Origin of the sequence: Arthrobacter cupressi (assembly GCF_900099975.1) — a bacterium.
Taxonomy (GTDB): domain Bacteria; phylum Actinomycetota; class Actinomycetes; order Actinomycetales; family Micrococcaceae; genus Arthrobacter; species Arthrobacter cupressi.
Window position 1 is genome coordinate 1 of the sequence record NZ_FNEI01000014.1, and the last position, 56039, is coordinate 56039.

The following is a 56039-nucleotide window of genomic DNA, read 5'->3' on the forward strand; positions in this document are numbered from 1 at the left end:
TGGTACTGCACCCGGGAGGGTGTGGGAGAGTAGGACACCGCCGGACAACCATTCACAGGTCGAGGCCCCCGAACACACGTCCGGGGGCCTCCCTCTTTAACACACATGTGCGAAAACCACCGTGCCCCCGTCCATTTGGACCGGGGGCACAGCCGTTTAACGGCGGTCAGCGGAACGCCGGAATGCCCGTGATGTGGCTGCCGAGGATCAGTGTGTGGACTTCGTCGGTGCCTTCATAGGTGCGTACTGACTCCAGGTTGTTCGCGTGCCGCATCGGCGGATAATCCAGGGTGATGCCGTTGCCACCGAGGATGGCCCGGGCTTCCCGGCAGATCCGGATGGCTTCGCGGCAGTTGTTGAGTTTGCCTGCCGAAATCTGGTGGGGCTGCAGGCGTCCGGCATCCTTGAGCCGACCGATCTGCAGGGCCAGGAGCATGCCTTTGTTGATCTCGAGGGCCATATTGACCAGCTTCTCTTGGGTGAGCTGATAGCCGGCCAGGGGTTTGTCGAACTGCAGGCGGCGGCGCGAATACTCGAGCGCGGTGAGGTAACTGTCCCGCGCGGCGCCCATGGCACCCCAGATGATGCCGTAGCGGGCTTCATTGAGGCATTCGAACGGGCCGCGCAAACCCCTGGCTCCGGGGAGGAGGGCCGAACCGGGAAGGCGGACCTCCCGGAGCTCGACGTCGCACTGGACCGAGGCACGCATGGACAGCTTGGGCTCGATCGGCGTCGCTTGGAAGCCAGGGGTATCAGCGGGCATGATGAATCCGCGCACGCCGTCGTCGGTCATGGCCCAGATGACCGCTACTTGGGCGATCGAGGCGAGCCCGATCCACCGTTTGGATCCGTTGAGGATCCAGTCCCCGCCCTCGCGCCGTGCGAACGTCTTCATGCTGCCGGGATCCGATCCCGCGTCCGGTTCGGTGAGGCCGAAACACCCCACCACGGCACCGGCGGCCATACGCGGCAGCCATTCGTGCTTCTGTTCCTCGCTGCCGTGCTTGTGGATCGCCCCCATCGCCAGGGACCCCTGCACGCTGACGAACGTCCGCAGTCCGGAATCACCGGCCTCGAGCTCCAGTGCCGCAAGCCCGTATTCGACCGCACTTCGTCCCGGGCAGCCGTAGCCTTCCAGGTGCATTCCCAGCAGGCCCAGTGATCCCAGCTCCGGGATGACTTCCAGCGGGAAGACCGCGTCCTCGTACCAGCCGGCGATATTCGGCCGGATGCCGGCATCAACAAAGGTGCGGACTGTGTCCCGCATGGCGAGCTCGTCCGCGGTGAAGAGTGAGTCGATATCCAGCAGGTCGGCGTTGTCAGGCACAGGTGCTCCATTGCTTTCGGGTGTCATGGCTCCACGCTACGGCTATGGAGGGCCGCCCCCGGGAAGTTCCCCGGCGGCGTGGCATGGAAGCCCGGCGGCGGGTAGCACCGGGAGTCCCCGCCGCCGTCGTCCGGCCCTGCTGTGATGCTTCCCACGGGAAGGTGCCAAAGTGCCCCGGAAATACGGGAGGCGGGGCGCTGTCGCCTAGAATTGCAGGAGACAAACGGGCCGGATCCCGGCGGCGTGAGAACAAAATACGGATACGAGCGGCTGCGCATGCGCCAGTGGTCGGCTCACAACAGGAGGAATCCATCATGGCTGAGCACAACGGCGGAAACCGCGGCAACTACGGCGGCGGCCGGGGAGACCGCGGTTCCTTCCGCGCGAACAACAACTCCGGAGGCGATCCCCGCGGATTCCGTTCCCGCGACAACCGGGAAAACCGCGACGGCGGCGCCGGCGGACAGCGCGACGGAAGGCCCTTCGGTGACCGTGACCGTAAGCCCTTCGGTGAGCGGGACGGCAAAAAGTTTGGTGACCGCGACCGCAAGCCTTTCGGTGACCGTCCGCGCCGCGAGGGTGAGGAGCGCCGTAGCTTCGGCGATCGTCCGGCCCGTGACGGTGAGCGCCGCGGCTTTGGTGACCGTGACCGTGGTGAGCGCAAGTTTGGTGAGCGGAAGCCGTTTGACCGTGACCGTAAGCCGTTTGGTGACCGTCCGCGCCGTGACGGTGAGGAGCGCCGTAGCTTTGGTGACCGGGGCCCGCGGAACTTCGACGGCCCGCGCCGCGAGGGTGAGGAGCGCCGTAGCTTCGGTGACCGTCCGGCCCGTGACGGTGAGCGCCGCGGCTTTGGTGACCGTGACCGTGGTGAGCGCAAGTTTGGTGAGCGGAAGCCGTTTGACCGTGACCGTAAGCCGTTTGGTGACCGTCCGCGCCGTGACGGCGAGGAGCGCCGCAGCTTCGGTGACCGTGACCGCGGAGACCGCAAGTTCGGCGACCGCCCGGGACGCGGCCCCCGCAATTTCGATGGCCCCCGTGACGGCCGCGGAACCGGCCCCCGCGAAGACCGCCCGGCCCGCGTTCCCAACGCCGCTGACCTGCGCAGCGCCAACCGTCCCGAGCGTGACCGTTCCCCGGAAATCGACGACGACGTCACGGGCCAGGAACTGGACCGCGCCACCAAGAACCAGATCAAGACCCTCGAAAGCACCAACGCGAACTGGGTCGCCAAGCACCTGGTGATGGCAGGCCGCCTGATGGACATCGATCCCGAACTGTCGTTCCAGCACGCCCTGGCCGCGAGCCGCCGCGGCGGCCGCCTCGCCGTCGTCCGCGAAGCCGTCGGCCTCACCGCCTACGCCGCCGGACACTACGGCGAAGCGCTGCGCGAATTCCGCACCTACCGCCGGATCAGCGGCTCCAACGTGCACCTGCCCGTCATGGCGGACTGCGAGCGTGGCCTCGGCCGCCCGGACCGTGCGCTCGACGTCGTCCGCTCCCCGGAAGCCCAGGACCTCGACGCTCCGGGCAAGGTGGAACTGGCCATCGTTGCCTCCGGCGCCCGCGCGGACCTCGGCCAGGTGGATGCCGCCGTCGCAGAACTCGAGATTCCGCAGCTGGACATCAACCGCGCTTTCTCCTACAGCCCGCGCCTGTTCCGCGCCTACGCCGATGCGCTGACCGCTGCCGGCCGCGGCCCGGAGGCCGAGCGCTGGCTGCGCCAGGCCGTCGTGGCCGAGGACGCCCTGGGTGTCGGACAGTTCGAAGAGCCGGACATCATCGACCTCGGCGAGGACGATGAGGACACAGTCAAGCCGCGCTTCCGCCGCGATGAGGCCGCCGCGGCCGCGGCCGGAGACGACGCCGCCGCGGGTGACACCGGGGAAACCGCGCAGCAGCAGTTCCGCGGGGAAGAGGCCCCGGAAGTCGGCGACGTGGAACTCGACGACGCCGAATCCAGCTACTTCGAATCCGACGACGCAGAATCGGACGCCGACTCGGTGGAAGAGGACGTCCTGGACGAATCCGGGGACGAGTCCGCTGAAGGCAAGCAGAATGACTGACGCCCCCTTGCTGGCCGGCTTCGACTCCGTCCTCTCGGACCTGGACGGCGTGGTGTACGCCGGGCCGCACGCCATCCCCGGCGCCGTGGAGTCCTTGTCCAGGCTCGGGGACGCCGGAGTCGGCCTCGGGTACGTCACCAACAACGCCTCGCGCACCCCGGCCCAGGTGGCCGCGCACCTGCGCGAACTCGGCGCCCCGGCCGAAGACCACCAGGTGGTGAGCTCCTCGCAGGCCGCGGCCGTCCTCCTTGCCGAGCTGCTGGCCCCGGGCTCGCACGTGCTGGTCACCGGCAGCGCCGCGCTTGCGCACGAAATCGAGCTGGTCGGCCTGGTCCCGGTCCACGACGCCGCCGGGAAACCGGTGGCCGTCGTCCAGGGCTTCAACCCGGAAATCGGCTGGAAGCACCTTGCCGAAGCCTCCTACGTGGTGGCAGGCGGGGCACTGTGGGTGGCCACGAACACGGACATGTCCATCCCGCAGGCCCGCGGCATCGCCCCGGGCAACGGCACCCTCGTGGCGGCCGTCGCCGCAGCCACCGGCAAGACGCCGCGCGTCGCCGGCAAGCCCGAGGCACCGCTCTTCCACGCCGCGGCCAAGCGGCTGGGCTCCGAGCGTCCCCTCGTTGTCGGCGACCGTCTCGACACGGACATCCTCGGCGGCAACCGCGCGGGATTCGCGACGGCGGCGGTGCTCACCGGCGTCGACTCCCGTGAGTCGATCCTCGCCGCCCGTGCCCTGGAACGGCCGAGCTACCTGATCCCGGACCTGACGGCACTCTACGAGCCCTACCCTGCGATCAGCGAGGACGGCGGGATCTTCCGCTGCGGCGGGACCAGCGCGTCCGTGCAGGACAGCACAGTCACCGTCAGCGGTTCCCCGGACGAACTAAACTCCTGGCGCGCGGCCTGCGCGGCCTGGTGGTCGGCCACTCCCGACGCCGCCGAAGCCACGGCTCCCCGCGTGGAGTGGATCGAAAACTAGACTGCTGGCATGACTGAGATCAACGGACCCCGGGGCGACGTGCGCTGGCCGGACCCGCCGGACGCCACCGGTGATCCGCTGGTGGACACGGTCGCAGCCGGTCTGGCGGACCTTCCCGCGGCGCCTGTGGAGGAACACTTGTCCCGGTACACGGACATCCACGATGCGCTGCTGTCCGCCCTGGACACTGAAGAACACGCCGGCCCCGAAGAAAGCTGAGAATGGCACGTCTTGACCAGGAACTCGTCAGCCGCGGGCTGGCGAGATCCCGCACCCACGCGGCCAAGCTCATCGCGGACGGCAAGGTCAGCTCCGGCGGCACGGTGCTCCTCAAGGCCTCCCTCCAGTGCGGGGAGGACACCGCCCTCGAAGTCCAGGCGCACGCGGAGGACGCCTACGTCAGCCGGGCCGGCCACAAGCTCGCCGGCGCCCTTGAGGCGTTCCCCGAGGTGTCGGCCGGCGGCAAGCGCTGCCTGGACGCCGGCGCGTCCACCGGCGGCTTCACGGATGTCCTGCTCAAGCGCGGGGCCGCGCAGGTGGTGGCGGTCGACGTCGGGCATGGCCAATTGGTGCCGGAGCTGCGGGAGGATCCGCGCGTCGTCGTGCACGAGGGCCTCAACGTCCGGTACATGGATCCGGCGCAGATCGGCGGCGAAGCCGCACTGACGGTCGCTGACCTGTCCTTCATCTCCCTGACCCTGGTGCTGGAACCCCTCGCAGCCTGCACGGTTCCCGGGGGAGACCTGCTCCTCATGGTCAAGCCGCAGTTCGAAGTCGGCCGCGAGCGGCTGTCCCGCACCGGGGTGGTCTCCTCCCCGGAGGAACGACGCCGGGCCGTGGCCGGAGTGGCACGTGCGGCCCTGGATGCCGGGCTGGATTTGTGCGGGCTGGCGGAGAGCCCGCTGCCCGGCCAGGACGGAAATGTGGAGTACTTCCTGTGGATGAAGCGCAGGATGTCGCCGCTCCTGCCTAAGATCGAAGAGCGCGACGGGCACGTCGACGCATTGTTGGCGAAGATCTGGACCTGAGAACAGGCCACGAGCGGAACGGAAACCCATGAGCAGGCGCGTACTGGTCCTTGCCCACACCGGGCGGGAAGAATCCCTCCGCGCAGCGTGGGATGCCTGCGACGCCCTGCATTCCTCCGGCCTGGTGCCCGTGATGCAGAAATCCGAACTGGCGGACGTGGAGCGCTTCTTCGGGCACGTGGATAAGCCGATCGAGATCCTCCACGAGGACGTTCGGCTTGAGGACGTCGAACTCGTCATGGTCCTGGGCGGCGACGGCACCATCCTGCGCGCCGCGGAACTGGTCCGCGAGGTGGACCTGCCCATGCTCGGGGTAAACCTGGGGCACGTCGGCTTCCTCGCCGAAAGCGAAAGGGCAGACCTCACCCAGACCGTGGAATGGATCGCCAGCCGCGAATACACCGTCGAGGAACGCATGACCATCGACGTCCAGGTGTGGGTGCGCGGCCAGAAGATCTGGCACACCTGGGCCTTGAACGAGGCCGCCATCGAAAAGGCCGACCGGGAACGCATGGTGGAAGTCGTCACCGAAGTCGATGAACGGCCCCTGACGTCCTTCGGCTGCGACGGGGTGGTGCTCGCCACCCCCACCGGCTCCACGGCCTACGCCTTCTCCTCGGGCGGCCCCGTGGTGTGGCCCGAGGTCGAAGCCCTGGTGATCGTTCCGATCAGCGCCCACGCGCTCTTCACCAAGCCCCTGGTAGTGTCCCCGCGCTCCAAGCTGGCCGTGGAGATCCTCAACCGCACCGACGCCAAGGGCGTGCTGTGGTGCGACGGCCGGCGTTCCGTGGACCTGCCGCCCGGCGCCCGCGTGGAGGTCACCCGCTCCACCCGGCCCGTGCGCCTTGCCCGCACCCACCAGACCCCCTTCTCGGCCCGCCTGGTCCGCAAGTTCGAACTTCCCATCCACGGCTGGCGCGGCCCGGTGCCGCGTTCGTCCGAGATCCACACCGGTCCCGTGCCGGTGGTCCGCACGCCCACGCCCACGCCCTTGCCGGGCCCGTTTGACCCGCCGGGGCCCAGCGTTCCCGGCCATGAGAACTCCGAAGAAGCCACAAAGGAGAGCTGATCCATGATCGAGGAACTGCGCATCCGCGACCTCGGCGTCATCACCGACGCCACCCTTCCGCTCGGCCCGGGGCTGAGCGTGGTCACCGGCGAAACCGGAGCCGGCAAGACCATGGTGGTCACCGCCGTCGGGCTGCTGCTGGGCTCACGGTCCGACGCCGGCGCGGTCCGCACGGGCGCGAAGTCCGCCTCCGCGGAAGCCCTGTTGACCCTGGACCCCGGGCACACCGCCGTCGAACGGGCCCTGGAGGCCGGCGGCGAGGCGGAGGAGTACGACGGCGGCGCGCAGCTCCTGCTCGCCCGCTCCGTCGGTGCCGACGGCCGCAGCCGGGCGTTCGTGGGCGGCCGTTCCGCCCCCGTGGGGGTCCTCGCCGAACTCGGCGAGAGCCTGGTGGTGGTGCACGGCCAGTCCGACCAGATCCGGCTCAAAAGCGTCACGGCGCAGCGGAACGCCCTGGACCGCTTCGCCGGCGCGGAACTCGCCGGGATCCTGGGCGGGTACCAGGAACTGTACGGCCGCTGGAAGGCGGACCAGGCCGAATTGGACACCCTCCGCAGCGAGGCCCGGGAACGCCTGCGCGAGGCCGAATCCCTGCAGGCGGCGCTCGAGGAAATCGACGGCGTCGATCCCCAGCCCGGCGAAGACGAATCCCTCAAGGGCGAAGCCGTGAAGCTGGCCAACGTTGAGGAACTCCGCATCGCCGCGGCCGCCGCCCACGAAGCCCTGATCGCCGAGGATTTCGGCGACAGCGGGGACGCCACCACCCTGGTCGATGCCGCCAAGCGCCAGCTGGAACAGGTGGCCGAACACGACGAAGCCCTCGGGGCGGCCGCGTCCCGGCTCGCCGAGGTCGGCTTCCTGCTCAACGACATCGCCGCGGAGCTCTCCAGCTACCAGGCATCCCTCGATTCCGAAGGCCCGGAACGGCTGGCCGAAATCGAGGAACGCCGGGCCGCGCTGGCCAAGCTCATCCGCAAGTACGCCCCCAGCATTGACGAGGTCCTGGAATGGGCCGCCACGGCACGAGTCCGGCTTGACGAGCTGCAGGATGACTCCACCCGCATCGAAGCCCTGGAAGCAGCGGTCACCTCAGCCGAGGCGGAACTGCGCAAGCAGGCAGCCCGGATCAGCAAGGCGCGCAGCAAAGCGGCCAAAGGCCTCTCCTCGCGCGTCAGCGCCGAACTGACCGCGCTCGCCATGGCCGACGCCACCCTCGTGATCGACGTCCAGGACAGCGGGGAGCTCGCCCTGCACGGCCAGGACGACGTCGCGTTCCTGCTGCAGCCGCACTCCGGCGCGCCCGCCCGTGCGCTCGGCAAGGGTGCCTCGGGCGGTGAACTTTCCCGCGTGATGCTGGCCATCGAAGTCGTCCTCGCCGCCGTGGACCCGGTCCCCACGTTCGTCTTCGACGAGGTCGACGCCGGTGTGGGCGGCAAGGCCGCCGTCGAAATCGGCCGCCGCCTGGCGATGCTGGCCCGGCACGTGCAGGTCCTGGTGGTCACGCACCTGCCGCAAGTGGCCGCCTTCGCCAACCAGCACATCCGTGTGACCAAAACCTCGGTGCGGGGCGCGGACGGGAAAACTTCCACCGGATTCACCTCCAGCGACGTGCAGCTGCTGGACGAGGACGAGCGCGTACGGGAACTGGCGAGGATGCTTGCCGGGCAGGAGGATTCCGAATCCGCCCGTGCCCACGCCCAGGAACTGCTCGACGACGCCAAGCTCCTGCCGCAGCCGGCCTAATTCCGGGCCAGGACCCTGGCCGCGCGAAGCATCATCGCCCGGAGCACCAGCGGGTGCAGGACCCGGACCGGTACGAAGTAGAGGCGTCCCCTCCACCCCTTGAGCCGCACGGCGGTGGTGACCCGCAAAAGGTGCGAAGCGGCGTCGAACGCCACCCCGCAGCTAAAGTCCAGGTGCCGGTCCTCCGCGGTGATCAGTGCCTCTTCACCCGCCACCCTGGAAACGGCGAACACATCCGCGGGCGCCTTGGGTATGCCCGCCAGGCCCACGAGCTGTTGCCGCAGCGCCATGAGTGCCAGGACCCAGCGGGGCATGGCGGATCGTGAGAAGACCGTATCCGCCCAGGCTCGCGGATCCGAGGTTGCCGATTGCCGGCATGGGACGACTATCACATCGGCGTAGTCGGGTTCCGGAATGGCTTCGAGGGCCAGGGAACGGAACACCGGTTCCCCGGCGCGAGAGGACGATCCAACGGGATTTTCCATGCCCATGCCTTGATCGTAGCGGGGCCCGCGGGAGAGCATGGATCATTTGGGGAAACAAGCGGCGGAACCCTTGGAGGCGCAATTGATGATAAGCTCGAATTCCGTGGTGCAGCGATCTAATTCCCGTGTAAATTCCCGGTTCCCGGGCTCGTCCAAGACGACCAAACACATCTTCGTCACCGGCGGTGTGGCGTCCTCGCTCGGAAAGGGGCTGACGGCGTCCAGCCTCGGCCACCTGCTGCGGGCACGCGGTCTGTCTGTAACTATGCAGAAGCTCGATCCCTACCTGAACGTGGATCCGGGCACGATGAACCCCTTCCAGCACGGCGAAGTCTTCGTCACCGACGACGGCGCCGAGACCGACCTCGACATCGGACACTACGAGCGCTTCCTCGACGAAAACCTCGAGGGCTCGGCCAACGTCACAACAGGCCAGATTTACTCGACCGTCATCGCCAAGGAACGCCGCGGCGAATACCTCGGCGACACCGTGCAGGTCATCCCGCACATCACCGATGAAATCAAGCGCCGCATGCGCCTGCCCGCCGAAGGCAAGAACGCCCCGGACGTCATCATCACCGAAATCGGCGGCACCGTCGGCGACATCGAATCCCAGCCCTTCCTGGAATCGGCCCGCCAGGTCCGCCAGGACATCGGCCGCAACAACGCCTTCTTCCTGCACGTTTCCCTGGTGCCGTACATCGGCCCGTCCCAGGAACTGAAGACCAAGCCCACCCAGCACTCCGTGGCAGCCCTGCGCTCCATCGGCATCCAGCCCGAGGCGATCGTGATCCGTTCGGACCGCGAAGTCCCGGACGCGATGCGCGAGAAGATCGGCCGCATGTGCGACGTGGACGTGGACGCCGTGATCAACGCGGCCGACGCTCCGAGCATCTACGACATCCCCAAGACCCTGCACGCCCAGGGCCTGGACTCCTACATCGTGCGCGCCCTGGACCTGCCGTTCAAGGACGTGGACTGGAGCAAGTGGGACAAGCTGCTCGAAGCGGTCCACAACCCCAAGCACGAGGTCGAGGTGGCCCTGGTGGGCAAGTACATCGACCTGCCCGACGCCTACCTCTCCGTGACCGAGGCCCTGCGCGCCGGCGGTTTCGCGAATGAAGCCAAGGTCAAGATCCGCTGGGTCCCCTCGGACGAATGCGAAACCCTCGAAGGCGCCCAGAAGTCCCTGGCCGGCGTGGACGCCATCTGCGTTCCCGGCGGCTTTGGCATCCGCGGCCTCGAAGGCAAGCTCGGCGCCCTCAAGTTCGCCCGCGAAACCCAGCTCCCGGTCCTGGGCCTGTGCCTGGGCCTGCAGTGCATGGTCATCGAGTACGCCCGCAACGTTGTTGGCCTGGAAGGTGCTTCCTCGTCCGAGTTCGAACCGGATTCGAAGTACCCGGTCATCGCCACCATGGAAGAGCAGCTGGACATCGTGGAAGGCAAGGGCGACCTTGGCGGCACCATGCGCCTGGGCCTGTACGAAGCCAAGCTGGACGAAGGCTCCGTTGTTGCCGAGACCTACGGCGCCACGGCGGTCAGCGAACGCCACCGCCACCGTTACGAGGTGAACAACAAGTACCGGGACCAGATCGCGGCCGAAGGCCTCGTGTTCTCGGGCACCTCCCCGGACGGCAAGCTGGTCGAGTTCGTCGAACTGCCCCGCGAAGTGCACCCGTACTACGTGGCCACGCAGGCGCACCCCGAGCTCAGCTCCCGCCCCACCCGCCCGCACCCGCTGTTCGCAGGCCTCGTGAAGGCCGCCCTGGAACGCCGCACCGTTCCGGCCGCGAAGGCGGCAAGCAAGGCAACAGCAGCAAAGTAGTTCACAGCACCCGCAAAGGACGGCGCGATGCCCGGTAGTTCCGAATCTTCCAGCAGTTCCCGGCAGCTTTCGGACACACCGAGCCCGCGCCGTCTTTTGTCGTCCAGCAAGGTCTACGAGGGCCGGATCTGGGACGTTGTCAGCGACGCCTTCGAGCTCGCCGAGGACAGCGGCACCCTGGTCCGCGACTACATCGACCACCCGGGCGCCGTCGCCGTCCTTCCCATGAACGGCGACGGCGACATCCTGCTGCTCAAGCAGTACCGGCACCCGGTGGGCATGGACCTTTGGGAGATTCCCGCGGGCCTGCTGGACATCGAGGGGGAGGACTTCGTCGTCGGAGCCGCGCGGGAACTCGCGGAGGAAGCCGACCTGCAGGCCGCGCAGTGGAACGTCCTGGCGGACTTCTTCAACTCGCCCGGCTCCTCCAGCGAGGCGATCCGGATCTACCTGGCCCGCGGCCTGTCCGACGTCCCTGAAGCCGAACGCCACGTCCGGACGGACGAGGAAGCCGAAATTGAGCTGCGCTGGGTGTCCCTGGACGAGGCCGTCGCCGCCGTCCTGGAGGGCCGCCTGCACAACCCCTCGGCCGTCGTCGGTATCCTCGCGGCCGCCGCCGCACGCGCCGGCGGCTTCAGCGGACTGCGGCCCGGCAACACCCCCTGGCCGGCCCACCCCAGCCAGCGCTGACCATGCCGCCTGGGGAGAACACACGCACGGCCACCGCCGTCGACCGCGCCGTCAGCGATTACCTGCAGCACCTGGGGGTGGAGCGCGGCCTGGCCAGCAACACGCTCTCCGCCTACCGCCGCGACCTCACCCGCTACGCCAACTTCCTCGCCACCGCCGGCATCGACAAGCCCGGCCAGGTTACCCGGCACGACGTCACCGGCTTCGTGCAGGCCCTCTCCGACGGGTCAGACGGCGCCGCCGCCCTGGGCGTGCGGTCCGCCGCCCGCACCGTGGTTGCCGTCCGCGGCCTCCACAAGTTCTGGGCCCTGGAAGGAACCACGACGGCGGACCCCGCCAGCGATGTCCACCCGCCAATGCCCGGCAAACGGCTGCCCAAGGCGATCACCGTGGACGAGGTCACGCGGATCCTCGAAGCCGCCGGAACCGACACCGCCACGGGCCTGCGCGACCGCGCGCTGCTCGAATTCCTGTACTCCACCGGCGCCCGCATCAGCGAAGCGGTGGGCCTCGACGTCGACGACGTCTCCCTCGAGAACGACTCCGACGGTCCCGCGATCGTTCGGCTGTTCGGCAAAGGCTCCAAGGAACGCCTGGTGCCGCTGGGCTCCTACGGGGCACGCGCCGTCGGTTCCTATCTGGTGCGCGGCCGTCCGGCCCTGGCCGCCAAGGGCAAGGGCACTCCGGCCTTGTTCCTCAACGCGCGCGGCGGGCGGATCAGCCGGCAAAGCGCGTGGACCATCCTGAAGACCGCGGCAGACAAGGCGAACATCACCAAGGACGTCTCCCCGCACACCCTGCGCCATTCCTTCGCCACCCACCTGCTGGAAGGGGGAGCGGACGTCCGCGTGGTCCAGGAACTCCTCGGCCACGCTTCGGTGACCACCACCCAGGTGTACACCCTGGTCACGGCGGACACGCTCCGCGAAGTGTACGCTGCAGCCCACCCCCGCGCGCTGGGTTGATAGGAAACTGGGCTGACGATTTCTTCCAGGCGATGTAAGAAACCGATGCTCCCGGGACACTAAGTCTTTAAAATCGAAGCCATCGAGTCCGGGGGGATCAAGATGCTGGCTGCCAGGGAGCACGAGTTCATAGCTCTGCACGCTGAGCACTTCACTCGCGTTTACCACTACATCGCCTACCGCATCAACGACCAGGCCCGTGCGGAAGAGCTCGCCGCGGATGTCTTCCGCATCGTCTGGGAAAAGCGCCTCGACGAGCCGCCGGGCATCGGCTGGCTGATCGCGACCGCACGGAACGTGCTCGGCAACGAATACAAGGGCCGGCGCCGCCGCGAACAACTCATCGAACGGCTGACGGAGGAAGTCCGCACCCGGGATGCGGGCGCCGACGACGGCCAGCGCGCCGCCGTCGCCGATGTCCTGACCCGGCTGAACGACCGCGACCGGGAGGTCCTAATGCTCAGCTATTGGGACGGGCTGAGCACCGCTGAATTGGCCCAAAGCCTCGAGTGTTCGCCGTCCGCGGCCGCGGTCCGGCTGCACCGGGCACGGAAGGCCTTCGCAAAAGCCGCCCCCTCACACCTCATGACAGAACGGAAGGGCTAGCCATGGACCGCATCGAGCAGCTCATGAAGGACGCGAAGCCGCGCGTCGGCGAGCCGGGCATCACGCCAGGCGCCGTAGAGGCCCGTTCCATTGTTTTCTCCACCGACCCCGAGGTGGTGTCCCTGGCCGGGCGGACGCCGCGGCGGCGCGCCGCCATGCGCACGGCGGTGGCCGGCCTGGCCGCCGCGGCGGCGGTCGCGGCAGCCGTGGTGGTTGGTGGCACGCTGATGCCACAGCCGGCACCTGACCCGGCCAACACCGGCACCCCGTCGATTTCAGCCAGCCCGACTCCGAGCCATTCACCCAGTCCGACGGCAACAACCCAGCCGGCCGGCCTGAGCACCAACGGCGTGGCCTGCACGCCTGCGAACATCGACCTGCGCCGCAGTACCCAGAACCCCGCGACCGAAGCGATCCCCGCCGCGGAACAGAAGTACTACAAGGTGCTGGGATGCGCGGACGGCTGGCTCGCCTACGAGCTCTCCGCGGAAGGTGCCCGGGTCATCGGGGGCGACGGCGGCGATGCCTGGTACAACATCGCCAGGCTGCAGGACAACAAGCGCTTCCTCACGGACTTCCAGCAGCCATGGTCCAGCGTCTACAGCTGGAAGTTCCAGGCCCTGAACAACGACGTCTCGCAGAACGGCCAGCACCTCACGCCGCAGCAGGCCATGGACAAGGAATTCGCCGACAAGGGCATCCCGGTGGACATCCGGCCGCAACTGGTGGGTGACGGTCCGCCAACAACCACCGGAGCAACTCCGGGCTTGAGCGCCTACACCAGTCCGGACGGCAGGGTGACCTTTGACTATCCGCAGCAGTGGACCGTGCGGGCGAAGGAGAGCAGCGCGCCCGGCGAGATCAGGTTGACGGTGCACGATGCCGAAGGCAAGAAGCTCGCCGAGCTGGTGTACGGCAGCCAGGGCGGCGGGCTCGGCGGCGGCTGCGCCACACCGGTTCCCTACACGGTGCTGGACTACGCCGAAGTCTCCCTGCCGTATAACAAGGCGTTCGAGGGCGTCATCACGCCCCGTTTCGCCTACCGGGCGATGGAAACCAACGGACGGGTCCTGGCCTCCTACGGCCTGACCAGCACCGTGGGCGGCGCCGACGGGAAGGCCTGCTCCATCTACAACGTGGTCAACGGTCCGGCCGAATCTCCGAGCTACATGTTCGCCAGCGGGGCGCAGATGCGCGCCGACTTCAGCGACGCCGAAGCACAGGCGCAGGGCGTCATGACCTTCGCGACCATGGACGAGGCCATCAACTACCGGAACAGCGAGGAATACAGGCTGCTCAAGGCAATGATCACCTCCCTGAAGATCCCCAACGCACCGGTGGATTAGAGCGGGCCAGTCCGGCTATAAGGTAAGGGGATGGAATTCGCCGACGTCACCCTGTGCTTCCTGGTCCGGGACCTGCCCGACGGCGGAAGGGACGTCCTGCTCGGACAAAAGAAGACAGGATTCGGTGCAGGCAAGGTGGTGGGCCTGGGCGGGCACGTCGAGCCGGGCGAAAGCGACGCCGAAGCCGCCTGCCGGGAGGTCTTCGAAGAGTCCGGAGTGACGGTCCACGAAACGGACCTGGTGGACGCCGGCACGGTCCGGTTCGTGTTCCCCGCCCGTCCCGAATGGAATATGCGCACCCGGCTCTTTGTGGCCATGCGCTGGGACGGCGAACCGCAGGAAAGCCTGGAAATCGCGCCGGAGTGGTTCGCGGTGGATAACCTGCCGGTCGAGCGCATGTGGCAGGATGCCGAACACTGGCTGCCCATGGCCCTGGGCGGCACGGTCCTGGACATCGACGTCGTCCTCAACGACGACAACACTACGGTCAGCCACGTGACGCACCGCTGACTCGCCGAACCACACAGCAGGGCGGCCCGGTCACCATGGTGACCGGGCCGCCGTCGTGCGCTGCCGTGGGTGGTTTACGGAAGATGCCGTTCGTCCACGCCGTTGTACTCGCTCAGCGGGCGGATCAATGAGTTGGAGCCGAGCTGTTCCATCACGTGGGCGGTCCAGCCGGTGATCCGGCTGGCCACGAACAGGGGAGTGAACGTGGGGGTGTCAAAGCCCATCAGGTGGTAGGTGGGCCCGGCCGGATAGTCGAGGTTCGGCTTGATGCCCTTCGCCTCATCCATGGCCTGCTCCAGGCCGTTGTACAGTCCCAGCAGTTCGGGCCGGCCGTAGTGGGCGATCATCTTGTCCAACGCGGCCTTCATGGTGGGCACCCGGGAGTCGCCGTGCTTGTAGACCCGGTGGCCGAAGCCCATCACCTTCTTCTTCTGTGCCAGGGCGTCTTCCATCCAGGCCTTCGCCCGGGCGGCGGCATCCTCCATGGACTCTTCGGCGCGGATGCCGATCTCGTCGAAGGTGTCCATCACGGCCTCGTTGGCGCCGCCGTGCAGCGGGCCCTTGAGGGCGCCGATGGCGGCCGTGACCGCGGAGTGCAGGTCGGACAGCGTGGAGGTGACCACGCGGGCAGTGAACGTGGAGGCGTTGAAGGAGTGCTCCGCGTACAGGATCATCGAGACGTTGAAGGCCTTGACCACTTCCTCCACGGGATCCTCGCCGAACGCCATCCACAGGAAGTTTGCCGAGTAGCCCAGGTCATCGCGCGGCGGAACGAGGTCCTGTCCGCGGCGGCGGCGCTGGTCGTAGGCGACGATCGCCGGCATCGCGGCCCAGAGATCGATGGCTTTCTTGAGGTTGGCCTCGGGCGAGGAGTCCTCGGCCAGCGGGTGCCGGGCGCCCATCACGGAAGCGGCCGTGCGGCATACGTCCATCGGGTGCGATTCCACCGGCAGGACGTCGACCACTTGCTTCACCACCGGGTCCAGCGCGCGGCCGGCGCGCTCGCGGGCGGTGAACTCCGCGAGCTGTTCCGGCGTCGGAAGTTCGCCGTTCCACAGCAGGTAGGCGACTTCCTCGAAGCTGCAGCGGGCGGCGAGCTCCTGAACAGGGTAGCCGCGGTACAGCAACGAGTTGGTGTCCGGGTTGACCTTGGAAATCGCGGTGTAGTCCACGACGACTCCGGCCAGCCCTTTCTTGATGTCTTCAGCAGCCATGCCGAACTCCTTCGTTCATCTCTGGCAGGGCACCGGCTGTTGCGCGGTCCCTGCGTGCCCTTCATGGATCCGGTTACTGGCGGGCGCCGGGAACCTGGAAGTTGAAAACGCCGGTGTCGAAGCGGTTGTAGGCTTCGTAGTCCACCAGCTCGTAGAGCCGGGCGCGGGTGAGCATGTTCTCCACCTCTGCCTGCTGCGTCCCAGATGCCTTGATCGTTTCCAGCGTACGCTCTGCAGCCCCCATCGCAATGCGCAGCAGGGTGACGGGGTAGATGACCAGGTTCACGCCGACGTCCTGGAGCTGCTCCACCGTGAACAGCTCGCTCTTGCCGAACTCGGTCATGTTGGCCAGGACCGGCACATCCACCGCTTCACGGATGGCCCGGAACTCCTCCAAAGTGGCCATGGCCTCGGGGAAAATCGCGTCGGCACCGGCTTCCACCAGGGCCTGGGCGCGTTCCTTCGCGGCCTCCAGGCCTTCCACCGCGCGGATGTCGGTGCGGGCCATGATCAGGAAGTCCGGGTCGCGGCGGGCGTCGGCCGCGGCGCGGATGCGTTTGGTGGCCGTCTCCAGATCCACGACGGCCTTGCCGTCCAGGTGGCCGCAGCGTTTGGGGTTGAACTGGTCTTCGATGTGGCAGCCGGCCAGTCCGGCGTTCTCGAGTTCCTGGATGGTGCGTGCCACGTTCATGGGCTCGCCGAAACCGGTGTCCGCGTCCACCAGGCAGGGCAGGTCCGTCATCCGCGCGATCTGCCCGGCGCGTTGCGCGACCTCGGTGAGCGTGGTCAGGCCGATGTCCGGCAGGCCGAGGTCGTTGGCCAGCACCGCCCCGGAGATGTAGACGCCGGGGAAGCCCTTCTCTTCGATCAGCCGCGCGGACAAGGGGTTGAAGGCGCCGGGGAACTGGAGGATCTCGTCCGAGGCGAGCATGTCCCGCAGCTTGCGCCGCTTTTGCTCCGGGGTGGTGGTGGAGTACAGCATCTAGAACAGGCCCTTCGGGGCGTTGGCGGGGTTGATCACGCCGGGGGCGGCGGTGATGTTGAGCTGGTCCAGTTCGCCGGCGGCCAGTTCGGGCAGGCGTTCGACGGCGGCCAGGAACCTTTCGATTTCGGCTTCCTCGACCAGCCCCGCGGCCAGGGTGCGGAACTTGTTCACGTACTGCTCCCGGGCGAAGGGCCGGGCGCCGAGCGGGTGGGCGTCCGCGACGGCGATCTCGTCGGTAATCACGGTCCCGTCCGTCAGGGTAATCTCCACGGAGCCGCCGAAGGCCTTCTCCGCGATGTCCAGCGAGTGGTACCGGCGGGTCCATTCCGGGTCCTCCACCGTGGTGACCTTGTGCCAGAGCTCCACGGTGTCCGGCCGGCCGGCCCGTTCGGGGGTGTAGGAGTGAACGTGGTGCCAGGCGCCGTCCTGCAGGGCCACGGTGAAGATGTACGGGATGGAGTGGTCCAGGGTCTCACGGGACGCCGTGGGATCGTACTTCTGGGGATCGTTGGCGCCGGAACCGATCACGTAGTGCGTGTGGTGGCTGGTCTTGATCAGCACGGAGGCCACGTTCGCCGGGTCCGTGGCTTCGGGGTGTTCCTTGTGCAGCTTGCGGGCCAGGTCGATCCAGGCCTGGGCCTGGTACTCGGCGGAGTGCTCCTTGGTGTAGGTGTCCAGGATGGCGCGCTTGGCCTCGCCCGGACCGGGCAGCGGCACCTCGTAGGAGGCGTCCGGGCCGTCCAGCATCCAGGCGATCACGCCGTCTTCGCCTTCGTAGATCGGCACCGGGGAGGTCTGCCCGCGCATGGCACGGTCCGCCGCTTCCACGGCCATCTTCCCGGCGAACGCGGGAGCGTGGGCCTTCCACGTGGAGATTTCGCCCTTGCGGGACTGGCGGGTGGCGGTGGTGGTGTGCAGGGCCTGGCCCACGGACTGGAAGATGGTTTCCACGTCCAGGCCGAGCAGGGTGCCGATGCCGGCAGCCGCAGAGGGGCCCAGGTGGGCCACGTGGTCGATCTTGTGCTTGTGCAGGCAGATCGCCTTGACCAGGTTGACCTGGATTTCGTACCCGGTGGCGATGCCCCGGAGCAGGTCCTTGCCGGAGGCGCCCACGTGCTGGGCCACGGCCAGGATGGGCGGGATGTTGTCGCCCGGGTGGGAGTAGTCCGCGGCCAGGAAGGTGTCGTGGTAGTCCAGTTCGCGCACGGCCACCCCGTTGGCCCAGGCGGCCCACTCGGGGGAGACCTGCTCCGTGATGCCGAACACGCCCGCGCCCTTGCCGCCGGTGCTCGGGGCGTGGGTCAGCGCCTGCGCCCGGGCGGCGACGATCGGGGCCCGGTTCAGCGAGGCCACAGCCACGGAGGCGTTGTCGATGATCCGGTTGATGACCATCTCGGCCACCTCAGGGGTCACCTCCACCGGGTCGGCGGCGACCACGGCGATTTTGTGCGCCAGCTGCTCCTCGCGCGGCAGGTTCTCTTCTGACTTGTAGACACGGACGTGGTGGCTCTTGACCAAGGTGGTGGCTCCTTCAGGATGTGTGGCTGGCCTTGACGTTGCTGTTTTTTACGTGGGACAGGCTTCGGTGCAGGTGCAGGATGGTGGCGGCTTCGGCGAGCTTCGCGTTCCCGCCGGCGATGGCTTCGGCGATCGCGGCGTGCTCGGCCGCCGCGGCACCCAGCCGGGCGGCGTCGTCGGCGGCCAGGCGCCGGACCCGGACCAGGTGCACGCGCAGGCTGCGCAGGGCCTGGGCCAGGTAGGAATTGGAGATGGCGGCGTCGATCGCGTCGTCCAGCTTCGCCACCAGCGCGTAGTAATCGTGGCGGGCGGGGTCGCTGCCTTCAAGGAGCGCGGGCGCCTGCAGGAGTTCGCTGTGGAGTTCGGCGAAGATGCCGCGTTCGCCGCGCTCTGCGGCCAGCGCCGCCGCCCTGACCTCGAGGGTTTCGCGCAGCTCGAACAGTTCGTCGATGTCCTCCAGCGAGATCGCGGTGACGACGACACCGCGGCCGCCGGCCGCCGTCGTCAGGCCTTCCGCGGTGAGCCGGCCGAGCGCCTCCCGGACCGGCGTGCGCGAGACGCCGAGGCGTTCGGACAGCTCCACCTCGCCCAGGACCGTTCCGGGGGCGAGGCGCCATTCGAGGATGTCCTCGCGGAGGGCGGCGTAGGCCTTGTCGCTGGCTCGCATGGCGTCAGTGTATACACAGCGCGCCTGGATGTGCCAGTGGTCCGCGAAAACTGGCCACAATGTATACAGAAGAGAGGCCTACTGCCGTGCAACGTAGTAGGCGTTGAAGGGGTCGTCCTCCAACTCATGCACCACGACGTCCCCGAATCCGGCCTCCCGGAGCATGCTGAGGGCCAGCTGCCGGCCCCACACTGCTCCGAGTCCGGCGCCACCCTGGCCCAGCGACACCGCCATGCAATGGAAAGTGGAGATGGCGTATAGGAAGCTTCCCCACGGGATGGCCGAGTTGTCCTCCAGCCTGCTGGAGGCGTTGATGTCCACCATGAGGAACGTCCCGCCAGGCCTGAGGGCCGCACGGATGTTGCGCAGCACGCGGGCCGGATCGGCCTGGTCATGGATGGCGTCGAAGGCCGTAATGAAGTCGAAGCGCTCCGTGTCCTCAAGGTCTGCCACATCCAGCAGTTCGAAGTGGACGTTGGCGAGGCCGCGGCGCTCCGCCTCGGCCGTAGCGGCTTCCAGGGCTTCGGCGGAAAAGTCGTATCCGGTGAAGTCGCTCGCCGGATACGCCCCGGCCAGGAGGTTGAGGGCGTGGCCTTCGCCGCAGCCGATGTCGGCCACCGAAATTCCCGTGCGCAGGGATTCCGTCCGTCCGCTGAGGGGAATGATGGCCTCCAGGAGCGCGGCATCGTTCACCACGGCACTGTTGGCGGCCATCAGCTGGTGGAAACCGGGGTAATCGCCGTAGCCGGTTCCGCCGCCGTTCCGGAAGGCGCGCTCGATCTTGGGGACGGCCTGGGCCAGCAGCGGAAGGTACTGGATGGTCGGGGCGAGGTTCTCCGGCCCCTGGCCGCTGAGGACGGGGCGGTATTCCTCCCGCAGCAGGTACGTGCCGCCGTCGGGGTCGTAGCGGAGCAAGCCCGCCGTGACCATGCCGCCGAGCCACTCGCGGACGTAGCGTTCGCTGAGTCCGGCGGCGTCGGCGATGAGCTCGCTGCGGGCCGCGGGAAGCTTCGCGAGGGTGTCAAAGAGGCCGGTCTGGTAGCCCAGCCCGGTCAACAGGGCGATGGCGCCGTCATTCAGGATGTCCAGCATTCTGCCGGTCGCTTCTTCCACGGTTGTGTTCATCGCGGGTCCTGTCCCTTCGTCTCCCGGTCGGACCGTCGGCAGGTCCAGGTGTCCGTGGATTCACGCTATGGCGGAGAGACAGGGCGGGGCATCGGGAATTCCATGCATCTTTGGGCCGCCACTGGTGCGAAACGTGCAGCTCCCAATACATGCAGCTCCTTAGGGGGAGGGGAACTCGGGCACGCGGTGCCTGCGCGCCCAGGCGGCAGCGGCGGTGCGGGACTCCACGTCGATCTTGGTGAAGATGTTGGCCAGGTGGCGGCCGACCGTCTTTTCGCTGATCGAGAGGGTCGAAGCGATCTGGCGGTTGCCCGCCCCCGCCAGCACGCAGCCGAGCACCTCGAGCTCCCTCGGCGTCAGCCCTCCGGGGCCGGGCGCCTTGGGAGCGGCTCCCTCAGATGTGCTTCCCACACCCAGGCGGGAGCGGATCGCCGCCGCCGTGGCCCGCTCCGCTTCCGCGGTCTGGACATCTCCCAGCGCCGCGCGCACCATCGCGAGGCGCTCGTGCACCACAGCCAGCTCAAAGCGCAGCCGCTGGGCACGGTAGAGGCCCGCCGCATCCTCGAATTCCTCCGCGGCCAGCCCGGGATGTCCCTGGGCCGCCAGAACGATGCCGCGTGCGTGGCTTGCCCACGCCCTGAAGCCGGCCGTTCCATAGAAGGCGGCCGCAGCTTCCAGCTCCTCGCAGTAGGCCGCCGCCGCGTCTGGTGACCGGGAGGCCAGGAGCTCGACGGCGGCCAGCAGCAACCGCGTCCGGCCCACCGGGCCGCGTTCGGCCAACGCTGCGCGCAGCGCCGCGACGGCCTCCTCGGTCCGGCCGGAATCGGCAAGAAGCAGCGCCGAGCCGGGCTCCGCATCCGAGCCCAGGGCGCGGGCCAGGCCGAACGCCAGGGCGGCACCCTCGCGGTCCCCTTGCCTGCGCCGGACTTCGCCGAGTTCGTAGTAGGCGTCGCCGGCGATCCAGGCGTGGGCGTGCCGCAGGCGCTCGCCCGCAGCGGCCATCTCCTGTTCCACGGCGTCCCAGACCCCTTCCGCGCTGAGGAGCTGGAGCTGGTGGACGCGGACGATGGCGGAGAACATGAACGTTTGCGAGAGCTCGGCGCACCACCGGGCCAGGGCGTCTGTCCAGGCCCGCATCCGGGCGAAGTCGGCGGTTTCGTGGCACAGGTGGATCACCGAACAGTAGATGTCTCCGCCCCACTCGACGGGGACCTGGCCGGCCACGACCGGGAGCATCGCTTCGTCCAGGTCCCGGAAGCCCTTCGCGGCATCGCCCGTCCGGATGGAGCCCAGCCCGGACAGCACGCTGGCGAAGCTTGCCAGGTCGTGGGCCGCCAGCCTTTCGGCCAGCTGCCGCAGCTGGACGGAGGCCGCGAGCGCGGGGCCCGGGTCGCCGTCGATGTTCATCGTGTCGTTGGCCTCGACGTAGAGCAGGTAGCCGTGTTCGACGGATTCGGGCAGGGTGTCCAGGAGCCGCCGCGCCCTGCCCTTCCATGCCGAGGACACGGCGATGTCGCCTCGAAGACCCCACTGGACGGCCAGGGCCAAGGCGGTCCTTGCAGCTTCCCGAAGGTTTCCTTCGCCCTCGAGCCGGGTGAAAAGCTGCTCCGAGAGGTTCATGGATTGCTGGAGGTCGCCCAGCCACCATTGGGATCTGGCCAGCTCCGCCAGTTCCGTGGTTCCCGGCTGCGACATGGGTCCTCCAAGGCTCGGAACCAGCTTACGTCCGGGTGCGCGGACCGACGAGATGGCTGGCGGTCAGCCGCGGCTCCAGCGGTATTCGTTCTCCGGACGGCCCGGCGTTCCGTAACGGGGGCTGCGGACCACCACGCCGGCGTCGGCAAGGTATTCGAGGTAGCGGCGGGCCGTCACCCGGGACATGCCCAGGGCCTCCGTGGCTTCGTTCGCCGAAACGGCTCTGCCCAGCCCGGCCAGGTATTCCTTGACCGATTCGAGGGTTCCCGTGGACAGCCCCTTGGGCAGCGGCACCTCGGTGGGTGCGCGGAGGCTCGCGAAGGCCTGGTCGACGTCGCTCTGCGAGGCCCCGGACCGGGGTCCCGGCGCGGCGGCGGCCAGCTGGTCCCGGAAAGCCCGGTAGCTGCGCAGCTTGTCCGCGAAAGTGGCGAAAGTAAACGGCTTGATGAGGTATTGGACCACCCCGATCGAGACGGCGCTGCGCACGATGTTGACCTCCCGCACGGCGGTAATCGCAATGATGTCCGCCAGCAGCCCGGCGCCGCGCATCCTGCGGGCGACGTCCAGTCCGTGCAGGTCCGGCAGGTTCATGTCCAGCAGGACCAGGTCCACCGGCTGGCCGGCGGCCGCGAAGTCGTTGAGCAGGCGCAGCGCCGACTGGCCGTCCGGTGCGGTGCCCGCAACGGTGAACCCCTCCAGCCTGCCCACGTAGACGGTGTGGGCGTCGGCGGCGATCGGTTCGTCCTCGACGACGAGGACGCGGATGTCGTTCATTAGGTTTCCTTCGTGGGGTCCGGTGCCGTGGAGTCCGGCGCGGGCAGCACTACGCGGAACAGGGCACCCGACAACTCGTCGTCGGCAGCGTCGATGGACAGCGTACCGTCCAGCCGCTTCACGGCCTGGCGCACCAACGCCAATCCGACGCCGCGGCCGCCCGCCCCGGGAACGCCGCCGTCCGGGCCGGGCGCCTTGGTGCTGAATCCGTACTCAAGGATGTCCCCGGCAATCGCGGGATCGATCCCGGGGCCCGAATCGGCCACCGTGAAGGTGACGTCGTCCGGCGTCGTGGCGATCGCGAGTGACACCCTGCGCGGCGGGGGAGCGGCAGCGGCGGCGTCGAGCGCGTTGTCCAGCAGGTTCCCCAGGATGGTCACCAGGTCCTGCACCGCCAGGCCGTGCAGCCCGTGGTCGCCGGAGACGTCCACCGTGAGCTCGGCCCCGCGTTCATGGGCCTCCGCGGATTTGCCCATGATGAGCGCGCTGAGCACCGGCTCGTCCACCGAGCCCACGATGTCGTCGGTCAGCCGCTGGCTCAGTTCCAGGTCCTTGGTGGCGAAATCCAGGGCGTCGCCGGTGCGGCCCAGCTCCATGAGGGACACGATCATGTGCAGCCGGTTGGCGTGCTCGTGGGTCTGCGCCCGCAAGGCACCGGAGAGGGTCCGCATGGTTTCCAGTTCGCTGCCGAGGGATTCGATTTCGGTGCGGTCGCGCAGGGTGGCCACCGTTCCGAAGACTGCCGGTCGGCGTCCGCCGCGGAATGGCCCGACGGCGGGGGCCTGGTTGACCACGAGGATCCGGGAATCGCTGAGGTGGATTTCGTCGTGGGCGGTCCGGCCGGAGCCAAACAGTTCGCGCAGGCTGGCATCCAGGGGCAGCTCGGCCAGGCGCGGCGCGGCACCCGCGGCAGGCCCGACGTCGGAGGGTTCCAATCCCAGCAGCTCCGCCGCCTGGTCGTTGTACATGACCACCGTGCCGCGGGTATCGATCAGGACGACGCCTTCGCGGACCGAATGCAGCACCGATTCATAGTAGGCGAACAGCTGCGCCAGTTGCTCCGGCCCCCAGCCGCGGGTGACCGAGCGCAGGTAGCGGCCCAGCAACCACGACGCGAGCGATCCCGCGGCAAGCAGCGCAAGGCAGAGAGCGATGATTGCCCCGAACCGGCCGGAGGCCGCGATGTCCACGTTGCGCACCGTCACGCCGGCAGCCACCAGCGCGCGGACGGTGCCGCCGTCGTCCTTCACCGGAACGATCGTCCGCACGGACGGTCCCAGGGTCCCGGCGGTGACTTCGGTGAATGTCTCGCCGCGCAGGGCCGGGTCAATGGTGCCGATGTACGGCCTGCCGATCTCCGCCGGATTGGCGTGGGTCCAACGGGTGCGGTCCGGCGCCATGATCGTGATGAAGTCGACGCCGGCGGCCGCCATGACCTTCGCCGCGTACGGCTGCAGCGTGGTCGAGGGGGACACGGTTCCGGCGGCCTGGAGAACCAGGGGATTGGCGGCGACGGCGGCCGCAACGGTCTGCATCCGGCGCCCGGCATCGTCGTACGTCCGCTGCCGGGCGTCGATGATCGCCGCCGTTCCCAGCACCACGCTGAGCAGCAGGACGAACAGCACATTGGCCACGAACAAGCGGCGGGCAATGCTCCAGCGCCGGATCATGCGCACCTCCAATGACCAATATGACCACAACGGTGATCCGCGTCACCCCCGGCACCATGATGGATGTCACACCACCGGCGCAGGAAAGCAGTGCAGATGCCGCAGCGCCTCCAGAGTATCCAAAGGAGCATGCCATGACCTCTCAACGAGGAGAGATTGCCAGCGGGACCGGGCGCAAGGGCCTGGACAAATCTCACTACCTGTACATTGCCGTCATCGCAGCCGTCGTCCTCGGCGCCGTTGTCGGCCTGATGTTCCCCGAGGTGGGCAAGTCGCTGAAGCCCCTGGGCGAGGGCTTCATCAAGCTCATCAAGATGATGATCGCCCCGGTCATCTTCTGCACCATCGTGCTGGGCATCGGCTCGATCGCCAAGGCCGCCACGGTCGGCAAGGTCGGCGGACTCGCACTGGGCTACTTCGTACTCATGTCCACCTTCGCGCTCGGCATCGGCCTGGTGGTCGGCAACCTGATCCACCCGGGCGAGGGCCTCAAGCTCACGGCCTATGACCCCTCGAAGAAGGCTGAGGTGGACAGCACCGTCGCCTTCCTGCTGGGCATTATTCCGGGCGACATCCCCGTGCTGCCTACCCTGCTCGCCGCGATCCTCGTCGGTTTCGCGCTGCAGAAGATGGGCGCCCAGGGTGCCCCCATCCTCAAGGCCGTCCAGCACGGCCAGGCCCTCGTGTTCCGCGTCCTCATCATGATCATGTGGCTGGCTCCCGTGGGCGCCTTCGGTGCGATCGCCGCCGTCGTCGGTGCCACCGGAGTCCAGGCGATCCTGAGCATGTTCACCCTCATGGCCGCGTTCTACATCACCTGCGCACTGTTCATCGTGGTCATCCTCGGCGGGCTCCTGCGCATCGTGGCCGGCGTCAGCATCTTCCAGCTCATGAAGTACCTGGCCCGCGAGTACCTGCTCATCTTCTCCACCTCGTCCTCCGAGGCAGCCCTGCCGCGGCTCATCGCCAAGATGGAGCACCTGGGTGTCTCCAAGCCGGTTGTCGGCGTCACCGTCCCCACGGGCTATTCCTTCAACCTGGACGGCACCGCGATCTACCTGACCATGGCCTCCCTGTTCGTGGCCAACGCGATGGGCACCCCGCTGGACCTCGGCGCCCAGGTTTCCCTGCTGGTCTTCATGATCATTGCCTCCAAGGGCGCAGCCGGTGTCACCGGTGCCGGCCTGGCCACCCTGGCCGCCGGCCTGCAGGCCCACAAGCCGGAACTGCTGGGCGGCGTCGGCATGATCGTCGGCATCGACCGCTTCATGTCCGAGGCCCGCGCCCTGACCAACTTCACCGGCAACGCCGTGGCCACCGTGCTGATCGGCACCTGGGTCAAGGAAATCGACCGGCAGCAGGTCAACAGCGTCCTCTCCGGCTCCGCTCCCTTCGACGAAGCCACGATGATCAGCCACCACGCTGAGCCCGAGGTGAAGGAAGCAGTTCCCGCCTAGTCACTCCGTAGGACTTGGCTCAGAAAAGGCAGGCTCCCCGCCCGGGGAGCCTGCCTTTTTGTGCGCTGCAAAGCACACCCGGCCCCCAACCTTCGACCTCTACCAGAAGGTCAAGGCTCAAATTGCGGGGAATGTCAAGGTTCATGGAATGCCGTGTCGGGGACTGTAACCTTGCTTGGGAGCAGTCATTGACCGTCGTGGAGAGAGTGGATAAAGACGTGAGCAGCGAACTGGGCACAACTACGCTGGAAGGCACGGATTTCGATCTGGACGATGCCGTCATGGGCCCCACCGGCCGTCCATACCGCGAGTTCCCCGAACCCGCGCCCCTGGACTCCCATGGCCCCGCCCGCGTTATCGCGATGGTCAACCAGAAGGGCGGCGTCGGCAAGACCACGTCCACCATCAACCTCGCCGCCGCGCTCGCCGAGTACGGCCGCCGCGTGCTGCTGGTCGACTTCGACCCGCAGGGTGCCCTGTCCGCCGGCCTCGGCGCGAACCCGCACGAACTCGACCTCACCGTCTACAACGTCCTGATGGACCGCAAAGTGGACATCCGGGACGCCATCCAGCAGACCGGCGTCGACGGCGTGGACCTGCTGCCCGCCAACATCGACCTGTCCGCCGCCGAGGTCCAGCTGGTCAACGAAGTGGCCCGCGAACAGGTACTGGACCGCGCCCTGAAGAGCATCGAAGACGACTACGACGTGGTCCTCATCGACTGCCAGCCCTCGCTCGGCCTGCTGACCGTCAACGCGCTCACCGCGGCGCACGGTGTGATCATCCCGCTGATCTGCGAATTCTTCGCCCTGCGCGCCGTGGCGCTGCTGGTGGAAACCATCGAAAAGGTCCAGGACCGCCTCAATCCGCGCCTGCAGGTGGACGGCGTTCTGGCCACCATGTTCGATTCCCGCACCCTGCACAGCCGTGAAGTGATCGCCCGCCTCGTGGAAGCCTTCGGGGACAAAGTCTTCGAAACCGTCATCAAGCGTTCCATCAAGTTCGCCGACGCAACCGTTGCCGCCGAGCCGATCACCAGCTACGCGGGCAACCACACCGGCGCCGACGCCTACCGCAGCCTGGCCCGGGAACTGATCCTGCGCGGCGGCGCGCCCTAAGCGGCGTGCCCTCGGTAGACGCCGGGGCGGCCCCGGCAGGAGAAGCGGAGGCAACCGCCGACGCCGAAAGCACCACTGCGCGCAAGGGCGGCTTTGAAGTCCGGCTGGCCAACTTCACCGGGCCTTTCGATCTGCTGCTCGGCCTGATCGCCAAGCACAAGCTGGACGTCACCGAGCTGGCCTTGGCCACCGTCACGGACGAGTTCATCAAGTACATCCGCCGCTTGCAGGAACTCGGCGAAGGCTGGGCCCTGGACGAGGCCAGCGAATTCCTGGTGATCGCCGCGACCCTGCTGGACCTGAAGGCCGCGCGCCTGCTCCCGGCCGGCGAGGTGGAAGACGAAGAGGACGTGGCCCTGCTCGAAGCCCGGGACCTGCTGTTCGCCCGGCTCCTGCAGTACAAGGCCTTCAAACAGCTCGCTGCCCACCTGGGGGAGACCCTCGAGAACGAGGCCCAGCGCTTCCCCCGGCAGGTGGCGCTGGAACCGCATTTCGCCGCACTGCTGCCCGAACTCATCTGGCGGCACAGCCCGGAGCAGTTCGCCGCCGTGGCCGCCAAGGCCCTGGAACCGAAGGACACCACGCCGCCGGAGGTCGGCGTCGACCACCTCCACGGCGCGCCGGTCAGCATCAAGGAACAGGCGGAGATCCTTGGGTTCCGCCTCCAGTTCGGGCGCCCGTTGTCCTTCCGGGCCCTGGTGGCCGACGCCGAATCCACGCTCGTGGTGGTAGTCCGCTTCCTTGCACTGCTGGAGATGTTCCGGGACAGGGTGGTCGCCTTCGAGCAGCCCGCGCCACTGTCCGAACTCACGGTCCGCTGGACCGGCCGGCCGGAGGGCTGGAGCAGCGAGAACCTGAGCGAAGAATACGAAACGGTGGCTGCACCGGCAACGCAGCGGGAAACAGACCCGGAGGAACACGCCAATGAGTGACTACGAGGACGCCGTCGCCGGGCTCGCCGCCCTGGGGGAGCGGCCGGGCGGGGCGCGCGCGGCACTGGAAGCCGTGCTGATGGTCATCGACCAGCCGGCCAGTTCCGAGGAACTGGCCGCGGGGCTGGGACTGACGGTCGCCGTCGTCGACGAACTGCTCGCGGGGCTGCAGCGCGACTACAACGGCTATACTGTTAACGCCCCGGGCACGGATGCTGACGGTTCACCTGCTGACGCAGGCGCCAGCAGCGCACCCCGGGGTTTTGAGTTGCGGAACGTCGCCGGCGGGTGGCGGATCTACTCACGGCCGGAATTTTCCGACGTCGTGGGGAAATTCGTCCTGGACGGGCAGACGGCGCGGCTGACCCAGGCGGCACTGGAAACCATGGCGGTCATCGCGTACCGGCAGCCGGTCTCCCGGGCCAGGGTGTCGGCCATCCGCGGCGTGAACGTCGACTCGGTGGTGCGGACCTTGGTCCAGCGCGGCCTGGTCGAGGAAGCCGGCACCGATCCCGAATCCGGGTCGCTCCTGTACCGGAGCACCTCGTACTTCCTGGAACGGATGGGCATCGCCTCCCTCGAGGAGCTGCCGCCCTTGTCGCCGCACCTCCCGGGACTCGAAGGCATCGAGGAATTCTTCGATGCCGAGCGCATGTAAGCGCCTATCGCAAGGCAGAATTAAACACAGTGGGCAGAGCCAATCTGCCCGGCCGGCCGGAACAGCCGGCCCATAACAAAAGGACGGGTCATGACACAGGCGGGACGCCAGGGTTCACCACGTAACGGATCGGGACGCAGCGGCGCAGGGCGCGGCGACGCCGGACAGGGCCGCGGCGGCGCCGGCCGCGGCTTCGGCAGCAACCGGGGCAACGCAGGCAAGCGCAGCTTCCAGGGCGGCCCGTCCAGGCCGTCCCGTCCCCGCGAGGACGCCCCCTTCGACCCGGACAACCCCACCACCGGCGCCGGCTTCGGCAAGCGCAAGTCCAATGCCTCCGGCGCGTCCGGAGCCAAAACCCCGCGCAAGCCCGGCTCCAACAAGCCCGGCTACGGCAAGGCCCCCGGCACCCCCGGTGCGCTGAAGCCCAAGGCCAAGCCCGCCAAGCAGACCGGCGCACGCGCCTTCGGCGGCGAACGCTTCGGCCAGAACCTCGGCCCCGTCCGCAAGGCCCGCGGTCCCAAGGGCAACGTTCCGCAGTCCGAGCAGCACGACTCCGACGGCGTACGCCTCCAGAAGGTCATGGCCCAGGCCGGTGTGGCATCGCGCCGCGTCTGCGAGGAACTGATCCTTGAAGGCCGCGTGGAGGTCAACGGCCAGGTCACCACCGAGCTCGGCATGCGCGTGGATCCCGCCACCGCGGTGATCCACGTGGACGGCATCCGCATCCAGCTGGACGAGAACCTGCTCTACATGGTCTTCAACAAGCCCAAGGGCGTCGTGTCCACCATGGAAGACCCCGAAGGCCGCCCCTGCATCAGCGATTTCCTCAAGAGCAGCAAGACCCGCGGCGAACGGCTCTTCCACGTGGGACGCCTGGACGTCGCCACCGAAGGGCTGCTGCTGCTGACCAACGACGGCGAACTGGCCAACCGCCTGACCCACCCGTCCTACGAAGTCCCCAAGACCTACCTCGTGCAGGTACGCGCACCGTTCCCGCACGGCGTCGGCGCCAAGCTCAAGGCCGGCGTGGAGCTCGAGGACGGCATCGCCGCGGTGGACTCCTTTAAGCTGGTGGACTCCACTCCCGGCTACGTGCTGATCGAGGTCGTGCTGCACTCGGGCAAGAACCGCATCGTGCGCCGCATGTTCGACGCCGTCGGCTTCCCCGTGCAGCGCCTGGTGCGCGTCAAGATCGGTCCCATCGGCCTGGGCGACCAGCGCCAGGGAAGCATCCGCAACCTCGGCAAGCAGGAAATCGGGCACCTTCTGGCATCGGTGGGGCTCTAAGGCATGTCGGCATTCCACACGCACGGCCGCGGGCACCTGGACGGGCCGGTGGTCATCTTCGGCACCGGGCTGCTCGGTGCGAGTATCGGGCTCGGCCTCCGTGGCCGCGGCGTGCCCGTGTTCCTGTCCGACCCGTCGCCCACCAACCAGGCCGTCGCCGTCGACATCGGTGCCGGCCGGCCCATTTCCGAGCTGGCAGCGGAGCTCGACGGCGGCCCGCAACTCGTGGTGGTCGCCGCACCGCCGGACGTGACGGCCGACGTCGTCGAACACGCCCTGGGCGAGTACCCCGGCGCCGTGGTGGTCGACATCGCCAGCGTGAAGGCCGGCATCCAGGCGGATTTGCGCCGCCGAGGCGTGGACATGTCCCGCTACGTGGGCACGCACCCGATGGCCGGTCGCGAAAAGTCCGGCCCGGTTGCCGCCCGCGGAGAACTGTTCACCTCCATGCCGTGGGTGTTGTGCCCGTCGGAAGAAAGCAGCGCGGATGCCCTGCAAACGGCACGTTCCCTCGCCGGAGACCTGGGCGCCATCGTCACCCAGTTCAACGCCGAGGAACACGACGAAGCCGTGGCCCTGGTCTCGCACCTACCCCAGGTGATGTCTTCACTGTTGGCCAGCCGCCTGCAGGGGACCCCGTTGCACGCCCTGTCCCTGGCGGGCAACGGGCTGCGCGACACTACCCGCATCGCCGCCAGCGACCCCACCCTCTGGGTGCAGATCCTGGGCGGCAACGCAGGGAAGATCGTGGAGATCCTCTACGGTGTCCGCGAGGACCTGAACAGGCTGATCGGCACCCTCGAGGATCCGCTGGCCCCGGGCGCCCGCCTGGACCTGGCCCAGCTGATGAGCGAAGGCAACGCCGGGCAGGCCCGTGTTCCGGGAAAGCACGGCGGCCCGCCGCAGGCCTACTCCTGGCTGACCGTCCTGGTGGACGACAAGCCCGGACAGATCGCGCGGCTGCTGACCGAGATCGGCGAGATCGGCGTCAACGTCGAAGACCTCCGCCTGGACCACTCGTCGGGGCAGAATGTCGGCATGGTGGAACTGTCGGTGTTGCCGAACAAGCACGACCTCCTTATTGAAGCCCTCAGCGACCGTGGATGGCGGGTACTGCAGTAATGACACGTGAACTCTTTGGCCCCGAAACCGTCGTCCGCCCCGGCAAGCCGCTGGTGGTCGCCATCGACGGGCCCTCCGGCTCCGGCAAGTCCAGCGTCAGCAAGGAGGTGGCGCGCCGCCTCAAGCTCGCGTACCTGGACACCGGCGCGATGTACCGGGCCCTCACCTGGTACTGCCTGAAGACGGGCGTGGACCTGAACGACGGCGCCGTCGTCGAGCAGGCAGCAGAGGACCTGCCCCTGGAAATCAGCACCAGCCCCAACCACGAGTACGTGGCAGTGGGCGGCGTCGACATCACCGAAGACATCCGCGAACCGCGGATTTCCTCCTCAGTGAGCGCCATCGCCACCACCATGGGCGCCCGCAACGAGCTGATCCGCCGCCAGCGCGAGCTGATCGACCAGCACCACCACCGCATGGTGGTCGAGGGCCGGGACATCACCACCGTCGTCGCGCCCAACGCCGAAATCCGCATGCTGCTGACCGCCAGCGAAGAAGCCCGGCTCCGCCGCCGCGGCATCCAGCTTGGCGGCACTCAGAGCAAGGAGGAGCTCGCCGCCCAGGTGATCCAGCGGGACGCGAAGGACTCCACCGTGGTGAACTTCACCCGCGCCGCCGACGGCGTCGTCACCCTGGACTCCTCGGACCTGGACTTCGAGCAGACCGTGGACACGGCCCTGGAGATCGTGGCCAAGGTCATCTACGGTGACTGAGCTTCCCGGGCAGCGCGTCCCGGCGGGTCTCCCGGCGAAATGGACCATGCTGTGGAGCCGGCCCGTCGGCTTCCTGCTGGACCATGTGCTGTACAAGACCAGCGTGCGCGGGCGCTCCAACGTCCCCAAGGCCGGGCCGGTGATCTTCGCCGGAAACCACATCAGCTACCTGGACGGGCCGGTGATGTTCGGCGCGGCTCCGCGGGCCATGCACATCCTGGTCAAGAAGGAGATGTTTGCCGGGTTCCTGGGGCGGGTGCTGCGTGCGTCCGGCCAGATCCCGGTGGACCGCTCGGGCGACCGTGCCGCCCTGCAGGCCGGCAAGGGACTGCTCGACGCCGGCCGTTGCGTCGGGATCCTGCCTGAAGGGACCCGGGGGAGCGGCTCCGTTGAAAGCATCGCCAACGGCGTCGCCTGGCTCGCCCTGGCCACCGGTGCCACCGTGGTGCCGGTCGCGATCCTCGGCACCCGGCACGGCGGGGAACACCGCGACTCGATCCCGCCGCTGCGCCGCCGCCTGTCCGTCAGCTTCGGTGCTCCGCTGTGCGTGAGCCGCCGAAGCGGCGAGTCCGGGCGTGTTTCAATGGACAGGGCGGCTGCCGAGATCCAGGCCGCGCTGGCCGGACACGTCCGGGACAGCGTGGCGCAAACAGGACAGGCATTGCCCCACATACCACCACTAAGGAAAGTGCAATGAGCGATACGATTCATAAATCCGGACTCCACGGAGCCGGCGACGACGAATACACGCCCACCGGCACCGACCAGGTGGCTGAGAACCTCGCCGCCCTGGACGACGAGGAAGCAGACCTTCGCGCCGCGTCCCTCCGGGCCGGCCTGGAAGACTACGAGCTCGATGAGGACGACGCCGCCCTCCTTGACGGCCTCTACGGTGACGAAGGCGAGGAAGGCCCGCTCCAGCTGGACCCGGTCCTGGCCATCATCGGCCGCCCGAACGTCGGCAAGTCCACCCTCGTGAACCGCATCCTCGGCCGCCGCGAGGCCGTCGTCGAGGACGTCCCCGGCGTCACCCGCGACCGGGTCATGTACTCGGCACGCTGGAACGGCAAGAACTTCACCCTCGTTGACACCGGCGGCTGGGAGCACGACGCCAAGGGCATCCACGCCCGCGTGGCCGAGCAGGCCGAAATGGCCGTGGAACTCGCCGACGCCGTCCTGTTCGTGGTGGACTCCGCCGTTGGCGCCACCGCCACGGACGAAGGCGTCATGAAGATGCTGCGCAAGTCCAAGAAGCCGGTCATCCTTGTGGCCAACAAGGTGGACGACTTCGCGCAGGAAGCCGACTCCGCCGCGCTGTGGGGACTGGGCTTCGGCGAACCGTACCCGGTATCCGCGCTGCACGGCCGCGGCGTGGCCGACCTCCTGGACAAGGTCATCGACACTCTTCCCGAGTTCTCCCAGGTGGAAAGCGTTGACCGTTCCGGCGGGCCCCGCCGCATCGCGCTGATCGGCCGCCCGAACGTGGGCAAGTCCTCGCTGCTGAACAAGCTCGCGGGCTCCGAACGCGTCGTCGTCGACAATCTCGCCGGCACCACCCGCGACCCCGTGGACGAGTTCATTGAGCTCGGCGACCGCACCTGGCGCTTCGTGGACACCGCCGGCATCCGCCGCCGCCAGCACATGGCGCAGGGTGCGGACTTCTACGCCTCCCTGCGTACGCAGGCCGCGCTCGAAAAGGCGGAGGTCGCCGTCGTGCTCCTCGCCGTGGACGAGGTGCTCAGCGAGCAGGACGTTCGCATTCTGCAGCTGGCCATCGAGTCCGGCCGCGCGCTGGTCCTCGCGTTCAACAAGTGGGACCTGCTGGACGACGAACGCCGCCGTTACCTGGAGCGCGAGATCGAGCAGGACCTGGCGCACGTGGAGTGGGCGCCGCGCGTCAACATCTCCGCCAAGACCGGCTGGCACAAGGACCGCCTGGTGCCCGCGCTGGACAAGGCGCTGGAGAGCTGGGACCGCCGCATCCCCACCGGACGCCTGAACGCCTTCCTGGGCGAGCTGGTGGCCGCGCACCCGCACCCGGTCCGCGGCGGCAAGCAGCCGCGCATCCTCTTCGGCACCCAGGCCTCCAGCCGCCCGCCGAAGTTCGTGCTGTTCACCACCGGCTTCCTTGACCCCGGCTATCGCCGCTTCATCACCCGCCGCCTGCGCGAGACGTTCGGCTTCGAGGGCACGCCCATCGAGGTCAGCATGCGTGTTCGCGAGAAGCGCGGGCGGAAGAAGTAGCTTCGCCGCTCCTAACGCACGACGGCGCGCCTCCCCTTTGCGGGGAGGCGCGCCGTTTTGTTCTAGGTGCTGCTTACGCCTCGGCTACTGCCGTCTGGTTGCGGAAGTGCCCGGTGACGATGAGCAGCACGCCGGCCACGGCCCAGGCCCCGAGGACCAGCCAGGGGAACAGCGCGGCGGCGTCCGGGAAGTAGGACAGGTCGCGCAGGAGGGTGCCGGAGGCGCCGGGTACGAACCACTGTCCCACGTCGCCCCAGGGGGCCGGCAGGAATTCCCTCGGCTGGGTGAGCGAGGCCAGGGGGTTGCCGATGAACATGGTGATCACCGCGCCCACTGCGATGCCGGCACGGCCCATGAGCGCGGACAGTCCCGTGATGATCGCGGCAGTCGCGGCGATGCCCAGCCCGACCGCGGCGCTGTTGGCCCAGAAGTCGCCCTGCAGGATGTGGAACCAGCCCTGCAGGATGCCCACCAGGCCCAGTCCGCCGGTCACGCCGTAGGCCAGAACCGCGCCCAGCCGCCGCCAGGCCCCGGAGACCAGCAGCGAGATGAGGATGCCGCCCACCATTCCGCCCATGGTGAGCGGGAGGCCGGCGACCGCCAGGCCGGTGCCACGCGGGTCATCGGCGGAGAGAGGCACGACGTCGGTCACCACCACGGTGGGGACGGCCGCGGGTGCCTGTTGGTTGGCGGGCGCCTGGCTCGCGGGCGGCTGGCTTGCGGGCGGCTTGGCTCCGCCTTGCTGGGCTGCTTGCGCGGCGACGATCTTTGCCTGCATCTGCGCGACCGCATCGGTCAATGCCCCGATGGCCTGCTTGTCGATCTGCTGTTGCAGCCCGATCCCCAGCTGGCTCAACGCCGCGCTGGCGGCCGGGCTTGCGGCGCTGGCCGTCAGGATTTCGGGCGCGCCTGCTCCTTGGCTCGCGGGAAGCACCACCGCGCCATACACATCGCGGTCCTTGATGGCGGCGACGGCCTCGTCCCGGTTGGCGACGGTGCGCACGTCCAGCATGCCCTCCGGCGCCCTGGCGGTGAGCTGCTGGACCTGTTCCTCGATGCCGACGACGGCGACGGGCAGGTGCTGTGGCTTGGCCGTTACGCTCGGCCAGGAGAAGGCCAGCAGGATGATGCACACGGCCACGGCAGCCAGCACCGCCGTGCGGATTGCCTGCGGCCAGCCGGTGCGGGGTGCCTTATGCGCTGGGGCGGTGGTAGCCATGACGGGCTCCTTCAATAAAAAGAATGTTCGTTCTCTATTTTCCTCTAGGAGGGTAGACTGTCAAGAACGATCATTCGTTTTTAATGCCCGGCGGGACACGGGACGAAGGAGTGCCATGCCGAAGGTCAGTGAGGCGCACCGCGAAATGCAGCGGCAGCGGATCCTCGACGCCGCTCTCAGCTGCGTGGCGCGCAAGGGGTTCGCATCGACGTCGATGGCGGACATTATTGCGGAGGCCGGCCTGTCCGCAGGCGCCGTCTACGTGTACTACCGCAGCAAGGAACAGCTCACGGTCGACGTCGGGCGGCGGGTGCTGAACGCGAAGATCGCGGTGCTGGACGGCTTCCTGGAGCTCGACGAGGTGCCAGCTCCCGCCGTGGCGATTCCGGAGTTCCTGGCGCAGATGCCGCGCGACGGCTTCTTCCCGGACGTGGCGGTGCAGGTCTGGGGCGAGGCGATCCATTCACCCGAGCTCAGGGAGACCGCCCGTGGCCTGATCTCCGAGGTCAGCGGGCATTTCGCTGCCTACTTGGCGGCCTGGTTCCGGCAGTCCCGCGGGCTGGGGGAGAAGGAGGCCCTGGCGGAGGGAACGCGGGTGGCGCCGGCCGCCGTCGGGCTGGTCCAGGGGTATATGGTGCAGAGCGTCTTCTCGGACGACGCCGCGCGGCAGCGGTACCGCGAGGCCGGGGCGGCGCTGTTGGCGGGGTTGTAGCTAAGAATGTCAGTGGGTGGTGATCTGATGGATTCATGGAGATCACCACCACTTTGAACAAGAGGACGCAGCCAGCCGCGGCTGATCCTTTGCTGGTGCTCGACGGTCTGGTCTCCACGCTTCAGTCCCTCGAGCAATCCATCGCAAGCATGCAGGCTATGCGGGAGTACACGCTCGCCATCGCCTCGCGGCTGGCGGAGGCGATGAACGACGACGGCGGGTTGCCACCGGGGTTCGGCCCTGTACCGCCCGGCTCCGGTTCTGTCCGGTGGGACGCTGCGGAGCTGGCGCAGCGTGCGGTGGCGGCCGAGATCGCGACGGCGACCCGCGCGAACGACCGCACGATTCAACGTCAGATGGGCCAGGCCGTGGAACTGCTGGATCGTTTCCCTGCGACCTTCGGGGCCCTCGCGCAGGGCCGGATCAGCCTGGCCCACGCCCGGGTGATCCAGGAGGCCGGGACGGCGCTGGACGACCACGAATCCTTGGCCCCGGTACGAGTCCATCGTGGTCCCCTGCGCCGAGCAGCAAGCGCCCAGCAGGGTCCGGCGTCTGGCCGTCCGGGAAGCGGAGAGAGCCCAGCCCGAGCTCTTGGCCACTCGACACGATCGCGCCTGCGAGGACCGCCGTGTCTGGGTCATGCCACTGCCCGACGGCATGGCCGAACTCGCCGCGGTCCTGCCCGCAGCGGTGGCGTACGGCATCCACGACCGCCTCACCCAGATGGCCAAAGCGCACGCCGACGCCGGCGCTAATCAGGCCTCCGGCGGTCTTGACCAGCGCACCACCGCTCAACGCACTACTGGCCAGCGCACCATTGATCAACTCCGCGCCGATCTCCTCTCAGAGCTGCTGCTCCGCGGCGCCCCGGCCGCGCACGACACCCCGGACGGTCTTCTCGCAGCCATCACGGCGCGGGTGGATGTCACCGTCCCTGTGTTGACCCTGATTGATGAAGGAGCTACGGGAGACGCAGTCGACCCAGCCTCGGGGACCGCCGCCGCGGTCACCGCAGCCCAGGTTCCCGCCGAGTTGGACGGACGTCACCCAATCGACCCCGCCACCGCACGCATCCTCGCCGGACAAGCTACTGCGTGGAACAGAGTCCTGACCGATCCAATCACCGGTGGCGTCCTCGCAGTGGACAGGTATCGGCCCGGCGAAGACCTCAAACGCCTCCTCGCCGCCCGCGATTCGCGATGCCGTTTCCCCGGCTGCGGAATCAAAGCCCGCGAACTGGACCTGGACCACACCCATGACGCCGCCCTCGGCGGAACCACCGAATCGGCCAACCTCGCCGGACTCTGCCGGCGTCACCACACGCTCAAGCACCACTCCTGGTGGAAAATCCAACAGACCGGGGCCGGGGCCCTCGAATGGACCAGTCCCACCGGACGTCGCCACACCGACCGACCACCCATACCCGCGACGTCCATAAGCAGCTTCGCCAACAAGCCGCCGCCATTCTGAGCTGCCATTGGGTCGCCGAGATTACGCGTTCGGGTACGCCGCCGTGATCGCCTTCTGCCGCAGGACCGCGAACTGCGCGTACATGTCGTGCAGCAGATAGAGGTCGCGGCGGCGCGTCCACGGCTGCCCGGACTCGGCGTCGTAGTCTCCGGGCATCTCGACCCCGGCCGGCGCGAATGCAAGCATGCCGCGGTCGCGGGTGGTCTGGACGCAGCGCTTCACGTGGTCGCGGAAGCCGACCACGCCGGCGGCGCCCGAGGTACCGCGGAGGGCGACCACCTGGGCGGCGACGCCGTCGGTGCTCAAGTAGGTGATGGTGCCGTCTGCGGCGATGACGGGCTCGATCGAGGTCACACGGTCCATGCCGTACTTGCTCTCGAGGAAGCGGGCGATCTCCCACTGGGCGAAGACCGGAACGTCCTTCTGCTTGCGGATCGCCGCGATGGTGTCGGCCAGGGCCTCGTTGACGGGGCCGGGCTCGTAGAGGACCTTGGCGGGATCGCCGCCAGCGGCCGGGGCGCGGTTGCCGAAGGCGTAAGCCACGATGTAGTCGACGTTCTCAACGTCGGTCACCGGCGGGTGCCAGTTGAAGCCGATGTCCTGGATATGCGGTTCGACGACGGCGGCCGTCGCCGGATCGTCCAGCGCGCGACTGAGGGCGTCGAGCATGAGGCGGGTGAGCTTCTGCTCCTGGGCGGCGTCGGCTGCGGGTCTTGCCTGGGCGACACCTGCGGAGAGGAGGGGGAGTGAGGCCGCTGCCGTGGTGGCGGCAGCGGCGGCGAAGAAGCGACGGCGGTCCATGGGGAGCCTTTCGGATCGGGTGCGTTGGGGTGCTCCGGCACCGTAACGATTCCGATTGAACGGGGTTTGAACCCGGAGTGACTGCGCGGTTGGCGGCGCCGGTTTTCGGGTGGCCACGACACGGCGTGTCGGAGGCCTTCCGATTTCTCATCCGGGCCGCTTTCGTATAGGCTGATACGCGTTGCTTGAACGGCCGCGAACAGCGATAACGGGCAGGCATGGCGGGCTGTAGCGCAGCTTGGTAGCGCACTTGACTGGGGGTCAAGGGGTCGCAGGTTCAAATCCTGTCAGCCCGACAAACCAACCCTGGTGGAAGAGATTCCACCAGGGTTTTGTCGTTTCTGATGGAAGGCGGTCGTGCATTGCAATCTCAGATGACACGGCCAACGGTTCCACCACGTTCCCGCTGGTGATCGACTCCACCGAACCGCCCGTGCTGCAGGCCGGCCTCGAACTCATCGGCGGCTGCCCGGTGGTCAACTCCGTCAACTACGAGGACGGCGACGGACCGGACAGCCGCTTCGCCCGCATCATGCCGCTCGTGAAGGAACACGGCACCGCGGTCATCGCCCTGACCATCGACGAACAGGGCCAGGCCCGCACCACCGAGGGCAAGGTGGCGATCGCTTCGCGCGTGGCGTTGTGTGACGGACCGTAAAATGGTGGCCATGGTGGAAGCAGTTCGATGAAGAGTGCCGGCGGCCGCCTGCTGGCAGCGCTCGAGCTCGACCGCGACGCTGCCCACCCCCTGCACCGGCAGCTGTACGCCCAGTTGCGCACACAGATCCTCACCGGGGCGCTGCCGAGCGGAACCCGCCTGCCTTCTACCCGCACCCTGGTCGCCGAGCTGGGAGTATCGCGGATCACCGTCGTCACGGCCTTCGAACAGCTCACCGCCGAAGGCTTCCTGCGCTCGCGGGCAGGCGACGGCACGTATGTCGACACCCTGTGGAGCGACGCCGCTCCGCAGCAGCCCATGCCGCGGCCACCGTTGTCCGAACGCGGAGCAGCCACCTCCTCCCGCGGCACCGATCTCTTCAGCGAGGCACCGCACTCATGGGCGCCGTCGGAAACCGAGTCCTTCGTCGCCAGTCAGGTGGCGTCCTCGGCATTCCCGGCGGCCACCTGGAAGCGCCTGCTGGCGCGCCATGCCGGGCGCACTGATCCGACCCTGATCGGATACAGCGACCCGCACGGCCACCCGGCGCTGCGGGAAGCGATCGCGGACTACGTAAACGATGTGCGGGGACTGGGCTGCACGGCGGACCAGGTGGTGGTCACCTCCGGTGCGCAGCAGGCCTTCAACGTGCTGGCGGTCCTCCTGCTCGACGTCGGGGATCCCGTCATCGTCGAGGACCCCGGCCACATTTCTGGCCGCCTCGCGTTCCAGTCCCTGGGCTGCCCGGTCCGCGGCGTGCCCGTCGACGAGGAGGGGGCGGTCCTCCCGGACGAGCTTGACGAAGCAGGGGACGACGGCGTGTCCCCGGCCAGGCTGGCCTGCCTGACGCCGGCGCGGCAGCACCCGCTCGGTATCGCGATGAGCCCGGCGCGGCGGGCGGAGTGGATCGCCTGGGCGCAGCGGAACGGAAGCTGGATCGTCGAGGACGACTGCGACAGCGAGCTGCGGTACCGCGGGAAACTCCTGCCGACCCTGTTCGGCCTGGACCTGAGCAGGCATGTGATCACTGTGGGTTCATTCAGCAAGGTGCTCGCGCCGTCGATCCGGCTGGGCTACTGCGTCCTGCCGGAGGACCTGGTGGAACCCTTCGCCTCGGCCTCCTCGGTCATCGGGCGCCCGCCCGCGATGGTCCTCCAGGCGGCGCTCACCGATTTCCTGGCGGAAGGGCACCTGCACGCCCATCTTCGCCGGACCCGGCGCCTGTACTCGGCCCGGCAGGACGCCCTGCTCCAGGCGATCAGCCAACAACTGGACCACAGGATCCACGCCGGCCCCGTCGACGCCGGTCTGCACGTCATCGGCTGGCTCCGCGAAAATGCCGACGACATCGCGGTAGCTCGGGGACTGGCCGCGGGCGGTGTGTACACCTATCCGCTGGGGGAGTACCGCCTCACCCGGCAGCTGCCCCCGGCACTGCTGATCGGTTTCGCCGGAACGGCGGAGGACCACATGCCCTACGCCGTCGGAAAGATGGCCGCGGCCTGGGACCGCTGGGAACGTGCCAGCGCAGGCTCCTGAATGGACTTAACAGTTGCGGCCATAATGGATCTTCATTGGCATCCATTGGCGTCGTACAAATGATGCGTGACATTCGCCACCATCCCTGACACGCCTCCCGAGGAACCAACGATGCCCCCACCCCGCCAGCGATTCCGGGCGCTCCTGAGTGCCCGCCTCAACGAGCAGGAAATCGCGTCCCTGCCCCGCCTGAACGATGAACTTGCCCGGAAACTGATTGACCGGATCGACAACGCCCCGCTGTTCGCCCACGCCTATGCACTCCTGGGCAACCTGACGTACGGCGAGTACGGGCCGGACGACGTCCTCGACTTCGCGCACCGGCACGGCCTGGCCGGCGCCTGCATCCACCTCCTCGACGGCGAGGAGCGAAGCCTCGGCCGGATGAGCGACGAGCAGCTGCGCGCATTCTCCCGGCGCGCACGCAGCCTGGGCCTGGCCATCCACCTGGAAATCAGCACTACCCTGCATGCGGACGTGGACGAGGTGGTCCGCATCGCGGGCATCCTGGGCGTCCGGCACATCCGCGTGTACTCCCGCTTCGAAGGTCGGCTCTCCGAGGTCATGGAGCGGATTGAGCAGGACCTCCACAGGCTTGCCGCCTTGGCCGATCAGCACGATCTGACGTTCTCCTTCGAACAGCACGAGGAACTCCGCTCCACCGAGATCGCCGAACTGCTGTGCCGGGTCAACCACCCGCGGCTGCATGCGATGTTCGACTTCGGGAACATGATCAATGCCTGCGAGCGCCCGATGGAAGCCCTCACCGCCCTGGCGCCGCACATCCTGCAGGCGCACCTGAAAGGTGTCCACATCCTTCCCGAAGGGGACGGCTTCGGCCACCGCGGTGTGCTGCAGGGCAGCCCCGACGACGACCTGCCCGGCGCCCGGATGCTTTTCGAGCTGCTGATGCTCGGCGACGAAAGGCCCCAGGTGATCGCCCTGGCCCTGGAGCAGGAAAACCTCTACTACGCCCCGGCCTTCCGCCATGCCGGCGAGGGAGAGGACCCGTTCATCCCGTACCGCGAGCTGAGCACCACGGGCATCCCCGACGGCTGGACCCGCGTGGACCTCCTCGCCGCAGAACCCGGCTGGGCCGACCACCAGGTGGCCCATGTGAAGAAACTGCTCGCCACCCTGCGCGGCATCGCCGCCGCCCAACTCGACCCCACGAACTCCCTGGCAGGTGCACGATGACCACAGTGACCCAAACCCCCGCAAAATCCACCAAACCCGTCGACTGGAGCAAATGGGTCCGCTTCGCGCTGCTCGTCATGGCCGGCGGCACGATCTACAAGCTCGCCAACCTCAAGGACGCCTTCTACGTCCCCATGCAGGAAGCCCTGGGCCTGAACCACACCGAGATCGGCACGCTGCTGAGCGTGAACTCGATCGTCGCGACCGCACTCTTCGTGGTGGGCGGCTTCCTCGCCGACCGCTTCTCCACCAGGATCCTCATTCCGCTCGGCCTCATGGGCGCCGGCGCACTGGGCCTGTATCTCAGCACCTTCCCCGGCTTCAGCACGCTGCTCGTCCTGTTCGCGCTGTTGGCCGCGTGCTCCGACTGCCTGGTCTGGCCTGCACTGTTGAAGAGCATCCGGCAGCTCGGCGGCCCGAAGGAACAAGGCCGGCTCTTCGGTCTCCTCGAAGGCGGCCGCGGCATCGTCGATACCGCCGTCGCGTTCTCGGCGCTGGGCATCTTCGTTCTGTTGGGCTCCGGCACCGGCGGATTCCGCGCGGCGATCTCCTTCTACGCCATCATCGACATCGCCGTCGGTCTCCTGCTGTTCCTGCTGCTGCGGACCCGTACGGCCGAACAGGACCTTGCGGACGGTCAGCCCGCGCCGGCGAAGCAGAAGACCGGCCTTGGCGAGATCTGGCACGCGGCCAAGCTGCCGCAGCTGTGGTGGGTGAGCTTCACCGTCTTCATGGTCTACGTCGTCTACTGTGGCCTGACCTACTTCATCCCTTACCTGACCTACGTCTACGGACTACCCGTCGCGCTCGTCGGCGCCTACGGCATCATCAACCAGTACGGCCTGAAAATCCTGGGCGGCCCCATCGGCGGCGTCCTCTCGGACAAGGTGTTCAAGAGCGCAAGCCGGTACATCCGCCTGGCATTCCTGTGCCTGATCCCGGTGGTCGCAGTACTGCTCCTCCTCCCGGCCGATCCCGGCAGCCAGGTTCCGGCGATGATCGTCACCCTGCTGTTCTCCCTGATCGTGTTCACCATGCGCGGTGTGTTCTGGGCCCCGATGGATGAGGTGGGAATCCCGGAACAGATCAGTGGCACCGCCTTCGGCATCGCCTGCCTGGTGGGCTACGCGCCCGGCATGTTCGCCTTCATTGGCTACGGGGCCATCCTCGATGCCAACCCGGGAGCAGGCGGGTACCACATCGTGTTCATCGTCCTCGCTGCGCTCGCGCTCGTGGGAGCGGCCGTGTCCAGCGGGCTGGCCAGGATTGCCAAGGCCCGCCGGGCGGCAACCGCGGCCTGACCGAGCGCTTAACAAACGGAAACCCCCGGCACTCGCCGGGGGGTTCCGTCGTCGAACCGGCTAGCCCAGCTTCGCCACAGCGGCGGCCGCGAACGAGTGGTCCTGCTCCGGGGCGCCGCCACCCACGCCGATCGCGCCAACCAGCCTGCCGTCCCGGTGCACGGGGATGCCTCCGGCGGTGAAAAGCAGCGGGCGGTCCAGCGCGGTGGCGAGGGTGTGGAAGGGGCCGTCGGGCTTGACCGCGTCAACGACGTCGGCCGTTGCGGCGTTGAGTTGCACCGCGGTGTACGCCTTGCGGGTGCTTGTCTCGCCCGAGATCAGCAGCGCCTCCTCGTCCCGGCGGAACGCCAGGAGGTGCCCGCCGGCGTCGAGCACGCTGATGCTGACCTTGACGCCCTCGGCCGCGGCTGCGTCGCGGGCCGTGCCGAGAAGCAGTTCGGCGTCCGTTGCGGACAGGTGGGGTGTAGCCATGGTTTTACTCCTTGAATGAAAACGAAATAGGGGATAGGGGGGTCAGTGGACGGCGACGGCGGACTCGTCGACGGCGGGTTCCGCGGCTTCCGCGGGACGTGAGCCCTTGGCGGTCGCCTTCGCGATCACCATGACGAGCAGGGCTGCGGCCGTGATGACCGTGCCGATCCAGATGGGGGAGGTGTATCCGAGGCCGGCGGCGATGCCGAGGCCGCCGGTCCAGGCGCCGAGGGCGTTGCCCACGTTGAACGCGCCGATGTTGGCGCCGGAGGCAAGGGTGGGCGCCTGGCCCGCGTAGATCATGATGCGGCTTTGGAGGCCCGGAACCGTGCCGAAGCCGAATCCGCCCATGAGGAACAGGGCAACGATCGTGGCCGGCTGTGATCCGGCGAACAGGCCGAACAGGCCAAGCACAACGATCAGCGCGGAGATGAAGAAGACCAGCGTGCCATCGATGGAGCGGTCGGCCAGGCGCCCGCCCAGCCAGTTTCCGACCACCAGGCCGGCCCCGAAGAGCACCAGCAGCCACGGCACGGAGCCGGAGGCGAAGCCGCTGACCTCGGTCAGGGTGTAGGCGATGTAGGTGAAGGCGCCGAACATCCCGCCGTACGCAAGCACGGTCACCAGCAGGGAGAGCCACACCTGCCCGGAACGGAAAGCCTTCAGTTCACTGCGGAGGCTAATGTGTTCGCCGGACTGGCGCAGCACGGGAACGAGGGCTGCTATGCCGATCAAGGCAAGGACGCCGATCCCGGAGATGGCCCAGAAGGTGGCGCGCCAGCCGAACTGCTGCCCGATGAAGGTGCCGAAGGGGACGCCGAGCACGTTCGCGGCGGTAAGGCCGGTAAACATGATGGCAATTGCGCCCGCCTTCCGGGCCGGAGCAACAAGGCTGGCGGCAACGACGGAGCCGATGCCGAAGAATGCGCCGTGGCAGAGGGCTGCGATGATGCGGCCGATCATGGCCACGCCGTAGTCGCCGGCCAGGGCGGTGAGCGCGTTGCCCACAATGAAGAGCACGATCAGGCTCAGCAGCACAGCCTTGCGGGGAAGCCGGGTGGTTGCCGCGGTCAGCAGCAGGGCGCCGACAACGACGCTCAGGGCGTATCCGGAAATCAGCCATCCGGCGGCGGCCTCGGTCACCGCGAAGTCCGCGGCCACCTCGGGCAGCAGGCCCATGATGACGAATTCCGTCAGGCCGATGCCGAACGCGCCGATGGCGAGTGCGAGTAGGCCAAGAGGCATGAGGGGTCTCCTGTTACACTGGGAAAGTAGTTGCAGGCGCTGGTTATTTCGCCGTTGAATCAATAGTTGCACACGCAAATAACAAGCGCAAGCAACTACTTTGTGACATGCGTCCCGCGCTGCGGTGCTGCGCTGTCCGTCTCTGAACTGTCCGGCTCGGTCAAGGAGGATCATGAACCGCTTCGAAGGCAAGGTGTGCCTGGTGACCGGTGCCGGCCACGGCATCGGTGCCGCGACGGTGCGGCGCCTGTACGCAGAGGGGGCCGTCGTCGCGCTCGCCGAACTGGACGTCGACGCCGCCCGGCAGCTCGCGGCGGAGCTGGACCCCGACGGCGGCAGGAGCCTCGTCCTCGCCTGCGACCTCACGGACCGCGCGTCCGTGGACTCGGCGCTTGCCGCCGTCGTCGGGCGCTTCGGAAAGCTCGACGTGCTGGTGAACGTCGCCGGGGGTGCCCTGCCGCACCCGCGGCTGGCCGAGGGCATGAGCGACGACGAATGGAACGCGGACCTCGACCTCAACCTCAGTGGCCCCATGCGCCTGATCCGCGCGTCGGTGCCCCATCTCCGGGACCGTGGCGGCGCGGTGGTCCTGGTGGGATCCGTCAACGGAATCCAGGCGTTCGGCGGCGAGTCCTATTCGGCTGCCAAGGCCGGACTGGAACTGTTGGTGAAGAACTTGGCGGTGACGCTCGGTCCGGACGGGGTGCGCCTGAACCTTGTGGCCCCCGGAACCATCCGCACCCGGGTCTGGGACCGGCAGGGCGGGCCCGACAAGCTGGCCCCCATGTACCCCCTCGGCAGGGTTGGCGAACCGGAAGACGTGGCGGCGGCCATTGCCTTCCTCGCTTCGGAGGATGCCGCCTGGATCACGGGCGCCACCCTGCCCGTGGACGGCGGCGCGCTCGCCGGCCCGCTGCACACCATGCTCGGCCGGCGGGAGGGCCCGGCGGTACCGCGCATCCAAGTATCCTTGGACGGTGAGTGAATCCCTGCCCCCGTGTCCCGAATGTTCCAGTGAGTACGCCTACGAGATGGGCGCGCTGCTCGTCTGTCCCGAATGCGGCCACGAGTGGGAGCCCGCAGTAGAAGGCGAAGACCCGGGGGAGCGCCTCATCAAGGACGCCGTGGGCAATGTGCTCACCGACGGCGACACCGTCACGATCATCAAGGACCTGAAGGTCAAGGGCAGCTCCGCGCCCATCAAGGTGGGCACCAAGGTCCGCAACATCCGCCTCGTGGACGGCTTCGGAGACCACGACATCGACTGCAAGGTTGACGGCTTCGGCCCGATGCAGCTCAAGTCGAGTGTTGTGAAGAAGGCCTGAGCTACACCGCCTGCAGGGCACCCAGCGCCCGCACCAGGGGTTCGAGCTCAGGCACGGCCTCAGCTTCTTCGAGGGCCTTTTCCAGGGCCTCGTCATGCACGGGGCGCGCGGCAAGCAGCAGCTTCTGCCCGGCGTCGGTCAGCTCGGTGTAGATCCCGCGGCGGTCGTCGGCACACAGGATGCGGGTCAGCAGGGCGCGGTCTTCGAGGCGGTTCACCAGGCGCGTGGTGGCGCTGCTGGACAGGGCGGTGGCCCGCGCCAGTTGCTGCATCCGCATGTGCCAGCCGTCCTGCCGGCTCAGGGCATCGAGCACCGTGTACTCCACGACCGAGAGGCCGGCGGCCGACTGCAGCGCCTTCTCCAGCGCCGTCTCGATGGTTCCGTGCAGCGCGGCAAGCGTCCGCCAGCCCTGTGCGCGGACTTCGACGGCGTCGTCCTTGATGCCCATGTTCCGTAAACTCCTGCCGGTCGATATATGCAGCGTATGCAACTAATATTCTAGGGGCAGTCGCGGCGCACATCCAGCCCGGGCAAGAGACGGGCCTACTGACGGTCCGGTTTGCCGTTCGGGCGATCCGCCGCTGAAGGCGCCGAGCCGCCCGTGTTGGCAGGATCCGTGCCAGCAGCGCCGGACGCCGGCCCGACGGCTTCGGGGCGCCCGCTCTCCTTTTCTGCCTGGAGCCTGTCCTTCTCCGCCTGCCTGAGCGTCTTCATCTTCCGGCCGCGGCTGCGCCACAGCTGGATGAAGACCACCAGAACGACGGCCGCCACGAAGCCTGCGATCGCGGCGACGAGGGAGGCCGTGCGGAAGCCCGGTGCGTCGACGTCGAGCACCCGCTCACCGGCATGCGCCCCGCCGCCGCTGCCCAGGGCGATCGAAAGTGTCAGCAGGTTCGGCGTGGAGATCGCCACGCCGAGCACCACGAGCGCGATTTTGAAAGGCCAGCCGACCTTCCTGTTCAGGCCGATCAACGCCACGAGGGTGGCGGCGAAGGTAAAGACAAAACCGTAGAACATGCCTGCCAGGATCCCGGCGGAAATGCTCCCGTTGACCTGCTGCCCGATGGTCTGGGACCACCAGCGGGGGAGGAAGGCGGCGAGGGCGAAGTACGAGATGACGGCAAAGACCAACGCGACAAGGATCAGGATGATCTTGGCGCCCCAGTTGCCTTTTTTCCTGGCGGGTACCGGCGCTTGTTCTGTCATGGCACCCATCATGGCAGAGGCAATCAGTCCCCGGCCGGTTCCTTCTCCGCGCCGCCGCGTGCCGGAGGCCGCTTGAGGACCTCTCCGCCGCTCTGGCAGCCCGGGCAGTATTGGAAGGACGTCCCCACGTATGCCAGCTCCTGGACGGTGCTGCCGCAGACCGGGCAGATCCCGCCCGTGCGTCCGTGCACCGCCATCGAGGCCTTCTTGGCGGCCTTGAGCTTGTCCGGGGCCAGCCCGGACAGGGCTGTGGTGGCGTCGCCCAGGACCTGGCGCATGGCCGTGTAGAGCCTGCCCACGGAGTCCGGGTCGAGGGAAGCGCCCGGGGTCAGCGGGGACAGCTTCGCCGCATGCAGGATTTCGTCGCTGTAGCCGTTGCCGATGCCGGCGATCCGCTTCTGGTCCCTGATGATGTCCTTGATTCGCTGCCGGGACGCGAACAGATGGGTGAACTCCTCGAGCGTGAAAGCGGGGTCCAGCGCCTCCGGGCCGAGCTCCGCCACACCGGACACCTCCTGCGGATCGTGCACGAGGTGGACCGCAAGTCCTTTCCACTGCCCGGTGTCCGTGAGCTCCACCTCGAAGTCCGTGCCGTGGTTGGTGAAGCCGAAACGGGCGGCGATGTAGCCGGGACCGGCCTTGCTCCCGGGCTCCGGTTCCGGGGCGTCCTTGGTCCCGGGAAGCTTCCCGGACAAACGCAGCCAGCCGTCCTTGGCAAAGCTGACCACGATACTCAACGCGCCGCCGTCGTCCGCGTACTTGGCCGAATCGGTGGCCGCGGATGTCTGGAACAGCAGGAACTTGCCACGCCGATGCACCCGCCTGACGGTCCTGCCGGTCAGGCTTTCCGGATCGAATTCCTTGCTCTTCAGCGCGAAGCGCGCGGGGAACTGAAGGCTCACCACGGTGGCGCCCGCAAGGCGCTCATCGAGGTACGCGGCGAGGGCCGTGAGTTCTGGAAGTTCAGGCATGGCGATGCTCCTCCAAGGGGAAGCTGCGGGCGGGGCGGATCCTCTTGCGCCCATGATTCCAGAGACCCATGGGGAGGCGGGAGGAATGTGCCTATACTTTCAGCGGCGGCTGGAAGTCAGCTCCGCCGTCGTGGTCCTCAACATTCAGATGAAAGGCGACCGATGAGCAACATTCCTGCCGACCTCTCCTACACCGCCGAGCACGAATGGGTGGCTGCCCCCAACGCCGACGGCGTTGTCCGCATCGGAATCACCGATTTCGCGCAGGACGCCCTGGGCGACGTCGTCTACGTCCAGATGCCCGAGCCCGGCACCACCATCACCGGCAATGAAGTGGTGGGCGAGGTTGAGTCCACCAAGAGCGTCAGCGATATCTACGCCCCGGTGAGCGGCGAAGTCATCGCACGCAATGACGCCCTGGACAGCGATCCGGCACTCATCAACTCCGATCCGTACGGTGACGGCTGGCTCCTGGAGATCAAGCTGGCCGAAGCCGACGCCGTAGATTCCCTGCTCAGTGCATCCGAGTACGAACAGCAGGTAGGCTAAAAACATCTGGTCCGACACGCCGGTTCTCCCGCAAGGGTGAACCGGCGGACCAGCAACCCGTTTGGCCCGGCGGAACCGGGCAGAAGCGAACCGGTGTCTGTTGGGGGCGCCGGCGGATGAGGAGGATTTCCATGGTTGGCGGCGAACAGAACCCGGTCCCGGGCCGGTCCGAAGGACTGGATCAGCCGGCGTCGGAGACCACCTCGATCCAGCTCACCCCCATCAGCAGCGAACCCGGCATCACCCCCCGGCTCCTTGCCGAAGAGCGTGCGGCCGTGGACGCCCTGCCTCCCGGATCCGCGCTCCTGATCGCCCACAGCGGCCCGAACGCCGGCGCGCGTTTCCTGCTCGATTCGGACAGCACGACGGCGGGCCGTCACCCGGATGCCGACATCTTCCTGGACGACGTCACGGTTTCGCGCAAGCACGTCGAGTTCCACCGCACCCCCACGGGGTTCGAAGTGGTGGACACCGGCAGCCTCAACGGCACCTACGTCAACCACGACCGGGTGGACAGCGTGCAGCTGAAGAACGGCAGTGAAGTCCAGATCGGCAAGTTCCGACTCACCTTCTACCTGAGCCCTGCGCGCGCTGCAGGCCGGGCCTGAATCCGGAGTACCTGCCTGTGGCACTTGCCCAGCCGGAACGGCGCGGACCCCAGGTCCTGAACATCGGCGAAGTCCTCGCCCAGTTGAGTGACGACTTTCCCGCGATGACGGCTTCCAAGATCCGCTTCCTTGAAGAGAAGGGGCTGATCAACCCCAAGCGGACCCCTGCGGGGTACCGCCAGTACGCCGAAAGCGATGTGGAGCGGCTTCGCTTCGTCCTGGCGCTGCAACGCGACCAGTACCTGCCGCTGAAGGTTATCAAGGACTACCTCGACGCGATCGACCGTGGCGAACGCCCGGAGAACCTGCCGCCGGGAGTGACGGTGTCCCCGCGGATCGTTTCCGACGAGCTTGCGGCTGAGCTGCACGGACGCGCCCGGGCGCTTAGCGAGGAACAGTTGCGCACCGAATCGGGCGCCAGCGTACCGCTCCTGCAGTCGCTGCTGGACTTCGGGCTCATCAGCCACGTCAACGGGAAGTTCGACGAGCACTCCCTCCAGGTGGCCCGCGCCTGCGTGCAGCTTGAAAGCCACGGGCTGGAGCCGCGCCACCTGCGCCCGTTCCAGGCGGCCGCCGATCGCGAGTTCGGCCTGGTGGAGCGCGCGGTGGCGCCGTTGCTGTCCCGCAAGGATGCGGCCTCCCAGTCCCGGGCGGCGGAAGCGGCCCGGGAAATCAGCGAACTTTGCCTCACCCTGCATCGTGCCCTGGTGCAGGACCGGATCTCACGCATGGAATCCTGATGATTGAGGTCGAGATCGTCGGAGTGCGGATCGAGCTCCCCTCCAACCAGCCGCTGGTCCTCCTCAAGGAGATGCAGGGGGAGCGGCATGTGCCCATCTGGATCGGCACGCCCGAGGCCAGCGCCATTGCCCTGGCACAGCAGGGCGTCGTGCCGCCGCGGCCCATGACGCACGATCTGCTCGTTGACGTCGTCGAGGCCCTTGGCCATGCGATCGTCAGCGTGAACATCGTGGCCGTGGAGGACAACATCTTCTACGGCCAGCTCCAGTTCGACGACGGCACCACCGTCAGCTCGCGGGCGTCGGACGCGCTGGCCCTGGCCCTCCGTGCCAAGTGCCGAATCTGGTGCGCCGACGCCGTCATGGAGGAAGCAGGCGTCCGGATCACCGAGCATGACGAAGGCGAAGAGGCCGAGCCGGGACCCAGCGTGGATGAGGAACGTGAGATGCGCCGTTTCCGGGAGTTCCTGGACGACGTGGAGCCCGAGGATTTCGAAGGCTGACAGTCTCTTAACGTTAAAGTCGAAGGTGAAACTTTCGACACGGCGCGAAAATGCTCCGAGCGTCTTTGACCTTGGGCCTCCACCCGCCTAACGTCGGAGGTATCAAGTTCCCGTTGCATGCACGGCCCGCGCAGGTCACACTGGAGAGTGCGGACGCGTTTGAAATTACACGATTGACGTTCCAGTCGTGTGGCCGTGCACGCGCCATCCCCAGGGGAACTTCGGACAAGGAGGGTCACGTGAGTCCCAAAGGCGAAGCAGGCGAGCTGAAGCAGGCCTCGATTGGTGTTGCTGCGCCCGCTAGCGGTGCCCAGGGTCTGCTCTTCACCGAGGACCTGCCGGTCCTTGACGAAGACGCCGGCTATCGTGGCCCCACCGCATGCAAAGCTGCGGGGATCACCTACCGCCAGCTCGACTACTGGGCCCGCACCGGCCTGGTCGAACCCGCCGTGCGCGGCGCCGCCGGCTCCGGTTCCCAGCGGCTCTACGGCTTCCGCGACATCCTGGTCCTGAAGGTCGTCAAGCGCCTCCTGGACACCGGCGTTTCCCTCCAGCAGATCCGCGCCGCCGTCGAACACCTGCGGGAGCGCGGCGTTGAAGACCTCGCGCAGATTACCCTGATGAGCGACGGCGCGAGCGTCTACGAATGCACCTCCGCCGACGAGGTGATTGACCTCGTCCAGGGCGGACAGGGTGTCTTCGGCATCGCCGTCGGACGCGTCTGGCGCGAAGTGGAAGGCAGCCTCGCCGAACTGCCCAGCGAACACGCAGCCGAACAGACCTTCCCCGACGACGAACTCAGCAAGCGCCGCTCGGCCCGCCGTACCGGCTAGTCCGAACCGCAGCCGACACAAGGAAAGCCGCCTTCCACCGGAAGGCGGCTTTCCTTGTTGGTCAAGAAGAAGCCACGCGTTAGCGGCGGCGGCTGCGCAGTTCGATTGAGCCAGGCAGGCCGTTCGAGGCGGGTGAGCCGTTGGAGGCCAGCAGGTTTTCCAGCAGCGTGTCGAACAGCTTCGCGGTGACCTTGGCCGAATCGCCCGGCCAGTGGTGCACGGCGTGCGCGGCGCCCTGGATCTGCTGCCAGTTCGCCTGCTCGGGAATGTGCGGGGTCAGCAGCAGCTCGCCGAACATCGATTCCATTTCGGCGAGGCGGAAGCCGTGCTCCGAGGACCCGCTGCGCACCCTGTTGGCCACGATTCCCGCCGGAGCAAGCTGCGGGGCGAACTCCTTGCGGAAGAGCTGGATGGCGCGCATGGTCCGTTCCGTGCCGGCGACCGAGAAGAGGCCGGGTTCGGCCACCAGCACCACGCGGTTGCTCGCGTTCCACGCCATGCGGGTGAGGCCGTTCAGCGAGGGCGGGCAGTCCACCAGGACCAGTTCATAAGAACCGGCGCCGGCAAGCACCGAGGCGAGGCGGCGGAGGTCGCGCCGTCCGAGGTCGGGGCGGTCGTAGATGCCCGTGAACGCGGAGCCGACGGCGACATCCAGAACGGCGTGGCCGTTGCCGGCGGCGGGGGAACCTGCCGGGGCCGTGCCCTCGGGGATCTGGCCGATCCAGCCGCTCGCCGCCACGTTCTCGCCCAGGCGCGCCTTGCGGGGGTTCTTGAGCATCCGGCCGATGTCCAGCTGTTCCGCAGGCTGGACGCCCAGTGCGGTGGTTGCGTCCGCGTGGGGATCAAGGTCCACAACCAGGGTGGGGATGCCGGCAGCCAGCGCCGCCGATGCCAGTCCCGTGGTCACGGATGTCTTGCCCACGCCGCCCTTGAGGCTGCTGATGCTGACTACTTGCACTTGAAAACCCAAAACCTAACGCCGGTTGCCGTGTAGCTGTGGTGAGTGTCCCGGACCCGCCGGAACGGGGACCTGGCTGACGCCCCAGAACATTCTATGTGGACCGGCCGGGGATTCACGGTTTCACCGTTCCGGACGCCCGCCGCGGCCTTCCAACAGCCACCCGTCAGCACAGTTCAATAGCACGCAGGAGCGTGTTGCGAGTGAAGGTGAACTTCACGTGACGGAAGCCATTGTGACGGTTGACACAAAGATTTGTGTTTGTCCGGGCCGTTCTTACACACTGTGACCACCGACCGGTTACACCCGCAATGATGCAGGAGAAGTATGTTTTCCAAAATTCTGGTGGCCAATCGCGGCGAAATCGCGATCCGTGCCTTTCGCGCCGGCTATGAGCTCGGCGCCAAGACTGTAGCGGTTTTCCCCCATGAGGATCGTAATTCGATTCACAGGCAGAAAGCCGACGAGGCCTACCTGATCGGACAGGAAGGCCACCCTGTCCGTGCTTACCTGGACGTTGCGGAGGTCGTCAGGGTCGCCAAGGAGGCCGGGGCAGACGCGATCTACCCGGGCTACGGCTTCCTGTCCGAGAACCCGGACCTCGCCCGCGCCGCCAAGGCAGAGGGCATCACCTTCGTGGGCCCGCCCGCCGAGGTCCTGGAGCTCGCCGGCAACAAGGTGGCCGCGCTCGAGGCTGCCCGTAAGGCCGGCGTTCCGGTCCTTAAGTCCAGCGCGCCGTCCCGCGACATCGACGAGCTGATCGCCGCCGCGGACGAGATCGGCTTCCCGATCTTCGCCAAGGCCGTTGCCGGCGGCGGTGGCCGCGGCATGCGCCGCGTCGAGACCCGCGAGGCACTCCCCGAGGCCCTGCAGTCCGCCATGCGCGAGGCCGACGCCGCGTTCGGTGACCCCACGATGTTCCTGGAGCAGGCCGTGCTGCGCCCGCGCCACATCGAGGTCCAGATCCTCGCCGACGCCGAGGGCAACGTCATGCACCTCTTCGAGCGTGACTGTTCGCTGCAACGCCGCCACCAGAAGGTCATCGAGATCGCCCCGGCCCCGCAGCTGGACGACTCCATCCGCCAGGCGCTGTACCGCGACGCCGTCGCCTTCGCCAAGGCCCTGAACTACGTCAACGCGGGTACCGTGGAATTCCTCGTGGACACCGCCGGCGAGCGTGCCGGCCAGCACGTCTTCATCGAGATGAACCCGCGCATCCAGGTGGAGCACACGGTCACCGAGGAAATCACCGACGTGGACCTCGTGCAGGCCCAGATGCGCATCGCCGCCGGCGAGACCCTGGCCGATCTCGGTCTCAGCCAGGAAAGCGTCTCCATCAAGGGTGCCGCCCTCCAGTGCCGCATCACCACCGAAGACCCGGCCAACGGCTTCCGTCCCGACGTCGGAAAGATCACCGGTTACCGTTCGGCCGGCGGAGCCGGTGTACGGCTCGACGGCGGCACCGTCTACTCGGGTGCCGAGATCAGCCCGCACTTCGACTCCATGCTGGTCAAGCTCACCTGCCGCGGCCGCGACTACCCGGCCGCGGTCAAGCGCGCCCGCCGTGCCCTGGCCGAGTTCCGCATCCGCGGCGTCTCGACGAACATCCCGTTCCTGCAGGCTGTGCTCGACGACGAGGACTTCGTGGCCGGAAACGTCGCCACCTCCTTCATCGACGAACGTCCCGAACTGCTCAAGGCCCGGGTCTCCGCCGACCGCGGCACCAAGCTCCTGACCTGGCTTGCCGACGTCACTGTCAACAAGCCCAACGGCGAGCTCACGGTCCACTCGGACCCCACCGCCAAGCTGCCTTCCGTGGAGGGCAAGGCCATCCCGGCAGGCTCCCGGCAGAAGCTGCTGGAACTGGGCCCCGAAGGGTTTGCCAAGGCGCTGCGCGAGCAGGACGCCGTCGCGGTCACCGACACCACGTTCCGTGACGCACACCAGTCCCTGCTGGCCACCCGCGTCCGTACCCGCGACCTCGTGGCAGCCGCCCCTGCCGTTGCCGCGCTGACCCCGCAGCTTCTGTCGGTCGAGGCGTGGGGCGGTGCGACCTACGACGTCGCGCTCCGCTTCCTTGGCGAAGACCCGTGGGACCGCCTGGCGGCCCTGCGCAAGGCACTGCCCAACGTCTGCCTCCAGATGCTGCTCCGCGGGCGCAACACGGTCGGCTACACCCCCTACCCGGAGGAAGTCACCGAGGCGTTCGTCAACGAGGCTGCAGCCACGGGCATCGACATCTTCCGGATCTTCGACGCCCTGAACGACGTGAACCAGATGGCCCCGGCCATCCGCGCCGTCCGTGCCACCGGCACCGCCGTCGCAGAGGTCGCCCTCTGCTACACCAGCGACATGCTGGACCCGGAGGAGAAGCTCTACACCCTCGACTACTACCTGGAGCTGGCGCAGCGCATCGTCGACGCCGGAGCGCACATCCTCGCCATCAAGGACATGGCAGGCCTGCTGCGCCCCGCCGCGGCCGCCAAGCTGGTCTCTGCCTTGCGTGAGCGCTTCGACCTGCCGGTGCACCTGCACACCCACGACACCGCGGGCGGCCAGCTGGCCACGCTGCTGGCCGCCGTGGACGCAGGGGTCGACGCCGTGGACTCCGCCTCCGCCTCGCTCGCCGGAACCACCAGCCAGCCCTCCGCCTCCGCGCTCGTGGCCGCCCTGGCCCACACGCCGCGGGACACCGGCCTGGACCTGGCAGCCGTCAGCGCCATGGAACCCTACTGGGAGGCCGTGCGCCGGGTCTACGCACCGTTCGAGTCCGGGCTTCCGGGCCCCACCGGCCGTGTCTACCGGCACGAGATCCCGGGCGGCCAGCTGTCCAACCTGCGCCAGCAGGCCATCGCCCTGGGCCTCGGCGAGCATTTCGAAGCCATCGAGGACATGTACACGGCAGCGGACCGGATCCTCGGCCGCCTGGTCAAGGTCACGCCGTCCTCGAAGGTGGTGGGCGATCTCGCCCTCCACCTGGTGGGCCTGAATGCAGACCCCGCGGACTTCAACGAGAACCCGCAGAACTACGACATCCCGGATTCGGTCATCGGCTTCCTGTCCGGCGAACTGGGCGATCCTCCCGGAGGCTGGCCGGAGCCGTTCCGGACCAAGGCTCTGCAGGGCCGCAGCATCAAGGTGCGGGACGTGGAACTGAGCGCAGAAGACAGCGCCGCGCTCAAGTCCGACTCCGCCACCCGCCGGCAGACCTTGAACCGCCTGCTCTTCGCCGGTCCCACCAAGGACTACCTGAAGAGCGTCGAAAGCTATGGCAACCTCTCGGTCCTGGATACCCGCGACTACCTGTACGGCCTGCAGCGCGGCGCCGAGCACGTGATTGAGTTGGAGAAGGGGGTCCGCCTGATCGCCTCCCTCGAAGCGGTGTCCGAAGCCGACGAAAAGGGCATGCGCACCGTCATGTGCAAGCTCAACGGGCAGTCCCGCCCGGTGGTCGTCCGCGACAAGTCCGTGGTCAGCAACGTCAAGACCGCGGAGAAGGCCGATCCGTCGCAGCCGGGCCAGGTGGCCGCGCCGTTCGCCGGCGCCGTGACCGTGACTGTCAAGGCAGGCGATACCGTCAACGCCGGCGACACCGTCGCCACCATCGAGGCAATGAAGATGGAAGCATCCATCACCACCCCGGTGGCCGGCAAGGTCTCCCGCCTGGCCATCAACGCCGTCGAACAGGTCCAGGGCGGGGACCTGCTGATCGTCGTCGAGTAAGCCAGAAGGCAAACAAGAGGGAGGCCCGGGCTGTTGCCCGGGCCTCCCTCTTTGTCTTGGCCGTGGAAGTCAGGAAACCTTCGGGGCCGCGTACATCTCCTCGATGACGGTCTCGAAGTCCTTCATCACCTGGGCGCGCTTGACCTTCATGGACGGCGTCAGGTGGCCGGACGCCTCGGTGAAGTCCGAGTC

The 56039-nt window shown here is 68.0% G+C and carries 55 protein-coding genes, 1 tRNA gene and 1 pseudogene (1 of these 57 running past the window's edge); 37 read left to right on the top strand and 20 right to left on the bottom strand.

The features are described from left to right. Positions 1–166: 166 nt before the first annotated feature. A complete protein-coding gene (locus tag BLP88_RS14810; RefSeq protein ID WP_074590424.1) occupies positions 167–1354 on the bottom strand; it encodes an acyl-CoA dehydrogenase family protein in 1188 nt (395 codons plus the stop codon). Positions 1355–1620: 266 nt separating this feature from the next. Continuing rightward, entirely contained in the window at positions 1621–2562 is a 942-nt protein-coding gene (locus tag BLP88_RS19175; RefSeq protein WP_245679886.1) for a hypothetical protein, read from the bottom strand. Between the two features lie 6 nt (positions 2563–2568). Between BLP88_RS19175 and BLP88_RS19180 the strand changes: the two genes are divergently transcribed. From BLP88_RS19180 to recN, 6 genes are read left to right on the top strand one after another with little or no spacing between them, the layout of a single operon-like run. Then, a complete protein-coding gene (locus BLP88_RS19180; protein WP_245679887.1) occupies positions 2569–3390 on the top strand; it encodes a tetratricopeptide repeat protein in 822 nt (273 codons plus the stop codon). Continuing rightward, positions 3383–4372 (top strand): HAD-IIA family hydrolase, encoded by a 990-nt coding sequence (locus BLP88_RS14820; protein WP_074590425.1) that lies wholly within the window; start codon positions 3383–3385, stop codon positions 4370–4372. The genes BLP88_RS19180 and BLP88_RS14820 overlap by 8 nt, the downstream gene beginning before the upstream one ends. Positions 4373–4381: 9 nt before the next feature. Further along, complete coding sequence (locus BLP88_RS14825) at positions 4382–4591, top strand: hypothetical protein (protein WP_074590426.1); 210 nt, start codon at positions 4382–4384, stop codon at positions 4589–4591. Between the two features lie 2 nt (positions 4592–4593). After that, complete coding sequence (locus BLP88_RS14830) at positions 4594–5400, top strand: TlyA family RNA methyltransferase (protein WP_074590429.1); 807 nt, start codon at positions 4594–4596, stop codon at positions 5398–5400. A 28-nt stretch (positions 5401–5428) separates the two neighbouring features. After that, positions 5429–6469: an NAD kinase gene (locus BLP88_RS14835; RefSeq protein WP_074590430.1), complete on the top strand. Its 1041-nt coding sequence runs from the start codon at positions 5429–5431 to the stop codon at positions 6467–6469. Between the two features lie 3 nt (positions 6470–6472). After that, positions 6473–8212 (top strand): DNA repair protein RecN, encoded by a 1740-nt coding sequence (recN, locus tag BLP88_RS14840; protein WP_074590432.1) that lies wholly within the window; start codon positions 6473–6475, stop codon positions 8210–8212. Here recN and BLP88_RS14845 read toward each other — a convergent pair. Further along, positions 8209–8697 carry a DUF2867 domain-containing protein gene (locus BLP88_RS14845; protein ID WP_074590595.1) on the bottom strand — a complete coding sequence of 163 codons (489 nt, stop codon included), beginning with the start codon at positions 8695–8697 and terminating at the stop codon, positions 8209–8211. The genes recN and BLP88_RS14845 overlap by 4 nt on opposite strands. A gap of 85 nt (positions 8698–8782) precedes the next feature. Here BLP88_RS14845 and BLP88_RS14850 point away from each other — a divergent pair, with 85 nt between their 5' ends. From BLP88_RS14850 to BLP88_RS14875, 6 genes are all read left to right on the top strand, one after another. Further along, positions 8783–10522 (top strand): CTP synthase, encoded by a 1740-nt coding sequence (locus BLP88_RS14850; protein WP_074590434.1) that lies wholly within the window; start codon positions 8783–8785, stop codon positions 10520–10522. 27 nt (positions 10523–10549) lie between these two features. After that, on the top strand, positions 10550–11212 hold the full coding sequence (locus BLP88_RS14855) for an NUDIX domain-containing protein (RefSeq protein WP_074590436.1): 663 nt from the start codon (positions 10550–10552) through the stop codon (positions 11210–11212). A gap of 2 nt (positions 11213–11214) precedes the next feature. Next, complete coding sequence (gene xerD / locus BLP88_RS14860; RefSeq protein WP_084111260.1) at positions 11215–12177, top strand: site-specific tyrosine recombinase XerD; 963 nt, start codon at positions 11215–11217, stop codon at positions 12175–12177. A 102-nt stretch (positions 12178–12279) separates the two neighbouring features. Next, the gene (locus BLP88_RS14865) at positions 12280–12783 is read left to right on the top strand and encodes an RNA polymerase sigma factor (protein WP_074590440.1); all 504 of its coding nucleotides are present in this window, start codon (positions 12280–12282) and stop codon (positions 12781–12783) included. A 2-nt stretch (positions 12784–12785) separates the two neighbouring features. Then, positions 12786–14129, top strand: a complete 1344-nt coding sequence (locus BLP88_RS14870; protein ID WP_074590441.1) for a hypothetical protein — start codon at positions 12786–12788, stop codon at positions 14127–14129. Positions 14130–14159: 30 nt separating this feature from the next. Further along, positions 14160–14639 (top strand): 8-oxo-dGTP diphosphatase, encoded by a 480-nt coding sequence (locus BLP88_RS14875; protein WP_074590443.1) that lies wholly within the window; start codon positions 14160–14162, stop codon positions 14637–14639. A 74-nt stretch (positions 14640–14713) separates the two neighbouring features. Here the strand turns inward: BLP88_RS14875 and BLP88_RS14880 are convergent, their stop codons facing one another. The 8 genes from BLP88_RS14880 to BLP88_RS14915 form a co-directional block, all read right to left on the bottom strand. Continuing rightward, positions 14714–15853, bottom strand: a complete 1140-nt coding sequence (locus tag BLP88_RS14880) for a bifunctional 2-methylcitrate synthase/citrate synthase (protein WP_074590444.1) — start codon at positions 15851–15853, stop codon at positions 14714–14716. A gap of 73 nt (positions 15854–15926) precedes the next feature. Further along, entirely contained in the window at positions 15927–16835 is a 909-nt protein-coding gene (prpB, locus tag BLP88_RS14885) for a methylisocitrate lyase (RefSeq protein WP_074590446.1), read from the bottom strand. After that, positions 16836–18356: an MmgE/PrpD family protein gene (locus BLP88_RS14890; protein WP_074590448.1), complete on the bottom strand. Its 1521-nt coding sequence runs from the start codon at positions 18354–18356 to the stop codon at positions 16836–16838. A 13-nt stretch (positions 18357–18369) separates the two neighbouring features. Beyond that, the gene (locus tag BLP88_RS14895; protein WP_074590451.1) at positions 18370–19023 is read right to left on the bottom strand and encodes a GntR family transcriptional regulator; all 654 of its coding nucleotides are present in this window, start codon (positions 19021–19023) and stop codon (positions 18370–18372) included. 78 nt (positions 19024–19101) lie between these two features. Further along, entirely contained in the window at positions 19102–20148 is a 1047-nt protein-coding gene (locus BLP88_RS14900) for a class I SAM-dependent methyltransferase (RefSeq protein ID WP_074590452.1), read from the bottom strand. Positions 20149–20307: 159 nt separating this feature from the next. Then, positions 20308–21843 carry a helix-turn-helix domain-containing protein gene (locus BLP88_RS14905; RefSeq protein WP_084111262.1) on the bottom strand — a complete coding sequence of 512 codons (1536 nt, stop codon included), beginning with the start codon at positions 21841–21843 and terminating at the stop codon, positions 20308–20310. 63 nt (positions 21844–21906) lie between these two features. Next, a complete protein-coding gene (locus tag BLP88_RS14910) occupies positions 21907–22617 on the bottom strand; it encodes a response regulator (RefSeq protein ID WP_074590456.1) in 711 nt (236 codons plus the stop codon). After that, positions 22617–24287 carry a sensor histidine kinase gene (locus BLP88_RS14915; protein ID WP_074590458.1) on the bottom strand — a complete coding sequence of 557 codons (1671 nt, stop codon included), beginning with the start codon at positions 24285–24287 and terminating at the stop codon, positions 22617–22619. Before BLP88_RS14915 ends, BLP88_RS14910 begins: the two co-directional genes overlap by 1 nt. A 134-nt stretch (positions 24288–24421) precedes the next feature. On the opposite strand from BLP88_RS14915, the gene BLP88_RS14920 reads away from it, so the two are divergent. The 9 genes from BLP88_RS14920 to der all read left to right on the top strand — a co-directional run bounded on the left by BLP88_RS14920 (position 24422) and on the right by der (position 33818). Continuing rightward, positions 24422–25744 (top strand): cation:dicarboxylate symporter family transporter, encoded by a 1323-nt coding sequence (locus BLP88_RS14920; RefSeq protein WP_074590459.1) that lies wholly within the window; start codon positions 24422–24424, stop codon positions 25742–25744. A gap of 218 nt (positions 25745–25962) precedes the next feature. Continuing rightward, positions 25963–26862 carry a ParA family protein gene (locus tag BLP88_RS14925; RefSeq protein WP_074590461.1) on the top strand — a complete coding sequence of 300 codons (900 nt, stop codon included), beginning with the start codon at positions 25963–25965 and terminating at the stop codon, positions 26860–26862. 5 nt (positions 26863–26867) lie between these two features. Next, positions 26868–27794, top strand: coding sequence for a segregation and condensation protein A (locus BLP88_RS14930; RefSeq protein ID WP_074590463.1), 927 nt, complete (start codon positions 26868–26870; stop codon positions 27792–27794). After that, entirely contained in the window at positions 27787–28452 is a 666-nt protein-coding gene (scpB, locus tag BLP88_RS14935; protein WP_074590464.1) for an SMC-Scp complex subunit ScpB, read from the top strand. The genes BLP88_RS14930 and scpB overlap by 8 nt, the downstream gene beginning before the upstream one ends. A 90-nt stretch (positions 28453–28542) precedes the next feature. Further along, positions 28543–29739, top strand: coding sequence for a pseudouridine synthase (locus BLP88_RS14940; protein WP_074590466.1), 1197 nt, complete (start codon positions 28543–28545; stop codon positions 29737–29739). A gap of 3 nt (positions 29740–29742) precedes the next feature. Continuing rightward, positions 29743–30861 carry a prephenate dehydrogenase gene (locus BLP88_RS14945; RefSeq protein WP_074590467.1) on the top strand — a complete coding sequence of 373 codons (1119 nt, stop codon included), beginning with the start codon at positions 29743–29745 and terminating at the stop codon, positions 30859–30861. Further along, a complete protein-coding gene (cmk, locus tag BLP88_RS14950; RefSeq protein WP_074590469.1) occupies positions 30861–31574 on the top strand; it encodes a (d)CMP kinase in 714 nt (237 codons plus the stop codon). The genes BLP88_RS14945 and cmk overlap by 1 nt, the downstream gene beginning before the upstream one ends. Positions 31575–31620: 46 nt before the next feature. Further along, on the top strand, positions 31621–32271 hold the full coding sequence (locus BLP88_RS14955; RefSeq protein WP_074590471.1) for a lysophospholipid acyltransferase family protein: 651 nt from the start codon (positions 31621–31623) through the stop codon (positions 32269–32271). Further along, complete coding sequence (gene der / locus BLP88_RS14960) at positions 32268–33818, top strand: ribosome biogenesis GTPase Der (RefSeq protein WP_074590473.1); 1551 nt, start codon at positions 32268–32270, stop codon at positions 33816–33818. Before BLP88_RS14955 ends, der begins: the two co-directional genes overlap by 4 nt. 73 nt (positions 33819–33891) lie before the next feature. On the opposite strand, the gene BLP88_RS14965 is transcribed toward der, so the two are convergent. Next, entirely contained in the window at positions 33892–35037 is a 1146-nt protein-coding gene (locus BLP88_RS14965) for a YhgE/Pip domain-containing protein (protein ID WP_074590475.1), read from the bottom strand. A gap of 115 nt (positions 35038–35152) precedes the next feature. Here BLP88_RS14965 and BLP88_RS14970 point away from each other — a divergent pair, with 115 nt between their 5' ends. The 3 genes and pseudogenes from BLP88_RS14970 (at position 35153) to BLP88_RS18815 (ending at position 37219) form a co-directional block, all read left to right on the top strand. Beyond that, a complete protein-coding gene (locus BLP88_RS14970; RefSeq protein ID WP_074590477.1) occupies positions 35153–35749 on the top strand; it encodes a TetR/AcrR family transcriptional regulator in 597 nt (198 codons plus the stop codon). 203 nt (positions 35750–35952) lie between these two features. Next, positions 35953–36192: pseudogene (locus tag BLP88_RS19320) on the top strand (hypothetical protein); the annotation flags it as partial. A 64-nt stretch (positions 36193–36256) separates the two neighbouring features. Next, the gene (locus BLP88_RS18815; protein ID WP_281186809.1) at positions 36257–37219 is read left to right on the top strand and encodes an HNH endonuclease signature motif containing protein; all 963 of its coding nucleotides are present in this window, start codon (positions 36257–36259) and stop codon (positions 37217–37219) included. A 21-nt stretch (positions 37220–37240) separates the two neighbouring features. Here the strand turns inward: BLP88_RS18815 and BLP88_RS14980 are convergent, their stop codons facing one another. Beyond that, a complete protein-coding gene (locus BLP88_RS14980) occupies positions 37241–38020 on the bottom strand; it encodes a hypothetical protein (RefSeq protein ID WP_074590479.1) in 780 nt (259 codons plus the stop codon). A 222-nt stretch (positions 38021–38242) separates the two neighbouring features. Between BLP88_RS14980 and BLP88_RS14985 the strand changes: the two genes are divergently transcribed. The 5 genes from BLP88_RS14985 to BLP88_RS15005 all read left to right on the top strand — a co-directional run bounded on the left by BLP88_RS14985 (position 38243) and on the right by BLP88_RS15005 (position 42715). Further along, a tRNA-Pro gene (locus tag BLP88_RS14985) sits at positions 38243–38316 on the top strand. Next, complete coding sequence (locus BLP88_RS19245) at positions 38271–38678, top strand: dihydropteroate synthase (protein ID WP_084111270.1); 408 nt, start codon at positions 38271–38273, stop codon at positions 38676–38678. The genes BLP88_RS14985 and BLP88_RS19245 overlap by 46 nt, the downstream gene beginning before the upstream one ends. A gap of 27 nt (positions 38679–38705) precedes the next feature. After that, complete coding sequence (pdxR, locus tag BLP88_RS14995; RefSeq protein ID WP_074590483.1) at positions 38706–40217, top strand: MocR-like pyridoxine biosynthesis transcription factor PdxR; 1512 nt, start codon at positions 38706–38708, stop codon at positions 40215–40217. A 111-nt stretch (positions 40218–40328) separates the two neighbouring features. Then, positions 40329–41414, top strand: coding sequence for a sugar phosphate isomerase/epimerase family protein (locus tag BLP88_RS15000; protein ID WP_074590485.1), 1086 nt, complete (start codon positions 40329–40331; stop codon positions 41412–41414). Positions 41415–41419: 5 nt separating this feature from the next. Beyond that, entirely contained in the window at positions 41420–42715 is a 1296-nt protein-coding gene (locus BLP88_RS15005; RefSeq protein ID WP_217635155.1) for an MFS transporter, read from the top strand. A 60-nt stretch (positions 42716–42775) separates the two neighbouring features. On the opposite strand, the gene BLP88_RS15010 is transcribed toward BLP88_RS15005, so the two are convergent. Both BLP88_RS15010 and BLP88_RS15015 read right to left on the bottom strand, forming a co-directional pair. Then, the gene (locus BLP88_RS15010; protein ID WP_074590489.1) at positions 42776–43186 is read right to left on the bottom strand and encodes a GlcG/HbpS family heme-binding protein; all 411 of its coding nucleotides are present in this window, start codon (positions 43184–43186) and stop codon (positions 42776–42778) included. A 42-nt stretch (positions 43187–43228) separates the two neighbouring features. Further along, positions 43229–44431, bottom strand: coding sequence for an MFS transporter (locus tag BLP88_RS15015; protein ID WP_074590490.1), 1203 nt, complete (start codon positions 44429–44431; stop codon positions 43229–43231). A gap of 172 nt (positions 44432–44603) precedes the next feature. Between BLP88_RS15015 and BLP88_RS15020 the strand changes: the two genes are divergently transcribed. Both BLP88_RS15020 and BLP88_RS15025 read left to right on the top strand, forming a co-directional pair. Further along, positions 44604–45416, top strand: coding sequence for an SDR family NAD(P)-dependent oxidoreductase (locus BLP88_RS15020; RefSeq protein WP_074590492.1), 813 nt, complete (start codon positions 44604–44606; stop codon positions 45414–45416). Continuing rightward, positions 45409–45756 carry a zinc ribbon domain-containing protein YjdM gene (locus tag BLP88_RS15025; RefSeq protein ID WP_074590493.1) on the top strand — a complete coding sequence of 116 codons (348 nt, stop codon included), beginning with the start codon at positions 45409–45411 and terminating at the stop codon, positions 45754–45756. Before BLP88_RS15020 ends, BLP88_RS15025 begins: the two co-directional genes overlap by 8 nt. Before the next feature lies 1 nt (position 45757). On the opposite strand, the gene BLP88_RS15030 is transcribed toward BLP88_RS15025, so the two are convergent. The 3 genes from BLP88_RS15030 to BLP88_RS15040 form a co-directional block, all read right to left on the bottom strand. After that, entirely contained in the window at positions 45758–46204 is a 447-nt protein-coding gene (locus tag BLP88_RS15030; RefSeq protein WP_074590495.1) for a MarR family winged helix-turn-helix transcriptional regulator, read from the bottom strand. Between the two features lie 95 nt (positions 46205–46299). Further along, entirely contained in the window at positions 46300–46962 is a 663-nt protein-coding gene (locus BLP88_RS15035) for a DUF485 domain-containing protein (RefSeq protein ID WP_175453579.1), read from the bottom strand. A 23-nt stretch (positions 46963–46985) separates the two neighbouring features. After that, the gene (locus BLP88_RS15040) at positions 46986–47933 is read right to left on the bottom strand and encodes a DNA-formamidopyrimidine glycosylase family protein (RefSeq protein ID WP_074590498.1); all 948 of its coding nucleotides are present in this window, start codon (positions 47931–47933) and stop codon (positions 46986–46988) included. A gap of 162 nt (positions 47934–48095) precedes the next feature. On the opposite strand from BLP88_RS15040, the gene gcvH reads away from it, so the two are divergent. From gcvH to BLP88_RS15065, 5 genes are all read left to right on the top strand, one after another. Then, positions 48096–48482: a glycine cleavage system protein GcvH gene (gcvH, locus tag BLP88_RS15045; protein ID WP_074590500.1), complete on the top strand. Its 387-nt coding sequence runs from the start codon at positions 48096–48098 to the stop codon at positions 48480–48482. A gap of 131 nt (positions 48483–48613) precedes the next feature. Beyond that, the gene (locus tag BLP88_RS15050) at positions 48614–49090 is read left to right on the top strand and encodes an FHA domain-containing protein (RefSeq protein WP_074590502.1); all 477 of its coding nucleotides are present in this window, start codon (positions 48614–48616) and stop codon (positions 49088–49090) included. A 17-nt stretch (positions 49091–49107) separates the two neighbouring features. Beyond that, on the top strand, positions 49108–49830 hold the full coding sequence (gene ftsR / locus BLP88_RS15055; RefSeq protein ID WP_074590504.1) for a transcriptional regulator FtsR: 723 nt from the start codon (positions 49108–49110) through the stop codon (positions 49828–49830). Then, the gene (locus BLP88_RS15060) at positions 49830–50333 is read left to right on the top strand and encodes a bifunctional nuclease family protein (protein ID WP_074590505.1); all 504 of its coding nucleotides are present in this window, start codon (positions 49830–49832) and stop codon (positions 50331–50333) included. Before ftsR ends, BLP88_RS15060 begins: the two co-directional genes overlap by 1 nt. Positions 50334–50572: 239 nt before the next feature. Next, complete coding sequence (locus BLP88_RS15065) at positions 50573–51166, top strand: MerR family transcriptional regulator (protein ID WP_074590507.1); 594 nt, start codon at positions 50573–50575, stop codon at positions 51164–51166. Between the two features lie 79 nt (positions 51167–51245). Here BLP88_RS15065 and BLP88_RS15070 read toward each other — a convergent pair whose 3' ends face one another. Next, entirely contained in the window at positions 51246–52124 is an 879-nt protein-coding gene (locus BLP88_RS15070; protein WP_074590509.1) for a ParA family protein, read from the bottom strand. A gap of 327 nt (positions 52125–52451) precedes the next feature. Between BLP88_RS15070 and BLP88_RS15075 the strand changes: the two genes are divergently transcribed. After that, positions 52452–55847 carry a pyruvate carboxylase gene (locus BLP88_RS15075; protein ID WP_074590511.1) on the top strand — a complete coding sequence of 1132 codons (3396 nt, stop codon included), beginning with the start codon at positions 52452–52454 and terminating at the stop codon, positions 55845–55847. Between the two features lie 69 nt (positions 55848–55916). Here the strand turns inward: BLP88_RS15075 and BLP88_RS15080 are convergent, their stop codons facing one another. Further along, on the bottom strand, positions 55917–56039 hold the final stretch of the coding sequence (locus BLP88_RS15080) for an AMP-dependent synthetase/ligase (protein WP_074590513.1). The gene runs 1689 nt beyond the window's last position; only the last 123 of its 1812 coding nucleotides appear in the window; the start codon falls outside the window, past its right edge; it ends in the stop codon at positions 55917–55919.

What these genes read in the sequence shown, in the direction of transcription:
- cmk (WP_074590469.1), top strand. Translation starts at nt 30,861, where the DNA reads ATGACACGTGAACTCTTTGGCCCCGAAACCGTCGTCCGCCCCGGCAAG.
- BLP88_RS14905 (WP_084111262.1), bottom strand. Translation starts at nt 21,843, where the DNA reads ATGTCGCAGCCGGGAACCACGGAACTGGCGGAGCTGGCCAGATCCCAA.
- BLP88_RS14865 (WP_074590440.1), top strand. Translation starts at nt 12,280, where the DNA reads ATGCTGGCTGCCAGGGAGCACGAGTTCATAGCTCTGCACGCTGAGCAC.
- BLP88_RS14965 (WP_074590475.1), bottom strand. Translation starts at nt 35,037, where the DNA reads ATGGCTACCACCGCCCCAGCGCATAAGGCACCCCGCACCGGCTGGCCG.
- BLP88_RS14955 (WP_074590471.1), top strand. Translation starts at nt 31,621, where the DNA reads ATGCTGTGGAGCCGGCCCGTCGGCTTCCTGCTGGACCATGTGCTGTAC.
- scpB (WP_074590464.1), top strand. Translation starts at nt 27,787, where the DNA reads ATGAGTGACTACGAGGACGCCGTCGCCGGGCTCGCCGCCCTGGGGGAG.
- BLP88_RS14900 (WP_074590452.1), bottom strand. Translation starts at nt 20,148, where the DNA reads ATGAACACAACCGTGGAAGAAGCGACCGGCAGAATGCTGGACATCCTG.
- BLP88_RS14820 (WP_074590425.1), top strand. Translation starts at nt 3,383, where the DNA reads ATGACTGACGCCCCCTTGCTGGCCGGCTTCGACTCCGTCCTCTCGGAC.
- BLP88_RS14980 (WP_074590479.1), bottom strand. Translation starts at nt 38,020, where the DNA reads ATGGACCGCCGTCGCTTCTTCGCCGCCGCTGCCGCCACCACGGCAGCG.
- BLP88_RS14810 (WP_074590424.1), bottom strand. Translation starts at nt 1,354, where the DNA reads ATGACACCCGAAAGCAATGGAGCACCTGTGCCTGACAACGCCGACCTG.
- BLP88_RS14855 (WP_074590436.1), top strand. Translation starts at nt 10,550, where the DNA reads ATGCCCGGTAGTTCCGAATCTTCCAGCAGTTCCCGGCAGCTTTCGGAC.
- BLP88_RS15010 (WP_074590489.1), bottom strand. Translation starts at nt 43,186, where the DNA reads ATGGCTACACCCCACCTGTCCGCAACGGACGCCGAACTGCTTCTCGGC.
- BLP88_RS15050 (WP_074590502.1), top strand. Translation starts at nt 48,614, where the DNA reads ATGGTTGGCGGCGAACAGAACCCGGTCCCGGGCCGGTCCGAAGGACTG.
- BLP88_RS15030 (WP_074590495.1), bottom strand. Translation starts at nt 46,204, where the DNA reads ATGGGCATCAAGGACGACGCCGTCGAAGTCCGCGCACAGGGCTGGCGG.
- BLP88_RS14825 (WP_074590426.1), top strand. Translation starts at nt 4,382, where the DNA reads ATGACTGAGATCAACGGACCCCGGGGCGACGTGCGCTGGCCGGACCCG.
- BLP88_RS14850 (WP_074590434.1), top strand. Translation starts at nt 8,783, where the DNA reads ATGATAAGCTCGAATTCCGTGGTGCAGCGATCTAATTCCCGTGTAAAT.
- BLP88_RS14870 (WP_074590441.1), top strand. Translation starts at nt 12,786, where the DNA reads ATGGACCGCATCGAGCAGCTCATGAAGGACGCGAAGCCGCGCGTCGGC.
- BLP88_RS14910 (WP_074590456.1), bottom strand. Translation starts at nt 22,617, where the DNA reads ATGAACGACATCCGCGTCCTCGTCGTCGAGGACGAACCGATCGCCGCC.
- BLP88_RS15040 (WP_074590498.1), bottom strand. Translation starts at nt 47,933, where the DNA reads ATGCCTGAACTTCCAGAACTCACGGCCCTCGCCGCGTACCTCGATGAG.
- BLP88_RS19180 (WP_245679887.1), top strand. Translation starts at nt 2,569, where the DNA reads ATGGCAGGCCGCCTGATGGACATCGATCCCGAACTGTCGTTCCAGCAC.
- der (WP_074590473.1), top strand. Translation starts at nt 32,268, where the DNA reads ATGAGCGATACGATTCATAAATCCGGACTCCACGGAGCCGGCGACGAC.
- BLP88_RS15015 (WP_074590490.1), bottom strand. Translation starts at nt 44,431, where the DNA reads ATGCCTCTTGGCCTACTCGCACTCGCCATCGGCGCGTTCGGCATCGGC.
- BLP88_RS14920 (WP_074590459.1), top strand. Translation starts at nt 24,422, where the DNA reads ATGACCTCTCAACGAGGAGAGATTGCCAGCGGGACCGGGCGCAAGGGC.
- BLP88_RS15020 (WP_074590492.1), top strand. Translation starts at nt 44,604, where the DNA reads ATGAACCGCTTCGAAGGCAAGGTGTGCCTGGTGACCGGTGCCGGCCAC.
- recN (WP_074590432.1), top strand. Translation starts at nt 6,473, where the DNA reads ATGATCGAGGAACTGCGCATCCGCGACCTCGGCGTCATCACCGACGCC.
- prpB (WP_074590446.1), bottom strand. Translation starts at nt 16,835, where the DNA reads ATGCTGTACTCCACCACCACCCCGGAGCAAAAGCGGCGCAAGCTGCGG.
- BLP88_RS14880 (WP_074590444.1), bottom strand. Translation starts at nt 15,853, where the DNA reads ATGGCTGCTGAAGACATCAAGAAAGGGCTGGCCGGAGTCGTCGTGGAC.
- BLP88_RS15035 (WP_175453579.1), bottom strand. Translation starts at nt 46,962, where the DNA reads ATGACAGAACAAGCGCCGGTACCCGCCAGGAAAAAAGGCAACTGGGGC.
- BLP88_RS14875 (WP_074590443.1), top strand. Translation starts at nt 14,160, where the DNA reads ATGGAATTCGCCGACGTCACCCTGTGCTTCCTGGTCCGGGACCTGCCC.
- BLP88_RS14945 (WP_074590467.1), top strand. Translation starts at nt 29,743, where the DNA reads ATGTCGGCATTCCACACGCACGGCCGCGGGCACCTGGACGGGCCGGTG.
- BLP88_RS14940 (WP_074590466.1), top strand. Translation starts at nt 28,543, where the DNA reads ATGACACAGGCGGGACGCCAGGGTTCACCACGTAACGGATCGGGACGC.
- gcvH (WP_074590500.1), top strand. Translation starts at nt 48,096, where the DNA reads ATGAGCAACATTCCTGCCGACCTCTCCTACACCGCCGAGCACGAATGG.
- BLP88_RS15000 (WP_074590485.1), top strand. Translation starts at nt 40,329, where the DNA reads ATGCCCCCACCCCGCCAGCGATTCCGGGCGCTCCTGAGTGCCCGCCTC.
- BLP88_RS14845 (WP_074590595.1), bottom strand. Translation starts at nt 8,697, where the DNA reads ATGGAAAATCCCGTTGGATCGTCCTCTCGCGCCGGGGAACCGGTGTTC.
- xerD (WP_084111260.1), top strand. Translation starts at nt 11,215, where the DNA reads ATGCCGCCTGGGGAGAACACACGCACGGCCACCGCCGTCGACCGCGCC.
- BLP88_RS14970 (WP_074590477.1), top strand. Translation starts at nt 35,153, where the DNA reads ATGCCGAAGGTCAGTGAGGCGCACCGCGAAATGCAGCGGCAGCGGATC.
- pdxR (WP_074590483.1), top strand. Translation starts at nt 38,706, where the DNA reads ATGAAGAGTGCCGGCGGCCGCCTGCTGGCAGCGCTCGAGCTCGACCGC.
- BLP88_RS14835 (WP_074590430.1), top strand. Translation starts at nt 5,429, where the DNA reads ATGAGCAGGCGCGTACTGGTCCTTGCCCACACCGGGCGGGAAGAATCC.
- BLP88_RS14915 (WP_074590458.1), bottom strand. Translation starts at nt 24,287, where the DNA reads ATGATCCGGCGCTGGAGCATTGCCCGCCGCTTGTTCGTGGCCAATGTG.
- BLP88_RS15060 (WP_074590505.1), top strand. Translation starts at nt 49,830, where the DNA reads ATGATTGAGGTCGAGATCGTCGGAGTGCGGATCGAGCTCCCCTCCAAC.
- BLP88_RS15075 (WP_074590511.1), top strand. Translation starts at nt 52,452, where the DNA reads ATGTTTTCCAAAATTCTGGTGGCCAATCGCGGCGAAATCGCGATCCGT.
- BLP88_RS14895 (WP_074590451.1), bottom strand. Translation starts at nt 19,023, where the DNA reads ATGCGAGCCAGCGACAAGGCCTACGCCGCCCTCCGCGAGGACATCCTC.
- BLP88_RS14830 (WP_074590429.1), top strand. Translation starts at nt 4,594, where the DNA reads ATGGCACGTCTTGACCAGGAACTCGTCAGCCGCGGGCTGGCGAGATCC.